Annotated in this window: 38 protein-coding genes; 17 read left to right on the forward strand and 21 right to left on the reverse strand. The window is 35.1% G+C overall.

Annotated elements, in window-relative coordinates; translation table 11 throughout:
- Positions 1-463: 463 nt before the first annotated feature.
- From I5M32_RS14320 to I5M32_RS14395, 16 genes are all read left to right on the forward strand, one after another.
- Positions 464-1,345, forward strand: a complete 882-nt coding sequence (locus tag I5M32_RS14320; protein ID WP_200587572.1) for a polysaccharide lyase — start codon at positions 464-466, stop codon at positions 1,343-1,345.
- 321 nt (positions 1,346-1,666) lie between these two features.
- On the forward strand, positions 1,667-5,056 hold the full coding sequence (locus I5M32_RS14325; protein ID WP_200587574.1) for a SusC/RagA family TonB-linked outer membrane protein: 3,390 nt from the start codon (positions 1,667-1,669) through the stop codon (positions 5,054-5,056).
- Between the two features lie 12 nt (positions 5,057-5,068).
- Positions 5,069-6,853: a RagB/SusD family nutrient uptake outer membrane protein gene (locus I5M32_RS14330; protein WP_200587576.1), complete on the forward strand. Its 1,785-nt coding sequence runs from the start codon at positions 5,069-5,071 to the stop codon at positions 6,851-6,853.
- Between the two features lie 35 nt (positions 6,854-6,888).
- Complete coding sequence (locus I5M32_RS14335; protein WP_200587578.1) at positions 6,889-9,792, forward strand: SusC/RagA family TonB-linked outer membrane protein; 2,904 nt, start codon at positions 6,889-6,891, stop codon at positions 9,790-9,792.
- A 22-nt stretch (positions 9,793-9,814) separates the two neighbouring features.
- On the forward strand, positions 9,815-11,491 hold the full coding sequence (locus tag I5M32_RS14340) for a RagB/SusD family nutrient uptake outer membrane protein (protein ID WP_200587580.1): 1,677 nt from the start codon (positions 9,815-9,817) through the stop codon (positions 11,489-11,491).
- 17 nt (positions 11,492-11,508) lie between these two features.
- The gene (locus tag I5M32_RS14345; protein WP_200587582.1) at positions 11,509-12,093 is read left to right on the forward strand and encodes a BT_3987 domain-containing protein; all 585 of its coding nucleotides are present in this window, start codon (positions 11,509-11,511) and stop codon (positions 12,091-12,093) included.
- 119 nt (positions 12,094-12,212) lie between these two features.
- Complete coding sequence (locus tag I5M32_RS16950) at positions 12,213-13,733, forward strand: FG-GAP repeat domain-containing protein (RefSeq protein WP_200587584.1); 1,521 nt, start codon at positions 12,213-12,215, stop codon at positions 13,731-13,733.
- 21 nt (positions 13,734-13,754) lie between these two features.
- Positions 13,755-15,959, forward strand: a complete 2,205-nt coding sequence (locus tag I5M32_RS14355) for a glycoside hydrolase family 3 C-terminal domain-containing protein (protein WP_200587586.1) — start codon at positions 13,755-13,757, stop codon at positions 15,957-15,959.
- A 230-nt stretch (positions 15,960-16,189) separates the two neighbouring features.
- Positions 16,190-17,086 (forward strand): sugar phosphate isomerase/epimerase family protein, encoded by an 897-nt coding sequence (locus I5M32_RS14360; RefSeq protein WP_200587588.1) that lies wholly within the window; start codon positions 16,190-16,192, stop codon positions 17,084-17,086.
- On the forward strand, positions 17,083-17,814 hold the full coding sequence (locus I5M32_RS14365) for a hypothetical protein (protein WP_200587590.1): 732 nt from the start codon (positions 17,083-17,085) through the stop codon (positions 17,812-17,814). Before I5M32_RS14360 ends, I5M32_RS14365 begins: the two co-directional genes overlap by 4 nt.
- A gap of 68 nt (positions 17,815-17,882) precedes the next feature.
- A complete protein-coding gene (gloA2, locus tag I5M32_RS14370) occupies positions 17,883-18,266 on the forward strand; it encodes an SMU1112c/YaeR family gloxylase I-like metalloprotein (protein ID WP_200587592.1) in 384 nt (127 codons plus the stop codon).
- Positions 18,267-18,282: 16 nt separating this feature from the next.
- Positions 18,283-20,037, forward strand: a complete 1,755-nt coding sequence (locus tag I5M32_RS14375) for a glycosyl hydrolase family 28-related protein (protein WP_200587594.1) — start codon at positions 18,283-18,285, stop codon at positions 20,035-20,037.
- Between the two features lie 122 nt (positions 20,038-20,159).
- Positions 20,160-21,152, forward strand: coding sequence for a Gfo/Idh/MocA family protein (locus I5M32_RS14380; protein WP_200587596.1), 993 nt, complete (start codon positions 20,160-20,162; stop codon positions 21,150-21,152).
- Between the two features lie 87 nt (positions 21,153-21,239).
- A complete protein-coding gene (locus I5M32_RS14385) occupies positions 21,240-21,410 on the forward strand; it encodes a hypothetical protein (RefSeq protein ID WP_200587598.1) in 171 nt (56 codons plus the stop codon).
- Positions 21,411-21,467: 57 nt separating this feature from the next.
- The gene (locus I5M32_RS14390; RefSeq protein ID WP_200587600.1) at positions 21,468-21,653 is read left to right on the forward strand and encodes a hypothetical protein; all 186 of its coding nucleotides are present in this window, start codon (positions 21,468-21,470) and stop codon (positions 21,651-21,653) included.
- A 438-nt stretch (positions 21,654-22,091) separates the two neighbouring features.
- Entirely contained in the window at positions 22,092-23,165 is a 1,074-nt protein-coding gene (locus I5M32_RS14395; RefSeq protein WP_200587601.1) for a family 16 glycosylhydrolase, read from the forward strand.
- Between the two features lie 431 nt (positions 23,166-23,596).
- Here the strand turns inward: I5M32_RS14395 and I5M32_RS14400 are convergent, their stop codons facing one another.
- From I5M32_RS14400 to fucP, 11 genes are all read right to left on the reverse strand, one after another.
- On the reverse strand, positions 23,597-24,181 hold the full coding sequence (locus I5M32_RS14400; RefSeq protein ID WP_200587602.1) for a LutC/YkgG family protein: 585 nt from the start codon (positions 24,179-24,181) through the stop codon (positions 23,597-23,599).
- Positions 24,178-25,548: a lactate utilization protein B gene (locus I5M32_RS14405; RefSeq protein ID WP_200587603.1), complete on the reverse strand. Its 1,371-nt coding sequence runs from the start codon at positions 25,546-25,548 to the stop codon at positions 24,178-24,180. Before I5M32_RS14405 ends, I5M32_RS14400 begins: the two co-directional genes overlap by 4 nt.
- Positions 25,545-26,285: a (Fe-S)-binding protein gene (locus I5M32_RS14410; protein ID WP_200587604.1), complete on the reverse strand. Its 741-nt coding sequence runs from the start codon at positions 26,283-26,285 to the stop codon at positions 25,545-25,547. Before I5M32_RS14410 ends, I5M32_RS14405 begins: the two co-directional genes overlap by 4 nt.
- 14 nt (positions 26,286-26,299) lie before the next feature.
- Positions 26,300-27,088, reverse strand: coding sequence for an L-fucose dehydrogenase (locus tag I5M32_RS14415; RefSeq protein ID WP_200587605.1), 789 nt, complete (start codon positions 27,086-27,088; stop codon positions 26,300-26,302).
- A gap of 6 nt (positions 27,089-27,094) precedes the next feature.
- Positions 27,095-27,928 carry an amidohydrolase family protein gene (locus I5M32_RS14420; RefSeq protein ID WP_200587606.1) on the reverse strand — a complete coding sequence of 278 codons (834 nt, stop codon included), beginning with the start codon at positions 27,926-27,928 and terminating at the stop codon, positions 27,095-27,097.
- Positions 27,915-28,766 carry a fumarylacetoacetate hydrolase family protein gene (locus I5M32_RS14425; protein WP_200587607.1) on the reverse strand — a complete coding sequence of 284 codons (852 nt, stop codon included), beginning with the start codon at positions 28,764-28,766 and terminating at the stop codon, positions 27,915-27,917. The genes I5M32_RS14420 and I5M32_RS14425 overlap by 14 nt, the downstream gene beginning before the upstream one ends.
- 12 nt (positions 28,767-28,778) lie before the next feature.
- Positions 28,779-30,104 carry an alpha-L-fucosidase gene (locus I5M32_RS14430; RefSeq protein WP_200587609.1) on the reverse strand — a complete coding sequence of 442 codons (1,326 nt, stop codon included), beginning with the start codon at positions 30,102-30,104 and terminating at the stop codon, positions 28,779-28,781.
- 9 nt (positions 30,105-30,113) lie between these two features.
- Positions 30,114-30,875 (reverse strand): SDR family NAD(P)-dependent oxidoreductase, encoded by a 762-nt coding sequence (locus I5M32_RS14435; RefSeq protein ID WP_200587612.1) that lies wholly within the window; start codon positions 30,873-30,875, stop codon positions 30,114-30,116.
- Between the two features lie 151 nt (positions 30,876-31,026).
- On the reverse strand, positions 31,027-32,670 hold the full coding sequence (locus I5M32_RS14440; RefSeq protein WP_200587613.1) for a UxaA family hydrolase: 1,644 nt from the start codon (positions 32,668-32,670) through the stop codon (positions 31,027-31,029).
- 2 nt (positions 32,671-32,672) lie between these two features.
- The gene (locus tag I5M32_RS14445) at positions 32,673-33,011 is read right to left on the reverse strand and encodes an L-rhamnose mutarotase (RefSeq protein WP_200587614.1); all 339 of its coding nucleotides are present in this window, start codon (positions 33,009-33,011) and stop codon (positions 32,673-32,675) included.
- On the reverse strand, positions 33,008-34,267 hold the full coding sequence (gene fucP, locus I5M32_RS14450; protein ID WP_200587615.1) for an L-fucose:H+ symporter permease: 1,260 nt from the start codon (positions 34,265-34,267) through the stop codon (positions 33,008-33,010). Before fucP ends, I5M32_RS14445 begins: the two co-directional genes overlap by 4 nt.
- A gap of 97 nt (positions 34,268-34,364) precedes the next feature.
- Here fucP and I5M32_RS14455 point away from each other — a divergent pair, with 97 nt between their 5' ends.
- Positions 34,365-35,090: an IclR family transcriptional regulator gene (locus I5M32_RS14455; protein WP_200587616.1), complete on the forward strand. Its 726-nt coding sequence runs from the start codon at positions 34,365-34,367 to the stop codon at positions 35,088-35,090.
- A 181-nt stretch (positions 35,091-35,271) separates the two neighbouring features.
- On the opposite strand, the gene I5M32_RS14460 is transcribed toward I5M32_RS14455, so the two are convergent.
- From I5M32_RS14460 to I5M32_RS14505, 10 genes are all read right to left on the reverse strand, one after another.
- Positions 35,272-35,853, reverse strand: coding sequence for an RbsD/FucU domain-containing protein (locus I5M32_RS14460; protein ID WP_200587617.1), 582 nt, complete (start codon positions 35,851-35,853; stop codon positions 35,272-35,274).
- A gap of 2 nt (positions 35,854-35,855) precedes the next feature.
- Complete coding sequence (locus I5M32_RS14465) at positions 35,856-38,429, reverse strand: GH116 family glycosyl-hydrolase (protein WP_234461973.1); 2,574 nt, start codon at positions 38,427-38,429, stop codon at positions 35,856-35,858.
- 244 nt (positions 38,430-38,673) lie between these two features.
- Positions 38,674-40,239 (reverse strand): DUF4955 domain-containing protein, encoded by a 1,566-nt coding sequence (locus tag I5M32_RS14470; protein WP_200587618.1) that lies wholly within the window; start codon positions 40,237-40,239, stop codon positions 38,674-38,676.
- 131 nt (positions 40,240-40,370) lie between these two features.
- Positions 40,371-41,246, reverse strand: a complete 876-nt coding sequence (locus I5M32_RS14475; protein WP_200587619.1) for a DUF5017 domain-containing protein — start codon at positions 41,244-41,246, stop codon at positions 40,371-40,373.
- Between the two features lie 16 nt (positions 41,247-41,262).
- Positions 41,263-42,804 (reverse strand): RagB/SusD family nutrient uptake outer membrane protein, encoded by a 1,542-nt coding sequence (locus I5M32_RS14480; protein WP_200587620.1) that lies wholly within the window; start codon positions 42,802-42,804, stop codon positions 41,263-41,265.
- Positions 42,805-42,825: 21 nt separating this feature from the next.
- Positions 42,826-45,963 (reverse strand): SusC/RagA family TonB-linked outer membrane protein, encoded by a 3,138-nt coding sequence (locus I5M32_RS14485; RefSeq protein ID WP_200587622.1) that lies wholly within the window; start codon positions 45,961-45,963, stop codon positions 42,826-42,828.
- 99 nt (positions 45,964-46,062) lie between these two features.
- Positions 46,063-46,443 carry a hypothetical protein gene (locus I5M32_RS14490; protein WP_200587624.1) on the reverse strand — a complete coding sequence of 127 codons (381 nt, stop codon included), beginning with the start codon at positions 46,441-46,443 and terminating at the stop codon, positions 46,063-46,065.
- A 101-nt stretch (positions 46,444-46,544) separates the two neighbouring features.
- Entirely contained in the window at positions 46,545-48,026 is a 1,482-nt protein-coding gene (locus I5M32_RS14495; protein WP_200587626.1) for an alpha-L-fucosidase, read from the reverse strand.
- A gap of 406 nt (positions 48,027-48,432) precedes the next feature.
- Positions 48,433-49,875, reverse strand: coding sequence for a T9SS type A sorting domain-containing protein (locus I5M32_RS14500; RefSeq protein WP_200587628.1), 1,443 nt, complete (start codon positions 49,873-49,875; stop codon positions 48,433-48,435).
- 29 nt (positions 49,876-49,904) lie between these two features.
- Entirely contained in the window at positions 49,905-50,795 is an 891-nt protein-coding gene (locus I5M32_RS14505) for a hypothetical protein (protein WP_200587630.1), read from the reverse strand.
- Positions 50,796-51,440 lie beyond the last annotated feature (645 nt).

Raw genomic sequence — 51,440 nt, forward strand, 5'->3', positions numbered from 1 at the left:
TTCTAATAAAATTAACCCTGTTTGTTTTTGGTTTGCAATTAAGCAAAGCAATTAACTAGCAACTTGAATTAATTAGAAAACAAATAATTATAAAACATTAGATGAGCAATAATAGAATGCAAATTGCTCGTTATCAATACCATTCATTAATTAGGAATAAAAATGGTATAAAATGATGGATTAAATGAGGACAAAATGAACTCAGACTTGTTTAATCATAACTTAAAATTCACAAAAGACCCAATAGGTACTTTTTAATTTTCATGCTATTCCAAAGGAAAATCCTTTGGAATAGCTTAAATACACATTTTCCTCAGGTTTGAACAAATGTATCCCAAGATAGCGACAAATGTTATCTATTTAAAATTGTGATCTCCACTACTTTCGCTTAACCATTTATAAATCATGTTTCTTAATTTCCTCTACGTGGATGAAGAGCAATTATCATAATGACTATATTAAAATGAGATACGATTTCAATAAAATAAGACTTTCAATTGGCCTTGTATTAGGCTTAAGTTTAACTGTTTTACTTGCTTGTAAAAAAGAAGGTAATGCAACCTATCCTGTTAAAAACCCTTCGGAAGTTAAACCACCTGCTGAAACAGGGATGATCACCTTTGACAATTACGCAAACGGGATATACAGTGCTGCAAACGCAAAAACAGATTTTTACCAAACCAATATTTCTTCTTGGAAAGATGATAGGGCAGAAATTGTAGATAAAGCTCTTAGGGTAAAACTTATGCCCGGCGATGTAAACCAAGGCTTTTATCCTCAATTTGATATAGTTGATGGTACAAGTTATGAAGTAACTTTTGATATAAAATTTGCGAAAGGTTTTGATTGGAGTTTAGGTGGCAAATTAGGTGTTGGCTTTGGCATTGGTGATGTGATTGCCGGAGGAAACCCAACTAATGGAAATGGCGGTAGCGCAAGAATTATGTGGAATCAAACTTCTACAGGAAAAATAATTTTTAAACCTTATCTATATTATACGGATATGCCTGATAAATATGGTACCAATGTAGTGAACTCTGCATTTTATCCTCAATCAGGGAGTTTAAAAGACGACACCTGGTACACCATTAAAATGCGTGTTAAAAGTAATACAGGTTTTAACGCTAATGGTTCTGTACAAGTTAAAGTTAATGGCGAACAAATATTAAGTAGCAATACTATCAATTGGGGAGATAATTCAAATGGTAAAACAAAAGGATTGATAAAAACACTGATGTTTCAAACCTTTAGAGGAGGGCAAGGACCAGATTGGGAATCTAAAGGAGTGAGTTATATTTTATATGATAATATAAAAGTAACTAAAGATCCTACCGAAGTGTTTTAGTAATTTATTTAAAATGTTTGAAATAAGGCTTGATGAGGTCTATTTTCTTATCATAAACTGCTATTTGAACAAATACACCCTCATTTAAACACAAATGTAGGCCATTAAAAGAGGTCGTTAAATATAACTTTACACATCAGATATTAGTCTTTCTATTGCTAGATCGAAGATTAAATCTTTAACCAATTTTTAACTAAACCAAGAAAGGAGTTTTAAATGTCGTGAAATTTTACAACCCAATTTAATAGTAATTATTAATAATAATCTTTTACATCAATTGTAAAAGGCAAAATCAATTTTTAAACCTAAACCATAAAAAATATGAAGTTTTTTGCTCCTTTAAGAAGCATGCAGAAAATTTGCTCTCCGTGTTTAACACTGTTGGCAACTTTAACTTTAATGGCCTTGTCTATAGAAAATACTAAAGCAGGTGTCAATCTAAATACTGTGTTTTCAAACCTAGAAAATACGGTTGCAAATTTTCCAATTAGCGGAACTGTGGTTGATGAGCAAGGTCAACCAATGCCAGGTGTAAGTGTACAATTAAAAGGTACAACAATTGGAACGGTTACAGATATAAACGGAAAATTTGCCCTCTCTGTTCCTGATGATGGTGGTACTATTAGTTTTAGCTTTTTAGGCTACACTACTTATACGCAACAAGTAGATAAAACAAAAAGAATCTTGAATATTAGTTTGAAACCAAGTGCAACAAGTCTTTTAAATGAAGTTGTGGTAACTGCATTTGGTGTTCAAAAAAAGGTAAATGTTACAGGAGCAGTTTCTACCATTGATGCTAAAGACGTTGTTGCTTCATCAGTAAGTAATATTACAAACGCATTAGTGGGTAATGCGCCCGGTATTAGTGGTTTGCAAACAAGTGGTGAGCCAGGGCGTAACGGCACCAAAATCTACATTAGAGGTGTAGCTACTTTTGGTGGAAACAGTACAGATCCCTTAATAGTAATTGATGGTATTGAGCAACCTTCTGAAAATGGAAAGTCTTACGATCAGCTTAACGCAATGGATGCAAATGAAATTGAGAGCATCAGTATTTTAAAAGATGCAGCATCTACTGCGGTTTATGGTATTAGGGGTGCTAATGGGGTAATAATTGTGACCACAAAACGTGGTGTAAATGGTAAACCAACACTAAGTTTTACCAGTAATTTTGCAGGAACTAAAGCCGCAAATTTAACCCAGTCTGCAAGCTCTTACGATTTCGCACTTACCAGAAACAGAGCAATTAATGCTTATAACCAAAATGAAAATAACCCAAGTTACAATACGCTTCTATTTACGCCTGATGAACTATGGAAATTTCAAAACAATAGAGATTATACACCTGCTGAGGTAGATGCGATGACTTTTTTAACTCCAGAACAAAAAGCATCCTTAAACCAATCACCTGCTTTATATTATGGCAGCCATGATTATTATAGAGAACAATTTGGTGATATAGGAAAACAAGCTCAATATAATCTAAGTGTTAGGGGCGGTAATGAGAAAGTAAAATATTACAGTTCTCTCGGTTATTTTAATCAAGGAAGTATTTTAAGGGATTTTAATTTGGATGGCACCAATACAGGATCACATTATAATCGTTCCAATTTTAGATCAAATTTTGATATAAAGCCAGTAAAAAGCACTACAATTTCTGTAAATCTATCTGGGCAGTTTGGGGCTGTAACAGGGCCATCTTTTGGTACCAATCCTTATGATAATAACACCAGATACAAACAGATGATACAGTTTTTGCAAGAAGGCAATACTTTCCAGGTGCCAGGAGTAATTGATGGAAAACTGGTTACAGGCGTATATGGAGCAAATGGCGGTATTTCAATTTCTAATCCTTTAGGAACCAAACAAACTTTTAATAGTACGCCAGATGCAATTTTATTACAGTCTCCTAGCGGTATATACAATCAAACTTTATTAACTGCAAGTGTAAAAATAAAGCATGATATGGATTATTTGCTTAAAGGTCTTTCTATTAGAGGTACGGCAAATTATGATGATTCTTATAATAAATACATTACCATAAGCTCAACGTTACCTAGTTATACAGTAAGAAGAGACCCAACCAATCCTAATAATCTACAATATTTTGGGGGAACAATTAATCCTGTTTCCTTTAATGGAGATTCTTATACGGGTACTTACCATAAAGTATATTTTGATGCAGGTATTGATTACGAAACTAAAATTGGCGGTAGTAACATTACTGCATTAATATTAGGTAAAGCCAGTAAATTCTCTATTCCATTTGGTGATCAGTTTAACACACCTTCTGGCATAATGGGTTTAGTTAATAGGATAACTTATAACTATAAAGAAAGATACCAAGCGGAATTTAACTTGGGTTATAACGGAACAGAGAATTTTGCGCCAGGTCGTCGTTTTGGATTCTTTCCTGCTTATTCTGCAGGTTGGGTGCCCACTAGCGAAGCGTTTTTTCCAAAGAATAAATACATTACTTTCTTAAAATTTAGAGGTTCTTACGGAGAAGTTGGGAACGACCAGTTTAATGCGGCAAGATATCTTTTTTTACCAAGCCAGTATAGCCTTAATCAGGCAAATTATTATTTAGGTACTTCAAACGGCACAGATCATTTGCCTACATATTCTACTGCTAAAGAAGGTGCTTTAGGAAATCCTCTAGTTACTTGGGAACGTTCAGTAAAATCAGACATTGGTGCAGAGGCTCGTTTCTTTAAGGATAAATTAAACTTGGTAGTTGATTTTTATCAAGAAAAAAGAAATAACATTCTTACAACTTTAGGTACAATTCCGTCAACGTTTGGAAATAATCAAGTTCCTCCGGTAAATGTTGGGGCTACAACAAATAAAGGCTATGAAGTTTCCTTAGGCTGGAGAAGCAATGTTGGCCAGTTTAATTACGGCATTAGCGGAGCGTTAAGCTACAATAAAAGCAAAATTGATTATAAGGCAGAACCTTCAAATCCTAATCCATGGCAAAACCTAACTGGTGCGCCAATAAATCAATACTTTGGTTTAGTTAGTGATGGTTTTTTTAATACCCCAGAAGAATTAGCCAACAGACCCTATAATAGTTTCAACAGTAACTTAAATACTTTAGGAGATATTCGCTACAAAGATTTGAATGGGGACAATATCATAGATAACCAAGATCAAACAAGTATAGGTTATTCAAACCTTCCGCAATTTGCTTTTAACTCTCGCCTTAATTTATCTTATAAGGGTTTTGATGCAAGCGTTTTGTTTAACGGAACAGCAAAAGGTTCTTTTTACCTTCCTCAGAACATGGTAGATGTTTACTTTAAACAATATGGTAATTTATACCAATGGCAGGTAGATGGCGCTTGGACTCCTGAAAAAGTGGCTAATGGCGAGGCTATTACCTACCCTCGTGTAGAAATTAATACCAATACCTCAAATTCAAATTTTGTGAAGAGTGATTTTTGGTTGCGATCTACTGATTTTGTTAAACTTAAGAATATAGAGATTGGCTATTCACTAAAAGATCTCAATCTTTTACGTTCTCTTAAAATTAGTTCATTGCGTATTTATGCCAATGCAAACAATCTGTTCACTTTCAAAAATGATTTGAAACAATTTGGCCTAGATCCAGAAACTGCTGATTATAACAACGCCGGTTACGGTAATAATCAAGGTTACTATTTTCCAATTACTAAAGTGTATAATTTCGGATTAAACGTTCAGTTTTAAATAATTAATAATATGAAAAAGACAATATATTTTTTAGCACTCAGTTTTGCTACGCTGTTGTTTTATGCCTGTCAAAAAAAGTTTTTAGAAATTCCAGATACCACAGGTGTAGTAAATTTAGATAAAGTTTTTTCTAATAAGCTTAATGCCCAAGCACAGCTATTTGGTGCTTATAAACAGGCTTTAGGGTACGGAAACACTGGTGAGAATAACTTTATTTATTCTACCTTAGGTAGCATAGCCGGCGAGAGAGGCAAAGGATGGAGCTGGCATCCAACCTACAATATAGCTGCTGGTGGCATCACTGCAAACCAAACTATATTTGATTACAGTCTTCTTTACACTACCGTTAGATCTTTATGGATTGTTAACGAGAATATAGATAAAGTACCCGATATGGATGCTACGCTTAAAGAACAGGTTAAAGGGGAAACTAAAGGGCTCCTAGCTTACATGTATATGTATGGTTTAAAAGCTTATGGCGGTGTTCCGTTAGTTAAAAAAGTTTATGACCCTAGCGAAAACCTAATTGTACCGAGAGCAACAGTAGAAGAAACGGTTAATTATATTACACAATTATGTGATGAAGCAGCAGCGGTATTGCCAAGTAACTGGCCTGCAGATCAAAAAGGGAGATTAACTAAGGCAGCTGTTTTATCTATTAAGGCACAAACCTTAATGTTTGCTGCCCGCCCCTTATTTAATTCAGCTACCCCTTATTTAAGTTTAGGTGGCAATAACAAGTTAATAAGCTATGGTGATTTTAGTCAACAACGTTGGAAAGATGCAATAACAGCTTCTCAGGCTGCCCTATCAGAAGCTACCAATGCCGGATATGCTATTATAAATACATCTGGTGCAACAAATGTACCTAATACAAGTGCTTTAGATGATTACGGTACAGCAACATCTACTCCGGGTAATAAAGAGGTTATTTTAGCTTCTCAAGATGAAAGCAATGGAGCGGCCAGATATCGTAATCTTTCTGGCTATTGGACGGACACCAAATTTAATAATCAGAGAAATGGCTTATTAGGCAATTTTTTACCTAATTACCGCAAAGCAGATGGTACCGAACAAGATTGGCCGAAAGTTGGCGACCCTGCACCAAGACCGGCCTCAGATTACATTACCCGTTTTGGCCAAATGGAACCTCGTTTTAGGGCCGATTTTGCTGGCCCAGGTATTCAATCGGCAAATAATCCAAATGATTCCAAATGGGGATATAATAATTGGGGCGTACATATCGCCGATTATAGTGGAACCAATAACTTTCCAAATACAAATGATTACGGACAAGGAGTAGCTTGGCCAACTAAGTTTTACTATCATGCAGGTGCAAGGCTATGGTATGAATTCCCGATTTTCAGAGTCGCTGAATTGTATCTTAACCTTGCCGAGGCTTATAACGAAGACAACCAAACTACTTTAGCCTTGGTAAATCTAAATATTGTTCACAATAGGGCTGGGTTGCCTAGCTTAGTTGAGACTGATAAAGTAAAACTAAGAGCACTTATTCAACGTGAGTGGGCAGTAGAATTTTATGATGAAAATAAGCGCTTTTTTGACGTTAGACATTGGTTGCTTCCAAATATAGGTAATGGAATAATTGGTGGTAATATATTAGAATTTCAATGGCAAATTGGATCTGCTAGTAATAAAAGTTTACCATCAAACTTGATCAACTATTATATGTCAGTAGTTTATCCCGCTTATTGGAATGATAAAATGCACTTAGAGCCATTTCCACAAGCAGAAGTTAATAAGGGTGCGGTAATTCAAAATCCAGGGTATTAATCCATATTATTTATTTTCACTAAGAGATTAATTAAATGTATAAAATATATAAAATTAAGGCAACTCTTCTTTGTTCGGCTTTTGCACTTTTTACTACGCAACTTAAAGCTCAGAAAAAAGAAAATTTACCGGCAAAAGTTAAGGCGCAACAGATAGATAGCCTAAAAGTCATCAATATTCCTAATAGATTTTTTAATGATTCTGAGGATAGATCTACCGCTGCAATTTCAACCATCAGAACTGCTGCTTTGTATAAAACACCATCTACAAGTGTTTCAAACTCTTTATATGCTTTGCCAGGGCTAAATACTCAACAAACAAGTGGCGAACCAGGTTTCGAAGATGCCAATTTAAACATCCGTGGTAATGGCACTTATGGTTACACAAATGGTGGTGGTTATAATACTGAAACAATTTATGTTGATGGGTTTGAGGTTAATGCAACATATTTTAATTATATGTCTGCATCAGAGATAGAAAGTATTTCTGTTCTTAAGGATGCAGCAGCTCTTGCTACTTTTGGCATGAAGGGCGCTAATGGCGTTTTATGGGTAACAACCAAGCGTGGGCATGAAGGAAAGTCAACAATAACATTCAAAGCGAGAACTGGCTTAGACAATGCTATCGATATTAATAAACCACTTGGTTCTTACGATTTTGCTAATCTTTACAACATAGCAAAAAGTAATGATAACGGTAATGTTTGGTCTCCAACTTACTCACCCGCTCAATTGAACGCATATAAAGACGGTACAGGTACAAATGTAGATTGGTTTGCCAAAACGCTTAAAGATAATGCACCTTATACAGATGCTAATCTTATACTTTCTGGAGGAGATAAAACATCTAAATATAATGTAGTTTTTGGTTATGTAGATAAGCAGGGATTGTATAATGTATCAAATACTGATAGTACAGCAAATGAAAGCTATGGTCGTTATAATTTAAGAGCTAATTTAGATTTTGATCTAGGTAATATTTTTGCAGCTAGGATTGATCTAAACGGAAGAATAGAAAAGAGAATTTCTCCTAATTATACCTCTGGATTTTCAACCAATAAACTTTGGACAGATTTATACAACTATCCTTCTAACATTTATCCAGTCTATGATGATGCAAATAATATCAATTTATCCGGTACGGGTTTATATCCAAACAATCCCGTTGGATCAATTACTAAACTAGGCTATCAATCAAATACCACCAGATTTCTTCAAGGTAATTTTGGTTTGAGAGAAAAGTTGGATTTTATTACAAAAGGCTTATATGCAGACGAATCTTTTTCTTATAACAGTTATGATTTAAGTAGTTATAGCAAAACCAGAGATTATGCAAGGTATATTGGTGGATCAACTACCACAACTAACCAAAACACTAATCTTAAACCTACCTCAAATGCTGGACTTGGACAGCAAGATTGGCGTCAGTTATTAGTAACTGTTGGTTATAAAGGCTTTTTTGGTAAAAGCGAATTAAACTCTGCTATAAATTACCAACAATCAGCCTATACAGGTGAGGGTACATTTGGTTATAAAGTTAATTACCAAAACATAAGTGGTAGAGTAAATTATGCTTATAACAATAAATATATTGCCGAGTTTGGTTTTTCAGAGTACGGTTCAGATGCTTTTGCGCCAGGAAATCGTTTTCATTTTTACCCATCAATTTCTGGCGCATGGATTGTCTCTAAAGAAGATTTCTTAAAAAATAGCATTGCAATTACCCAATTAAAATTAAGAGCATCTGTAGGCAAAAGCGCAACCGATAAAGCAGATGGCCCTGGTACTTATGGTTCTGGCGCTAAGTATCTTTACCAACAATTTTACGGTTATACTGGTGTATATTATACTGGTAATGGTACACCGGCAGGTAATGGTGGTTTGTATCCGTTATTTATAGCTAATCCAAACTATGGGCCAGAGGAAAGCATGAAGTATAATGTAGGAGCAGACTTAATGCTATTCAAGAAGCTTAATGTTACTTTAGATGCTTATCTTGATAAGCGTACAGGTATCTTAACCCAAGATAATTCTATTCCGGGTAGTTTTGGAAATTATACTTATTTTGATAACATTGGCAAAATGACTAACAAGGGCTTAGAAGTTTCTGCTACTTACAATGGTAAATTAAAAGAAGTAGGATATCAGCTATTTGGTTCGCTTTCTTTTAATAAAAATAAAATTGATTTCCAATCAGAAATACCTACAGCATTTCCTTACAACGCAAGTACTGGAAGACCTTTTGGATCAATAATAGGTCTAGTTTCGGATGGCTTCTATCAAATCGAAGATTTCAATCCAGATGGTTCTCTTAAAGCGGGTTTGCCAACACCACTTTTTGGTGCAATACAACCAGGTGATCTAAAGTATAAAGATTTAGATAAAAACGGAAAAGTTGATGCACTTGACGTAACCCAGATTGGAAAACCTTATTTGCCTACTACAAATTTCTCTTTCGGGGGTACTGTAGATTTCAAAGGGTTTGATTTATCTGCCTTATTTCAAGGCGTTACCGGTAATTCTATCAATTTATTAGGTAACAGTTACACTAGAGCACAAAATATTGCTTTTGTTAATAATACAAATGTTTATGCAAATGCAGAAGGATCTTGGGCTTATTACCCTGCGCAAGGGATAGACACAAGAGCTACGGCTACATATCCACGTTTAACAACTTCGGCTAACAACAACAATTATACTACCAGTTCTTTTTGGATAAAAGATGGTGACTTTTTACGCTTAAGAAATGTAGAAGTAGGATACAATTTCTCTAAGTATGTTGTTACTAACCTTAGATTGCAAAAACTGAGATTATTTGTGAATGCTATTAACCCAGTTACCTGGAGTAAGTTAAAGAATGATTATAATCTAGATCCAGAATATACATCTGGATATCCTACTATTAAGTCTTACACAATAGGTTTAATAGCAACTTTTTAATCACTAATTTAAAATGAGCAATATGAAATATAAATATATCGTAGCTATTGCAACCGGCATTTCTATGCTAAGTATATCATGCAATAAAGATTTTTTAGATACCAAATTAAATACAGAGCCAACGCCAGAAACCATAGCCACAAGTGCCGGCTCGTTAACAGGTTTTGCTTGGGCTTTTTATACACCTATTAGAGACGGCTTCACAGCCATTGATAATGATTTGTTTGCAACAATTAGTGATGAAGCACAAAACAATCTACCTAGTAATAATGCAATATATTTTAATCAAGGCTTATTAAGCGAAAGCATTAATCCAGAATCTTCTATATATAAATCATATTATGATGGGATTAGGGCAGCAAATAATTTTCTTGATTATTCTGTAAATGCTGATAGGTTAATTTTAATTGGCAGAGACCCTGTTGCAGATGCTGCATCGATAGCAAATGATAAGCAAAATATAGAGTGGTTTAAGGCGGAAGCTCACATAGCTAAAGCATATTATTATGCAGAGCTAATCAAAAGATGGGGTGGGGTTCCAATTGTTACAGAAACACTTCAGAAATCTGGCATTGTGGCTATTCCTAAATCAACATATGATGAAGTTGTAGAGTATATAGTTAAAGAGATAGATGATAACAAGGCTAATTTACAGGTTAACTGGAAAACCTCGGCTTATGCTGGGAATGATGGAAGGTTCACACTTGGTGCTGCGTTGGCAATTAAAGCAAGAGTATTACTTTATGCGGCAAGTCCTTTACATAATCCAACTAATGATATTGAAAAATGGAAAAGAGCTGCTGCGGCATCTTATGATTTAATTACTACCCCAGGGCTAAATTTGGCACTTAACCAATTCTATGGTTCGTACTTTAGGGGTGCAACTCCTTTAACAAGTTCAGAAACTATCTTTGCAGTTAGAAGATCAGCTAATAACACAATGGAGAAGCAAAACTACCCTATCTCAACACCAGGAGGTATTGGAGAAATTTCACCTTCTGATAATTTGGTAGCTGATTATGAATATAATGGTACCCCAAGTGCAACAGATCCTTATGCCAACCGAGATTCACGCTTAGCAAATGCAGTAGTGTATAATGGATCTACCTGGAATAGTAGAGTGATGGATTTTTCTCCAGGTGGTACTGAGGATATGAATCAATCAAACGGTAGCAAAACCGGTTATTATTTAAAAAAGTTTTTAAATGATAATTTAAATTTGGTTCAAAATGCAACGGTGCAGCATAATTGGGTGGTTTTCAGGTATGCAGAAGTCTTATTGAACTATGCAGAGGCAATGAATGAGGCTTATGGAGCAGACAATAACAATGGCTATACAAAAACGGCTAGACAAGCTATTAATGAAGTTAGAGCTCGTTCTAATATGCCAGCAATTAACATTGCTGCAACTACTTCAAAAGATGGGTTTAGAGTTGCTGTAAAACATGAAAGACGTATTGAACTAGCTTTTGAAGGGCACCGTTATTGGGATCTACTACGTTGGAAAGATGCAGAAACAGTGCTTAACCAACCAATTATTGGTGTTAAGGTAACTAAGGTATCTTCAAACGTTTGGACATACCAAAAGATTAACGCTGCAACCAGAAAGTTTGATGCATCAAAAAATTACTACTATCCTTTTTCAAGAACAGAAATCGTTAATTCAAAAGGAGCGTTAGTTCAAAATCCAGGTTATTAATTTTAATAAAATTACAAATGATGAAAATACGTTTTAACCTTTTAGGTAGTCTTTTTATTCTTATTGTTCTTGCAGCATTTACTTCTTGCGAGAAAAGCATTAGTGAAGAAAAGATAGGTATAGAGAAAGTTTATATCCCAGAATCTATTTCTGTAAACACCACAGATAATAATTACTCAGTACCCAGTAAAGTAAATGATAAAGTAGTTTATGGCCCGGCACAAAATTTTTTGGATGATGATGCCAACAATAAAGTATTGGTTTACTTAGGTGTTTCTAAATCCGGAAAAGAAACTACCGAATCTTTTTCTGTTGATCTAATGTCGAGACCAGATACGATTAACCAATTAATAACAACTAATGGGGCAACTTTTTTGCAACTTCCAGAAACTGCATACACACTTCCGGCTAGTGTTACATTAGCTTCTGGAGAAGCTACTACTAGTTTTAATTTGGTTATAGATAAACCGATGTTAAAAACTTATGCTGGGAAGAAGGTTGCTGTTTGTGTAGCTCTTTCTAATCCAACAAGATATATGTTAAATTCTAGAGCAAGTAAAGTCATAATCATAATAGATGTAGATGCGCTCAAACTCAAATAGGTTAATATAGTTTTGGTTTAATTGTTAGCCGGTTGTGAATTTTCGCAACCGGTTATTTTTTATTTTTAAGCATTAGAAAAGTGTCTCAGGAAAAAAAAAGAAAAAACCTATTTATAGTAGTGGCGTTAGCAATTGCTAACATTATATTAATTTTTTATTTTGTTTTTTTTAACAAAAACCCTAGACCTCAATTATCAGCAAATGTAAAAGAGGGTAAAGTTTTGGTTGAACAATATTGTCAATCATGCCATAAATTGCCCGACCCATCATTATTATCAAAAAACATTTGGATACAAGGTGCCTTACCCACAATGGGCCCTTTCTTTGGTATCAATTCTTTTAAAGGAATGGCTTATCATCAGATTAAGGATGTTGATCCTTCTTACTTTCCAGCTAAACCTATTCTAGATTCTCTACAATGGCAAAAAATATCAGATTATTTTTATAGCGAAGCACCAGATTATTTGCCTCTTCAAGATAAAGATGTTTCCAAGGTAAAAATATTACCTTTTTTTACGGTAGAGTTGCCAAAAAGTCAATCCGTTTTTGGCAAAGTTTCTATGACATCTTATGTTAAAATAGACACCACTATAAATCCTCACAGAATAATAGTGAATGACGCAATGGCGCAAAAGCTTTATATTTTCGATAAAAATTTAAATATCCTAAGCTCAAACACCAATAACAGTTTAGTTACCGATATAGACTTTCAAAACGGACAAACTCTTGGATGCAATATCGGAGAAACCCTTGAAGCTAACAATCAAAGAAAAGGAAGCGTAAGTTTAATGAGCATCAACAAAAGTGGAACTGTAACCATAGGAGAAAAAATTTTTAGTGCACTTGCCCGTCCTGTGAAAGTTACCCATGCAGATCTAAACAATGATGGCAAGATGGATTATGTTATTTCTCAATTTGGAAATGTAATAGGTGATTTATCTTGGATGAGAAATAAAGGAGATGATACTTATGAGAAGATCATATTAAAAAATAAACCCGGAGCAATAAATACAATTATTGATGACTATAATAAAGATGGTTTAAAAGATGTTTGGGAACTTTTTGCTCAAGGCGATGAAGGTATATCTGTATTCACTAATAAAGGGAATAATATAATGGAAGAGAGACAAGTACTTAGATTTCCTCCAAGTTATGGCTCTACTTCATTTGATTTGGTAGATTTTAACCACGATGGATATAAAGATATTATTTATACCTGTGGTGATAATGCAGATTATACACCTATTTTAAAACCATATCATGGTGTTTATATTTTTCTTAACGATGGCAAAAATAATTTTACACAAAAATATTTTTATCCAATTAATGGTTGCTATAAAGCTATTGCCAGAGACTTTGATGGCGACGGTCAAATTGATATTGCAGCCATAAGTTTCTTCCCATCATCTTTACAACCCGAAGAAGCATTTACTTATTTAAAAAACAACGGAAATTTTAATTTTTCTCCTTATAAACTGCCTTTAGGAACTCCTTTTGAAAAAGGGATAACGATGGATGTTGCAGATTTAGACGGAGATGGGAAGTTAGATATACTTTTAGGTAATGGATATTACAGTAGTGATGAAAGTAATAAACATATCGAACCTCTTTTTATAGTACTCAAAAACAAAACACAATAATTTTATTTAAAAAGAATATTTATGAAGCTAAAAACAGTTTTTTTTGTAGCAGTTATTTCAACAGTATTTGCCGTTCCTTCATTTTCTCAACAAAAAGAAAATCCACAAATAGAAAAGAAGATCAAAACTTTAATTAACCAAATGACATTAGAAGAAAAAATTGGGATAATCCATGCCAGTTCTTCTTTTACCTCTGGTGGCGTACCTAGGTTGGGTATTCCAGAATTGGTAATGTCTGATGGTCCCCATGGGGTGAGGCCAGAACATGGAAGAGATTGGGTACTTGACAAAGGTGTAGATGATGCAGGAACTTATCTGCCTACCGGAATAAACTTAGCATCTACATGGAATCCAAAACTTGGTTATCAGTACGGTGCAGTATTGGGGAGCGAAGCCCGTTACCGAGGCAAAGATATGATACTCGGTCCCGGTGTAAACATCATCAGGTCGCCGTTAAACGGAAGAAACTTTGAGTACCTGAGCGAAGACCCATTTTTAGCATCACAAATGGCCGTTGGATACATTAAAGGAGTACAAAACCAAGGTGTTTCTGCATGTGTTAAGCATTTTGCCGCTAACAATGAAGAAGCTGATAGAAATACAGTTGACGTAAGAATGAGCGAGAGAGCATTAAGAGAAATATACCTTCCCGCTTTTAAAGCAGCTGTAAAACAAGGTAATGTTTATGCGGTAATGGGTTCTTACAACAAATTTAGAGGTCAGTTTGCCACCCATAATGATTATTTGGTCAACAAAATTTTAAAAGGAGAATGGGGGTTTAAAGGGATATTATTAAGCGATTGGGGAGCAGTTCATAATACAAAACAAGCATTATACAATGGTACCGATTTAGAAATGGGCACTGATTTACGTTTAATGAATAATAGTGTTTCACAATCTGATGCTTCTGGCAAAGCATTGAGTAAAAGTATTTACGACCAGTTTTTCATGGCCGATTCTGCACTAAACCTGATAAAAGAAGGTAAAGTTCCGATAGCTGTTATAGATGAAAAAGTCACTAGAATTTTAAGGCTCATGTTTGATATTAAAATGATTGGCAGTAATGACAGACCTGTGGGAGTTTACAATTCGCCAGAACACCAACAAGTGGCCTTAAAAGTAGCTGAAGAAGGGATTGTTTTACTAAAAAATAATCAGAATTTATTGCCTTTAAATAAGTCTATAAAGAGCATAGCCGTAATTGGCGAAAATGCAGCTCGAGAAAATGCTATGGGTGGTGGTTCCTCACAGGTTAAAGCAAAGTATGAAATTACGCCATTACAAGGTTTAAAAAACTTATTGGGAACGAATACAAATATCACTTATGCCAGAGGATATAAAATTGATAAAAAACAAAAAGCCGATGATGAATTAATAGCAGAGGCTGTAAAAGCGGCAAAAAATGCTGATGTAGCTATTGTTTATTGCGGATGGACCCACGGTTATGATTATAACCAATGGGGAGATAATGCTTTTGATGCAGAAGGTGTTGATAAGCCTAATATGAATATGCCTTTTGAGCAAGACAAATTGTTAACAGCGGTTTTGGCTGCAAATCCTAAAACCATTATTGTATTAATGGGCGGTGGCCCGGTAGATATGTCTAAATGGATCAACCAGGCCCCGGCAATTATTCAGGGATGGTATCCGGGCATGGAAGGTGGAAATGCTTTAGCTAAAATTATTTTTGGGGATGTTAATCCTTCTGGTAAACTACCTATGACATTCCCAAAAGTTTTGGAAGATGTTCCAGCTCATAAACTGGGAGAGTTTCATGGCACAAATGGCATTGTAAATTATAAGGACGATATTTTTGTAGGCTACCGTTACTATGAAACTTTTAACGTTAAACCTCAGTTTGCTTTTGGTCATGGACTTTCTTATACCAATTTTAACTATGATGATGCTCGAATTAAAGCAAAAGGTGGAAACTTAGAAATTAAAGTCAAAATTAAAAATACAGGTAAAGTAGACGGTGCAGAGGTGGTGCAAGTCTATGTTAAAAAACCCGGAACAATAAAATTACCAAATGAAGAACTTAAATCTTTTGAAAAAGTGTTTTTAAAAGCAGGGGAATCAAAGAAAATTGTTCTTGAAATCCCGAAGGAAGATTTAAGATATTATGATGAAGATAAAAAGGCTTGGATTTTAGGGGCTGGAAAAGTGAATGTAATGATTGGAAATGCATCTGATGATATAAAAATTAAGAAAGAAATAGAATTGTAAAGAAAAAAAGCCAGATTTTAAAAATCTGGCTTTTTAGTTTATTTGAAGCCAGAAAAGTCTCAAATGTATCTCTACATGAGTACAAATCTCATCTAAAAAAGACAAGAATGTAATTAATTTTGGAAGAATTATCCGCATGATGAATAATATTGTTTCTCTAAAGACCTAAAATTTTGATTCTTCTTTTTAATCTACTTTTAAAACTGTTTAAAAGCTTTTCAATAGTATTAGTGCTTGTTTTATTTTGCAATAGCCTACTCGCCCAAGAACTCCCCCCAAAAAATAAGATTACCGATTTAAGATTTGCCTTAACAACCTATTCTTTTAACGATTTATTATTAGGAAACGTCAAAGATGCCGAGCATCCAAATTATACCCTTTTAGATTTGGTAGATTGGTGTCACCAACAGAATATAAAAGCAATGGATATGACGGGTTATTATTTACCCGGTTATCCTGATGCGCCTACTGATGAATATCTATATCATTTAAAAAAGAAGTGTTTTGATTTAGGTATCGCCATTTGCGGAACAGGTATTAGAACCAATTTTGCATCAAGCGATGCAGAAGAAAGAGCCCAAGATATTGAAAGAACAAAAAAATGGATTATTGTAGCCTCTAAACTTGGAGCGCCAGTTTTAAGGGTTTTTGTAGGAGATTTGCCGGCTGGTTACAAAAATAGAACAGACGATGTTTTTAACTGGGCTGTTGAAGCACTAAAAATTTGTGCAGATTATGGTAAACAGAATGGTGTAATTATAGAAGTGCAAAACCATGGCGATTTACTTAAAACGGCTGAAGACTGTAAGAGATTGATAAAAGGTGTTAATTCCGAGTGGTTAGGATTAAAATTGGACATGGGTAATTTTAAAGTTTCTGATCCTTATAAAGATATTGAATCTGTAACCAACTTAGCTGTTAGCTGGCAATTAAAAGAAAGCGTTTTAGGCGATGCAAGTTTTGAAAAAGCTGATTATGGCCGAATTTTAAAAACAATTGCCAACAGTAATTATCGCGGTTATATACCTGTAGAAACCGTTAGAAACAGTAAAGATTATAATCCCTTTGATAAAATTTCTAAATTTATTAATACACTTAAAGCTATTCAATTAGCATCAAAAAAATGAAAAAATTAGCATTCATACTTTCAATATCAGTTATTACAATATTTCAAATTAGTAATGTAAAAGCACAAACTACTCAATTAGAAATGACAGCACCCTCAAAAGTGGTAAAGCACCTTGGTTATAATAAAACAATTGTAATTTCTGAGCCAGGTCAATTTACAATTGAAGGTTTAAAAATAGGAATAAGATGTTACGATACTAAATGGGGAATGAACGACCAAAATGGGCTTACGGTTACTTTTGCGAAAGATTATCCTCAATCAAACAAAAATGAATTTACTACCAAAGGTGAGTTTAAATTACTGAGATACAATAATAATGCGGTTTTCAATTTGGATGAAAGTATCAAGAAAATTGATGAAAACAGTTTTATTTATGAAGCATCATTATCAAATACTACCGGTGTAGAAATAAATACTTTGGCTTTATCCTTTAATTTAACAGATGCTTTAAAGGGTACCAAAATTTTGTTTGATGATAAAGAAATTACCATGCCTAATGATAGAAGTATTGTTGTGGATAAATTTGCAAGCAAGGTTAAAAAAGTGGTTATTCCATTAGAAAATGGTAAGTTAATGATAGAAGCATTGCAGCAGCCAACAAGTTTTTTACTGCATGATAGTAGAAAGTTTGATGCTTACTATGATCTAAGATTTTACTTTTCGCCTTTGAACGGTTTAATCACTAAAAGCGATTTAAAGCTCAAAATTTCTTATATCCCTTATTAGCATTTTATCTAGTCGGGTAGTTTTAAATAAATATCTTATAGGCTTACCATCATAATATCTCAGATAAAATGATAAAAACATTACATCACATCGCTATCATTTGTAGCGATTATGAAAAGTCGAAACAATTTTATACCGAAGTTTTGGGTTTTAAAATCGAACAAGAGATTCTTAGAAAAGAAAGGCAATCGTACAAGCTTGATTTATCTTTAAACGGCACTTATCTCATAGAACTTTTTTCATTTCCAAACCCAACAGAACGCCCATCAAGGCCAGAAGCTACCGGATTAAGGCATATTGCTTTTGGTGTAGAAAACCTAGATGAAAGTGTTGAAATGTTAAAGAATAAAGGCATTGAAGCAGAGCCCATAAGAATAGATGAATTTACTGATAAACGTTTTACCTTTTTTGCCGACCCAGACAACTTGCCAATAGAGTTTTACGAATTTTAATTTGAAATACTTTGATATGCGCTTAATTTACTTGATAGTTTATTTTTTTACAATTTCTATTGTTTGTAAGGCACAAGAGAAAACAGCCTCAATTTTTGAAGATTTTAAAGTAAATGGAGCTCGTTCTATCTTACCTGATTTTTCTTTTGCTGGTTATCATTATGGTGAAAAAGAAATCCCATTTCTCACAAAAAATGTTTTTAATGTAAGTGATTATGGTATCCAACCAAATGCAAAGTTTGATCAAACTAATAAGATTCAAAAAATTATAGATAAGGTAGGAGAGAAGGGTGGAGGAGTTATTTTCTTTCCTAAAGGTAAATATCTATTAAATATGGATTCGTCAAAGGTCAATTTTCTAAAAATAAATTATAGTCATATTATTTTAAGGGGTGAAGGAAGTGGTGTTGATGGAACAATATTTTATAATGGCAGCAATACACTACAAGAAGAAATTAGTTCATGGCTTTCGCCTTTCCTCATTCAAACTGGGTATGCCATACAGGGCACTAAAAGTTTTTGGGGAATAGATTTTCCAAATCCAGATAAAATCCCGAGTACTGGTGTTTCAGGAAATAATGGCGTTGTGAATGAACAGATTAAAAGTGCAAAAATCTTAACAGAAATTATTTCAAATGCAAATAAGGGTAGCCAAACTTTAAAAGTAAAGAGTACTGCTAAATTAAGAGCAGGAGATTGTATATTGATTGGGATGTTTAACACCACAAAGGATGGTAATTTAATGAAGGAATTATTAGCCCCTATTCAAGAATTTGAACCGCAAGAAACATCAGCATTAAATGCGGGTCAATTTAGTGCTCCTTCCTATCAATGGTTGGTTCAGATAGATGAAATCATCAATCGATCCACAGTAAAATTAAAACAACCTTTGCGCAGAGATATTAAATTGAGCTTCCATCCTGTAATTGCCGAAGCTCAAATGTTAAAAGAAATTGGGATAGAAAATTTACGATTTGAAAGTGCTTGGGATGGTAACTACTGCCATCATGGGTGTAAAAACAGTGATCCTAAAACAGTAAAATTAATGGATTACGGGTGGAATGCTGTTAATTTTTGTAGAGTTTCTAACGGATGGATAAAAAATGTGGCCATTAATAATTTTACCAATGCAATCTATTTATTGGATAGTAGAAACGTAACCATAGATAATGTAAAAATTACCGGTTACGATGGTCATTCAGGAGTGAAGATTTATGGGCATGCAGCTGATAATTTAATAAAAAACATAAATTTTGAATGCAATTTTACTCATGTTTTGGGTGGCGAAGGTAATGCTTATGGAAATGTATTCTCAAACATAAATTACAATCCTAAAAGAAAAATTCCTGGGATGTTTGATTCTCATGGATTCTCTGACCGTAGATTTTCTCCTCCGGCCGAAAATTTATTTGAAGATATAAAAGGGATGTGGAAAATATCTGGAGGAGGCTCTCCACAAAATTTACCGCACATGGCTGCTTATAATACGTGGTGGAATGTTCAGGAAGCTGGTTTTACAGATCAAGATACAGAACTGTTTAACAGTTGGTTTTGGACATCAAAATCTTCAAATCATCCACAAAAAGACCATCATAAAATGTATTTGAAAAGCATAGTTGTTGGCGTTTACATTCCAGAGTTAAAGTTGACGATAGAAGGAAACGAAAATGACCGTAAAGATGAATGGATTTATGTGGAGAATTTTAATAAAGGGCTTGTAAAACCATATTCATTATACAAAGCCCAGTTAGATTTAAGGCTACAAAAATAGTCGGGACATATTATTCAAATTTATCTGAATGCTAATCTTGTCTTGCTTAGAAGCAGTGGTTTCTTTATAAAAGAAGGTTTTGATTTAGTTAAAAATAATTAAGTAAATAACTCTAAAGAAAAATGAAGAAAATAATTAATTGGGGGATTTTAAGTACAGCAAAAATTGGGATTAAAAATATGATTCCAGCTATAAATCTGAGTAATAATGGGAAAGTATTAGCTATTGCTTCAAGAAGTTTAGAGAATGCTAAGGACGTGGCTAATAGTTTTGGAATTGAGAAAGTTTATGGTAGCTATAATGAATTATTTTTAGATGATGAGATAGATGCAATATACAATCCTCTACCAAATAATTTACATTTAGAATATACGATAAAAGCACTTCAGCATGGCAAACACGTATTATGCGAAAAGCCTATTGGGTTAAATGCTAAAGAGGCTGCTCAATTAAATCAAGCCATATTGGAATATCCAAATTTAAAGGTAATGGAAGCATTTATGTATAAATTTCATCCACAGTGGTTAACAGCAAAAAAAATGATTAAAGATGGGAAAATAGGAAAAGTAAACAGTATGCAAACCGTATTTTCATATTATAATACGGATAAAAATAATATAAGAAACAAAGCTGATGCTGGTGGTGGAGCATTAATGGATATTGGTTGTTATTGTATTTCATTCCCTAGGTTTATTTTAGATCAAGAACCCTTAACTGTGATGGGTTCTATGCAAATTGATGCAAACTTCGGTACAGATTTTTTAACATCAGCAATATTAAATTTCAAAGATCAAGTTTCAGTAAATTTTATTTGTACAACACAAGCATTTCCTTATCAACGCTTTCATGTTTTTGGCAGTAGTGGGTATTTGGAAATTAAAATACCATGTAATGCGCCATTAAATAGTGATTGTAAAATTATTTTAACCAATGGGGAAGGAAAAAAAGAAACACTATTTAGCGCCAACCAATATCAATTACAATCAGAGGCGTTCGCAAATTGTATCTTAGAGGATAAGCAGGTCCCTTATCCAATAGTTGATGCGCAAAATAATATGAAAGTACTTGAGGCCATAAAGGAAAGTACCATCAAAAAAACTATTATTAATTTATAAACCAAACCAATAATTTATCTAACAAATAAAACCTTTTCAATTTCGCCATACTTTGGTTATTGCAAATCGATACAGCTAATGTTTTTGTTGGATAAAGATATTGAAGATTTAAATACATCTTACAAAGCTAATTGGTCTGGACCTTTAATAGGATTTAAGTTTGATGCAGCATTAAGAAAAAGACTTCATCTTGAAACTGATTTGTCTTATCATCAATTAAAATACGCAGCAAAAGCAAATTGGAATTTAATAGAATAATTTGCACATCCCGTAAGTTTTAAACATCCCGCAAATGGCTTTGGAATTAAAGCTAGCTTGAAAGCAGTTTATACTCTTCATAAGAATCTATCAGCTTATATTTATGCACAGAACAGTTTTTGGAATACAGGTGCTGGCATTGATGAGCTATTTTATGATGATGGAAATAAAGTGTACACAAAATTGAACCAAGTAAAACGTTATAGCCAAAGTTTAGGAATTGGTATAAGATTTTCTTTTTAAAATATTATCTACAAAGTTCTATTTATAAATTATCTGATGCTGTTCCCTAGCGCATTTCTGAATCAAAGATTTTGAATAAAATCAATCCAAAGAATAATTAAGATTGAAACAGGAATCTAAGTTTATATCAACGGCTTACTTGCGGTTTCTATAAAAGCCAGGCTAATACATTTGAATGTTACTTTAGGTACAAATGTGGTTTATGGTGGCTTAAATTTACAGCTATATTTGGTTTAGTAAACATTGGTTTGGTCTTGATAGACGATGCCAACTTGTTCTAAAAGGATATTGCTTAATTAACCCTAACGAATAACCAACAGCCCCTAACCAAGCTGTCCTTATCGGTAATAAATTATGAAGCATTATTCAATACAATTAAATTATAAACCAATATTTTGATATAAATTCATGAGAACCAAAAATTTTTTAATTCTACTTGTGACTATAATTTGTTTTATTAGTTGTACCAAGAAGGATTCAGGAACAGCTGCACCAATTGTTAAACCTACCGATTTGGTAATTAGCGCTGACATAAGTACAGATGGCTCTGGTAATGTGAACTTTACGGCCACTGCAAAAAATGCTGTTCGTTATAGTTATACGTTCGGCATTTCTTATGGTGAGACCGCTATTATTTCTGCAAACGGTAGCACAAGTTATAAATATTCAACAACAGGCAGTTACACAGTACATGTAATTGCGTACGGAGCTGATAATTCGTACGCATTTGCAGATAAGACTATCTCTGTAAATGTGGCATTTGTTATACCAACTACAGGTTATACAACTCCGCTTACTTATCCAGGCAGGACATTGGTTTGGGACGATGAGTTTTCAGGAACTACATTGAATTCTGCATTCTGGACCCAAGAAACTGGAAATGTTTGGGCAAACAATGAATTGCAAAACTATCAAGCTAGCAATACAGAAGTTAAGGACGGATATCTTACCATAACGGCAAAAAAAGAAACCGTTAATGGCAGAGATTATACTTCATCGAGGATAAACAGTCAGAATAAAATGAAATTTACATACGGGCGTGTAGATATAAGAGCGTTATTGCCAAAAAGTCAAGGTATATGGCCTGCATTATGGATGCTTGGAAACAACAAAAGTTCTACTAATCCTTGGCCAAAGTGTGGCGAAATTGATTTAATGGAGCTTATTGGTGGTACAGCCAGCCCTAAAAGCGATTCTAAAATCTATTCTACATTACATTGGGACGATAATGGGCATCAGCAATCTCAAGGTTCTTATACGCTTAGTTCAGGTAAATTTTCCGACCAGTTTCATGTATATAGTATGGAATGGAACGCTACAACAATTATCATGTATTTAGATGATGTCGAATTCAAAAGATTTAATATTACACCAGCTACCGAAGAAGAATTTAGGAAAGATTTCTTTTTCACTTTTAACGTAGCCGTTGGTGGAAATTGGCCTGGCAATCCTGATTCAACTACCATATTTCCTCAAAGAATGGTGGTTGACTATGTAAGAGTTTTTCAATAATAACAAATAATGTGATGGAGCTGGTAGTTTTTCGGTTTTTTAAATGAAATAAAATAAGCTGAATTTTGTTTTTATTTTGAATCACAAATAGTTGGCAAATCTAATATAACAGCAATTCTTAATCAAGATGTTTAAGTAAAAATCTATTTGATATTCATATTTCAAGGGTTTGCTAGTAAGTCTTTTTAACTTGCTAGCTAAAGCACAAAAAATATTAAAAGCTGTATTTCATATCTTTTCGAGAAATAAAAAACTATTTTTCTTGGCTTAGCTGCCTGTGAAATACTTTACGAAGAACGGCATATCTATATTGCAGCCAAAATTGCCATCAGCATTATAGTATAAACTGAAGAAATAATTCAGTTTGATGTTTTGAATCATAACTGTAAAACTACTCTTATTGCCGTTTTAAAGAGTTTGAAATTATGATTTTAAACTAAAAAAACCCTTAAGCTGCGTGGACCATGGGCACCTAAAACCAAGCTTTGCTCAATATCAGCAGTTTTTGATGGGCCTGCTATAAACGTTCCGTAGCTGTATTTTTTTTTGCCGATGAGTTGGTAAGCATGATGCATCGTAGGGACGATCTTTTCTTTCTCTACAATAAACACTAAATGTTGCGGGATAAACGGCAGCACTCTTTCCTTAAATAATTCATCATCCACCCAACTGGCACCATTCTCTGCCACAGCAAAATGAGTGGGTAAAATCATCAATTCAACATCTGCCAATTCATGGTTATCTAAACCGCTAAAGGGTTTGGCTATTTCATCAAATTCTTTCAAAGTAGATACTACTCTTACTTTTTCTGTTTCAAAATCTGCCTTCAAATGATGAATAATTTCCTGATATTTATTTACCTGAAATACTTTAGCTCCGATGCCCTCAATTACTCGGGTAAATTCGGCCACCAAATCCTGATTTTCTACTTCAAGTAAATGGGTGATATCCGGCAAGGCTAATAGCTCGGGCTGATTTTCTTTTACAGCATTTAATATACAGGCTCTGCTATTCATTTTGTTCTATTTTTTTGATACCACTCGCCAAATGAACTTTTCGGAACTGCTGGCATTTCTCTTTGATGATACCATGGATTAAACCTGTTTTGAGCAATAAATGGCGCATATTTTAACGTTGTTCTGGCTGCTTTACCCGCTAAGTGGTATAAGGTTGGCGAAGCCAAAGTTTTCGCCATCAGTTGCATAGACAAAGCTTTTTTTGCATCTACATATCCTTCTTTAACCAAAACCTGTCGCCATTTATAGAGCTGCTCGTGGATGTCTATCTTTACCGGGCAAACATTACTGCATGAGCCGCACAATGTGGACGCAAATGGCAAATCTGCATGTTTGGCCATATCCAAATTTGGGGATAAGATAGAACCAATAGGGCCAGCAATCACGCTATGATAACTATGTCCACCACTTCTTCTATACACTGGGCAGGTATTAAAACAAGCAGAACATCTGATACATTTTAAGGAGTTTCTGAAATCTGGGCGCCCCAATTGTTTAGTTCTTCCATTATCAACCAATACAATATGTAGTTCTTTTCCTTTTCTGGGTTTAGCAAAATGACTGGAATAGGTTGTTACAGGTTGCCCTGTAGCACTTCTGGCTAATAACCTCAAAAAAACTGATAGATGCCCTCTTTTAGGGATAATCTTTTCTATCCCCATGCAAGCGATATGGATATCCGCTAAATGAACGCCCAGATCTGCGTTTCCTTCGTTGGTGCAGACTACAATTTCTCCAGTTTCTGCCACGGCAAAATTCACTCCTGTTAGAGCGGCTCTTCTGGTAAGGAAAACATCCCTAAGATGTTGTCTTGCTGCTTCTGTTAATACCTGAGGATCTGCATTTCCTTCTGGTGTTCCCAGATGTTCATGAAATAACGCTCCAATCTCTTCCTTTTTTTTGTGAATACAAGGCAAAACGATATGACTTGGGGGCTCCTTTGCCAATTGAACAATGCGCTCTCCCAAATCAGAATCTATTACCTCAATGCCTCTATCTTCTAAGTAATGGTTTAAGTGGCATTCTTCGGTAAGCATAGATTTACTTTTTACCATTTTGCTGATCCCTTGTTTTGCCAGTAAATCATACACAATCTCGTTATGCTCTTGTGCGTCTTTAGCCCAATGGATTTGGATGCCATTGGCTTTGGCATTTAGCTCAAATTCCTCTAAATAATTGTGCAGATTTGATAAGGTATGATTTTTAATTTGTGAGGCCGCTTCACGTAAGGCTTCCCATTGAGGGATTTGCTTAGACGCTTTATCCCGCTTTTGCCTGATGAACCAAAGCGTTTCATCATGCCAATCTACCCGATCTTCGTCTTGATTAAATACTTTTGAATTCGCTGCGTGATCTATCGTTTTCATGCTTTCCTCCCATTTAAAATCTCCGCAATATGAATGATCTTGGTTTTGCTTTTTTGTCTTCTCAGGATACCTTCTAAGTGCATCAAGCATGACATATCGATACCGGTAATATATTCTGCATGATGGCGCACATGATCATTCACTCTATCTACTCCCATCTTGGCCGAAACGGCCTCTTCGGCTACACAAAAAGTACCTCCAAAACCACAGCATTCGTCTTTTCTATCCAACTCAATCATCTCAATATCTTTTACCAAATTCAATAAATCCTGAGGTTTTGAGAACGGAGGTGCATTCAGTTCCGTCATCTGCGAAAGCTTTAACCCTCTTTGCCCATGGCAACTTTGGTGCATCCCTACTTTATGCGGAAAACTTGCCTCCAGATGCTCAACCTTTAAAACATCGGTTAAAAAAGAAACCAATTCGTAAATGGTCTTACTTATTTTTTCCGCTTCCGAGGGATGCTCTTCATCATGCAGATGCTCTTTGATATGTAAAACGCAACTCCCAGATGGTGCTACGATGTAATCAAAACCTTTAAAGCTTTCTACAAAATTTTTGTTACAACCACTTGTTAAATGCTCAAATCCAGAGTTAGACATCGGCTGCCCACAACAGGTTTGGTTTTTTGGATAGCTTACCTCGCATCCAAACTTCTCTAACAGTTCTAAAGTAGCTATCGCTACATTTGGATAAAACTGATCTACATAACACGGAACAAATAAGGCAACTTTCATTGAATGATCATTATTTAAGCATTTGCGAGAGCTCTATCTAAATGGACGTAACCCCCATCAACATACAAAATCTGGCCAGTTGTATGACTAGATTGACTACTCAACAAAAAAGCAACTGTGCTACCGATTTCATAAATGGTAGTCATTCTATTTTCTAAAGGAATATTAGCCGTTATTTTATCTAAAGTCTCTTTTGGGTTTTGTAAGGTTTTAATCCAATTTTCATATTGGGGTGTCCAGCATTCAGCTACAACCAACGCATTCACACGGATTCCATATTTTAACATTTCAACAGCCCATTCTCTGGTTAAAGCATTTCTCCCTCCATTTGCTGCGGCATAGGCAGAAGTATTTCCCTGACCAGTTTCTGCAGTTTTAGAGGAAATATTTACAATACTTCCCTTTGATTTCTTAAGTTCTGGCAAGGCATAATGTGCCATTAAATAATAGTGGACCAGATTTCTGTGCAGACTTAACATAAAACCCTCATAAGAACCATGCTCTAGCCCTACGCCATCGTTTAACCCTGCATTGTTTACCAAACCATCAATTTTGCCAAATTCTTTAATCACAGACTGAACAGCTTTTTCACATACTTTAGGATCGGTTAATTCTGCCTCAATACCAAAAGCTTGACCATTTAAAGAATTGATCTGATCAATTGCCTTTTGGTTATCCTCTTTTTTTCTTCCAATGATCACTGCTATTGCACCTTCCTTTGCTACGGTCTCGGCAATTCCATATCCTATGCCTTTGGCTCCTCCTGTAATGATAATGACCTTATCTTTTAGATGTAAATCCATAATATTTTAAATTAATTGATAGTATTTAGCAGCATTTCGTCCCCAGAATTTCTCTTGTTCATCTCTAGATAACTGCTTAGTATAATATTCCGCTATTTGAGCTACTTGTTGATAATTTCCTGCTAAATTGCAAACTGGCCAGTCTGAACCGAATAACACTCTATTAGAACCAAAGGCATTAAAAACAACGTCTAAATAAGGTTCAAAATCTTCATATTTCCAGTTTTTCCAATCTGCCTCTGTAACCATTCCTGAAATTTTACAACACACATTCTCATGTTCTGCCAAAGCGGATATATCTTTTCTCCACTGGTCTATTTCTCCAATTTTGATCATCGGCTTAGACAAATGATCAAGCACAAAAATCTGATTTGGAAACCTAGACACCAATTCTTTAGCAAAACAGAGCTGATCAGTGAATATCAAAACCTCATATAAAAATTGATGATCATCCAAAGCTTTTAGTCCATCAAGAAAGGTTTTGTGTAACATTAGGTCTCTAGGGTTTTTATCCTGAAGGATGTACCTGAAACCTTTCATTTTTTCGTATTGGCTATAAAACTCTATTCTGGATGCTACGCTTTTATCAAAAAAGTTAACCCAACCTATTACCCCTTTAATAAAATCATTTTCAGAGGCTAGCTCCAACAAAAAAGTATTTTCATCTTCATGCTCATCTGCCTGTACGGCAATGCACCCGTTAAATTTTTTTTCATGAAGTAATGGCTGCAAATCCTTAGGCATAAAATCTCTTCGGATCACATTCATTTCAGAATTTATCCATGAATGCTTGACGGGATCAAACTTCCAAAAATGCTGATGAGCATCAATTTTTAGCATATGCTACCACACTTTGTTTAGCGGTTCCTAAACCATCAATGCCTAACTCCATCACATCTCCTTCTTTCAGATAAATTGGAGGTTTAAAGCCTAATCCCACGCCATGAGGAGTACCGGTTGAAATGACATCGCCAGGTAAAAGCGTCATAAACTCGCTTAAATAAGAAACAAGATAGGAGACATTAAAAATAAAATCATCAGTATTGCCGTCCTGCATCATTTGGTCATTTACTTTAAGCCATAAGTGTAAATGATTAGGATTAGGAATTTCATCTTTAGTTGCAAGCCATGGGCCAAGTGGAGCAAAAGTATCACAACCTTTACCTTTTGCCCATTGCCCACCACGCTCTAATTGAAATGCCCGTTCGCTGATATCATTATGCAAGACGTATCCGGCAACATAATCCAGAGCATCTTCTTTTGAAACATAGCTAGCCTTTTTCCCAATCACAAAAGCCAATTCAACTTCCCAATCTGTTTTTAAAGAGCCTTTTGGTAGCATCACCTCATCATAAGGCCCTACCATTGAAGTTGTAGATTTAAAGAAAATGATGGGTTCTGCAGGGATTGGCGCATTGGTTTCTTTAGCATGTTTAGCGTAATTAAGACCGATACACACCATTTTTGAAGGGCGAGCAACCGGACTTCCCCATCTCTCATTAGTATCAATTTCTTGCAATTGTTGTGTTTTAAAAATTTCTTGGAGCTGCTTTAATCCTCCGTTTTCAAAGAATTCTTCGTTATAATCTTTTATAAAAGGCGATACATCATATCTTTTATCTTTTATCATTATACCTGGTCTTTCTTTCCCAAGCTTGCCAAATCGAATCAATTTCATGCTTATTTTAATTTACTTCAATGTAAGTTGAATAATGGTATCTATATTATTTTTAGGAATGCCATCTAAATAAAGTGTTAGTTCACTCTTATTTTGCTTAAATTTTACCTTCTCATTGGTTCCCATTAATACGCAACTTCTAATCTTGCCCTTTATATCTTCAATACTAATATTAGCTTGTGATGGATCTAAAAGATGAACATAAAGGATTTGATCTTTTGCTGTTACAACACCCCAATCTTGAGGGGGTACAATGTTTCCACGAGTTCCGTAAATACTCTCACCATATTTTGCCATCCATTTGCCCACTTCCTTTAAAGTATCCTGAAATTCTTGCTGAATTACGCCATTAGGCTGAGGCCCTACATTTAACAAAAAATTGGCATTTCTGCCCGCAGCATTTACCAGATAATGAATGAGCTGGGGAACCGTCTTGTAATTGTTATCTTTAATGTTAAAACCCCAAGATTTATTCATGGTTTCGCAAGTTTCTAAGGGGAGTTGATCCGATACTTTTCCTATGCTAAAGCCTGATTTATTCTGCCCAGGAAGATCTTGTTCAAACATCTGAAAATCCTCGCCTGGCATGGGCGTTAAGTGATGATTATTTCCAATTAAACATTGAGGTTGCAATTGATGGATTAACGCATATATCTCGGAAATGTGCCAATCTACCCTTGGTGAATGATCTACAGCATTTTTGGGTCCACTTTCATCCCAATATCCATCAAACCAAATTCCATCGATTTTACCATAATTGCTCAGTAATTCTGTTAACTGGTTTTTCATAAAGCTGATATAGCCATTCCAATTTCCTTTAACCGTACGCCCAGTGCCTTGCCCTGTTCTGCCTGTCCACCAAGAATAATCATCCCTTCTCCAATCAAGCAAAGAATAGTAAAGAAATATTTTCATGTGTTGTTTATGGCATTCATCCACAATCATTTTTACCACGTCTTGATGGTAAGGTGTATTCATGATATTGAAATCAGAATATTTGGTATCCCACATACTGAAACCATCATGATGACGGGTGATAAGCGTAATGTATTTCATCCCTGCGTTTTTTGCCATACTTACCCAAGCGTGTGCATCAAACTGGGTGGGATTAAAAAAGCTCATCAGTTTAGTATAATCCTTTACAGGGATGTTCTCATTATTCATTACCCATTCTGCATGCCCCATAATACTAAAAACACCCCAATGGATAAACAATCCAAATTTAGCATCCTGAAACTGTTGACGAGCTTGAAGGTTTGTTGGAGAGGCAACATAGGTTTGTGCGTAACCACTATTAAAAATAAATGCGGTAAAAAAGCAAATCCATAATTTTTTCATATCATTTGTCTAATTGTTTAATTTAATAAAGCCTCCATCAATAGGATAATCACATCCAGTTATGAAACCTGCCTCATCAGAACATAAATAAAGGGCTAAGGCTGCCACTTCTTCTGGTTTACCCATACGGCCAATTGGTTGGCTTTTTGATAACTTATCAAATATTTCTTCGTGATTATGCGGGTAATTTTTGGCGATAAAACCATCTACAAATGGGGTATGTACTCTGGCCGGAGAAATGCTATTGCACCTGATATTTTGGTCTATATAATCTCTGGCTACAGACATGCTCATGGCATAAATGGCTCCTTTACTCATAGAATAGGCAAAGCGATCAGAAATACCTACCAAAGAGGCAATAGATGCTGTATTTAAGATTACACCGCCACCTTTCTTTTTCATCAAAGGAATTGCAGCATATAAACAGTTATAAGCTCCTTTTACATTCACTTGGTAAACTTTATCAAAATCTGCTTCCTCGGTGGTATCTGCTTTCCCAACATGGGCAATCCCCGCATTATTAATTAAAATATCGATTTTTGCAATCTGCTGAAAAACAGACACCATTTGCTTTTGATCTGCAACATCACAAATGTGTTTGAACGCTTTGCCAAATTGTTTGATTTCATTTACTGTTTCGTCGGCAAAAACTTCACTTCTATCCACAATATGAACTATGGCTCCTTGCCGAGCAAAAAGAAGAGCAATAGCTTTACCTATGCCACTTCCTGCTCCAGTAATTACCGCAGATTTTCCTTTTAAACTAAACATCTTTATTAATTAAGGTTGAATAATTTTCTTTTCTATATTTTTAAAGATTTGGGCGTTTTAACACGCTATCCACTCATACTGCACAGGCATTAGCCAATAGCCGGTATCCCTGCCCGTTCCGTTTAGGCGGGCGTTCCTATCGTTAACGCAACTATAAACTTACCCCTCTTTTCCATGGGATAAAATCATCCTGATTCAGCTTTACTGCTTTTGGAATTTCCTCTCCACTAGCTACTTTAATACAGTATTCCAAAATCTCTTCGCCCATTTGAGTGATACTTTTTTCACCAGTAATTACTCCTCCTGTATCAATATCAATAATATCACTCATTCTTTTTGCCAATGCTGAATTAGTAGCCACCTTAATTACCGGGCAAACTGGGTTACCCGTTGGAGTGCCTAAACCGGTTGTAAACAAAATTAAGGTTGCACCACTGGCAGCTTTTCCTGTTGTAGCTTCTACATCATTACCAGGGGTACAAACTAGGCTTAAACCTAGTTTTGTAGCAGGCTCGGTATAATCTAATACATCTACTACTGGAGAAGTTCCTCCCTTTTTTGCTGCTCCAGCGCTTTTTATTGCATCGGTAATTAGTCCATCTTTGATATTGCCGGGTGAAGGATTCATATAAAAACCCGATCCCACTGCATGAGCTTGAGAATCATAATCGGTCATTAAACGAATAAACTTTTCAGCAACGGGTTGATTAACACATCTATCAATCAGATTTTGCTCTACTCCGCATAATTCTGGAAACTCAGCTAATAACACTTTACCTCCCAAGCTTACCAATAAATCAGCGGTATAGCCAACCGATGGATTGGCAGAAATCCCGCTAAAACCATCACTTCCACCGCATTTTACCCCAACTATTAGTTTAGATAGAGGTGCCGGTTTACGTTCTATTTTGTTGATTTCTATTAAACCCAAAAAAGTCTGTTTGATAGCATCTTTAATTAAAGCCTCTTCACTTTGTGTTTTCTGTTGCTCAAAAATATAAAGGGGTTTATCAAAATCTGGATTTCGGAATTTCAAATCATTTAAAAAATACTGCACTTGTAAATGCTGACAACCTAAGCTCAAAAGGGTAATTCCGGCAACATTTGGATGATCTGCATAGGCTGCCAACAGCTTACTTAATATATCCGAATCTTGCCTAGTACCTCCGCAACCACCCTGATGATTTAAGAATTTTATCCCATCAACATTTTTAAAATACCTATCCTTTAAGTTTGATTCAGAAAGTGAGGTATTGAAATCATCAATAGATTTACCTTCTTTAATTTCTTGCAATAGGGTTTTAGCAAAAATTTTGTATTTATCTGTTGTTGAATAGCCCAAAATATCATGTAAAGCTTCCTTGATTACATCTAAATTTCTATTCTCGCAAAAAACGGTAGGGATAAATAGCCAATAATTAGCAGTTCCTACTTGCCCATTTTTTCTATGATAGCCATTAAAGGTTCTATTTTCAAAAGTGTGGATGTCTGGTTGTTTCCATTTATAATCTACCTTTCTATAAAAGTATGGATCAGCAGCGTGTTTGGTGTTTTCTAGACTCATCCGCTCACCGCTTTTCACTTTATTTTGGAGTTTACCAACTAACACACCATACATCAATAATTCGTCGCCAGCTTGCATATCATTAATAAAGAATTTATGCTTGGCGGGGATGTTTTCTTTAATGATGATGTTTTGGTTCCCAAAATTAAATTCCCTGCCTACTTCTAAATCCTGAAGTGCTACCAACACATTGTCTTTTGGGTCTATCTGTAAAAAAAAACTTTTATTCATTCCTAATTCTTGTTCAAATCAAATATCTTATCCATCAGTACCCATTTCTCGCCTGATTTTGCAAAAGGCAAAGGCTGCTGGAATTTCCACATCAATTCTTCCCATTCTTGTACTTTTGGGTTTTTGTTATCGGTTTCAACTTTCTTCTCAAAACTGAATTTTGAAGTTACTTCCATGATCATGAAAAGGCGGTTGCCCACTCTGTAAATCTCTAGGTTTTTGATTCCAGATACCACAATACTATGGATGATCTGTGGCCAAACTTTTTGGTGCCAGTCTTCATAGGCTTTTATCAGTTCTTGGTCATCTACTAAATCAAGTGCAAAACAATACCTTATCATATAATGGTTTTTAAAGGTTTTACTTTATACCCAAATGATGCAAAACAAAATATGACTATAAAACAGATCAAAGGCACAATATAACCTACCTGAATGTTCTGAGCCACATCACTGATGTAGCCAAAAATTGGGGGTAAAATTGCACCTCCCACTATCGACATAATGATCAAACTACTTCCAAATTTAGTATCCCCGCCTAAATCTTTAATGCCTAACGAAAAGATAGTAGGAAACATGATAGACATAAAAAATGCGATGCCTATAATGAGATATACTGCAACCATCCCCGTCAAGAATATGGCTAGAATTGATAAAGCCATACATATCAGACTATAGATCACTAACAACTTTACAGGTTTTATAAATCTCATGAAAAATGTTCCAACAAATCTTCCTAGCATAAAAGCCATCCCTACACCAAAACCAGCATAGATAGCTGCTAATCCCTCGCTTATGCTAGAAGCTTTTATGGCATAAAGTATAAAAAAACTAAATACACATACCTGTGCCCCTACGTAAAAAAACTGTGCCGCAACGGCCCAACTTAAATGCCGATGTTTTAATGCGTGAAAGACATTGGAAACCGAAGCCTCACCATCTCCATCTTTGATTTCAGGCAACTTCATAAAGTAAAAGATAATGGCAATAAATAAGATGATTGTCCCTAATATGAAATAAGGAGTTTTGACAGATGCTGCCTCAGATGCCAGTGCAATTTGCCTAGCCGATGAACTCATTGTGCTTAAAACTGCGTCAGAATAGCTTTTAGTGAGAATTATTTTTCCTCCAATAATAGGTGCCAAAGTTGCAGCTAAGCCATTAAATGATTGCGCCAAATTTAAACGCTGTACTGCCTTTTCTGGTGGGCCTAATAAAGATGCGTATGGATTTGCCGCAGTTTCTAACGTAGCTAAACCACAGGCAATTACAAATAATGAAAGCAAAAAGAAAATATACATCTGTGTATTTGCCGATGGGATAAACAAATATGAGCCAATGGCAAATAGTGATAAACCTGTTAAAATACCCGTTTTATATCCAAATTTTTTCATTAAAGCACCGGCAGGTAGTGCCATCACAAAATAGGCGATAAAGACTGAGGAGTCTATCAAAGAAGCTTGCAAATTGGATAGACTAAACGCCCTTTTAAGGTGAGGGATTAAGATTGGATCAAGATTATGGACAAACCCCCACATAAAAAACAAGGAGGTGATCATAATAAAAGCAAACCTAGTAGAGGTTTTATTTTTGTTCATGCGCAAAATAATTGGTTATCAAAAGAAATAAATAATACTATATAAAGCAAAAACTTTATATTGTGGAATATTTGCTATTTTAACTTAACTTTGGATGATGATTCAAGTGTTAAATAGAGCTATAGACATTTTAGAATATGTAGCAGAAATGGCCGATGAACCTAAATTAATGGGTAAAATCGCAAAAGATCTGAATTTAAATTTAGGAACCTGTGCAAACATTATAAAAACATTGGTGAGCCGTGGTCTTCTAAAAAGAGCTGATCATGAAAAAGGTTATTTAATTGGAGATTTGATTACTGAAATCAATAATGGAAGTTTAGGGTATAAATCTTTAATAGATAGTGCAACTCCAATTCTAAGCCAAATTACAGATGATATCAAAGAAAATTGCTTGATTGCAATTCTAAAAAAAGATAAGAGGCAAGTGATCATCAATAAGACTTGTAATCAGTTGATTCAGGCAACCACCCCAATAGAAAAATCAGCATATGATTCTTCTACTGGGAGGCTATTGATAGCTTTATTAACTGATAAAGCTATTCAATCACACATTAATCAATATGGTTTACCTCATAAGGAAGTTTGGTCTCTGGCAGCATCTAGGGTTGGGCTTTTTGAACAGATACAAATCATCAGGAATCAAGGTTATGCGCTAATTGAAGATAGTGTGCAGGTGGTTGGTGTTGCGGTGCCAATTTATAAAAACCAAAAGGTGATTGCCAGCTTTAGCATTTATCTTCCTTCCTTCAGGTTTAATACAGAAATAAAAGCCAACATGATATCATTAGCAATCGAAGCAGGTAAATCACTATCAGTCTAATTCACTGTCCTTCAAAAAAGATTTGATGAATATCATTTTTTGAAGGATTTTTTTATCATTTATTTCATTAAATTTTTCTCTAATCAGGATTGGAGATTAAGAATACACATCCCTAAAAAAGAACCGATTACAAGGAAAGCTCATTAAGAAACCTTGGAAACAATTGTATCTCCTCAAATCTTTATCGATTAACGGGGGAATCCATCCGTTTTCTTAAGCTATGTTCTTTTTCCTCGGTCCAGTACTTACAGTCTAATTGGATAAATATTGAAGAATAGGGGATAACCTCATCTGTTTTTAAAACCAGTACCTGAAACAGTTTTGAAGCCTTGTCAATATTCACAAAAACAGAATCATGCAACATACTTTTGGGTTGGTACTTTTCAATACTTTTTAACAAAGCAGTTCTGTACCCATCAATATTTTCAACTTGTTCTTTGGTAATATAGCCGAGTTCTTTATCCGTAAAAATATTTGGTTTTACGTGAGTCGAGCTATCTATCTGTGCAAGGGTATAATCAAGTACTTTTAACAGGCCCTGATGAGTATCAATTGTTACAATACCGGCGGAATTCTGGGCGGGGAAAGCTTTGTCAACAATTAAAATCCAGTTCCTATGCCCGTATTCCGAAAGCTTGGTTTTAAATTCCGGCTTCCAAGAATTTGAAGTTGATCCCTCTGTTTTGGAAGCTTCGCTCTTACAACCGATGGCGCAGCTCACTATCAATAAAACGGCTAACAGATATTTTAACGTTCTCATCATATTTATAAATTGATTTCTTTATGCTCGCCGGCTTTCAAAATAGTAGGTTTTACATTGGTTGATATGTTGCCCAAGCTGAACTTTGAAAATGAGAGCGTACCATCCAAAACAGTTAATACCGCTTTTTTATTTTCAACATCACAAGTGCCCCAAGCATATCCATTGCTCCAAAAATAGTTGCCAGGAGTTGAAGTGAATGAAATACTGCCCTTTACTCCAGAATACTGAAAGCCACTTAGCGCTAGAACAGATGCCCAACTAGCCATGGCCCTGCCATAATGATGGCCACATTCCGGCTCATCATATGGGTTTCTTTTTCGTCCGTCAAACCTTTCCCTGATGCTAGTAATACATTTTAATGCGTTGTCCGTCTGCCCTTCATACATCATCCCTACGGCTGCGGTATATTCAAAACCGGTCATGGACTCGGCAAAATATGGGAAAGGAACTTTTTCCCGTCCGTTCGGCCAGCTCGCCATAATCAGCCCACTTTCATTGCCCATCACAAAAGAGCGCATATTGTTGAATTTAGAAGAAAAATCTGCCACATAATTATATTTCATAATTGATTTTAGCGTAGTATCGATATTCTCCTTTTTAGCCAGGTAACCCAACCCACAGATATGGGCCATATATTGCCCAACTAACTGATCAACCAAACAACCTTTTCCCAATTGAAAATCAGGGTTCTTAATCTTATTGATGTCAATTTTGCCTCCCATCCTTAAGCCCGGAAAAATATCAGTGGTAGGTGGTTGAATTTTCTGGATATAATATTCTCCGTTGAAAAGGTTTGCATCAGTCCATGCACTTCCTTTTTTAAACAATAGGTTACACTTTTTGGCAAAGGCATCATCTTTTAAAAATTTGGCCATTTCTTCTGCGGCCCGTAGCGCTCCCAAATACCAGAATTGCATCTGCGGGTTCGGCCCATAATATTCCACATCCATGGTGTTATGCTGGCATCCTTCCATCACCCCGTCAACATCACCGTCCCAACCGCCTTTTACCCAAGCAAAAGCCAAAGCATTTTTTACTCTAGGCCAGTTATCTTTCAAAAATTGGTTATCACCAGATAATTGCCATTCCCTATAGAACTTCATGATAGTGCCCATTTGGCCATCCGCAGCGGCTATCGGGCCTTTTGAGGCTTCTGACAAAGGCAAATTTGCCCTAAAAGACATAAAACCGTTATCTCTGGATGCATAATTAAATTCTACATCCCTCATACTTTTTGCCAAATTACCATAAAGGAAAGGAGTGGCTACCTCGTAGTTCCAAACATGCGTACATGAGCCGTAACAGGATCCAAATTCATCCATTACGCCTTCCCACGCCATCATGTGTCCGTCTTTTATCCGAAATACAGTTTGCGAACGGAGCGTACTGAGGTTAAAAAGTGCCGCCTCTTTTACAGCTAAAGGCAAAGAAGAATTGAGAAAAGCGTTTAAAAAGAGCTTTGTCTTTTGCTTTAAAGCAGGAATCTTTGGGATAACTTTTTCTGCCACGTCCCAAGCATCTGCATATTTGGTGCTATAATAATTGCCTACTACGGTTTTAGACCATGCAAACCTGTTGGGGAAATCCCAGGTGATGTAAAACTGAAAGGTTTCGGTACTGTTAGGCGCTATCTCTTTTTTAACAGCCAGAGATGCCATTGGGTCATTATCATATAACTTATCCTTATCGGTCAGTTCGCCATCGGCGCTAAAATCATCCCAAAAATCAAGTGTAGAAAGTGCCCATCTGTCGGCCACTGAAGACCGGCGGTAGCTTACGCCTGATTTTTCATCTGTTAACAGGCCGATTGTGCCATAGGCAGGGTCAGCTTTGTTTACGCTATCGGAGTACATGTAAATGCCGCTGATCTTCCCATTGTCTTTAAAAACATTTTGGTTCTTTTTGGCTCCATCAGGGATAAAATCACCCTTCCAGTCACGATGGTATTTGCTACCATCTTTTCCAACGAAATTGCGCATGGATCCACAAACGGACACCGACATTGGTTTCGATGTTAAGTTTGTAACCTCGTAGGTAAGTACAGCAAGGGGTAAACCGCTTGCATCCGCGTCTCCGGGCACTAAAGGGTTAAACCCGATGATTTTAACTTTTACTGGGAGATTAGGGTCTGACAGATTGACCATCCCGACAGGATAGGAAGCATCAAAACTTGCATTCGCAAACCTTGGAAAACCATGCTGGTTAACAGGCCTGCCTTCGTAATGTTGGTATTCGGTATCATCAACGGGGCCTATCAATGCTCTCGTAACGGGTTTTTCATCGGCTGGTTTAATAAAAACAGCAAAGAAGGGTGCGTTATTACCCGTAGTTACGGTACTGTAGCCAATTCCGGGTTTGTTCATTATCTCCCAGTCGCGTAGTTCTCCGCGGCCTCCTAAAGAGACAGTGCCAGTACCTATGCCGCCTAAGGGCAACGCGATATTAAGCAGATGGTTTTGGTCGTAATGCTTTAAAATGGGCCAGTTGTCTTTATCTTGGGCTCTAAGCAGATGGATATTCAATACCGCAAAAAAACTTAGATTTAAAAAAAAAAGCTGTTTCAAATTTAGTTTCATGTTGCTTATCATCCTTTTGGAGTGTTAAGGTTTTTGGTTTGCAAGCCTAAACGGGGGGTCAATTGATTTATTATTCTTGAAAGCCGCTTCAAGAAGATAATATTCCGCATCTTTCCAATTTTTTCGTGTTTAAGCAGTCTTTGTAATTATAAATATTAGACTGGCCCTGGCACCGAATTGCAAGCAGCACAAAATAGTTAAAAAAGTTTAGTTATCATTAATTTGTGCTTGCAGTAATTTTTAATTATTTATTGAATTGATTGATCCAAGCCGGTAATTTACCCAAACGCAGTTTTAATTGTGCTTCATATAGTGATTTTGGTTCTACAAAAGCTCCGGTAGATTCTTCGTAGGCTAACTGGTCTTTAATAAATGTAGTACCTCCCGTAAAACCTACAATAATTGGCATTACTACACGCCAATATTTGGATTTATTTTCTGGCCAAAAATCAAATGGAGTGTAAGGAGCATTAGTTTGCTTATAGTTCCAAAATATTAAATTGGATAAATGGTTGGGCATATTCACAATAGCTCCGCCACCTCTTCCATCCATTAACCCACCGGTTACGCAATCTAATAAGGTGTTTCGGGGTTGCGATGAATGTGTTTCAAATGAAGTGTTAGATGGATAGCTCACACGCCAAATAACTGTATTAATTGATGAACCAGCAACACCCACAGAATGCCACATACCCGCTTCATCGGTAATTTTTCCTAAAAGTATGTTAGTACCCCCGTTATTACTGATTGCTTCATGACCTGAATTACCTGTTAATTTACAATTTAAAATAGAAATGTTAGCGCCAGCAGTTGTGGTACAAGCGGCACTAACATTTGTAAATCTGCAATTAATAACCCAAGAATTTACGGCTTGCCCAATTCTTAATAGAGTATAACCGCTATCATCTTGCCAAGAACGATGATGAACAAATTTATCTGTCCAGTTTCCAACAAAAGCTAAATCTTCAAAACCAACTTCCTCTACATGTGCAAATTGATATACACTCCATTTATTCTTTACATCAATTTTGTAAGGCAAAGGCGAAAACAACTCGATTTTATTGCCCGATACTGATTTAACTTGACAAAATATCCGAACAAAAACCCCGTCATCTATGATAGATTTCCAAGTAGAATCTACATTATGAACTCCCATTTCTTGCTTTACAAGCCGTGAATCATTATCCTTTAATTTGATTAAAATCCAATCTTTAGGTTTCAGATTTGAAGATTTAGATAATACGATGTTGAAGTCTCCAATATTGGCGTTAGCTGCAATGCCACCTAAGGAAATATCCTTAGCAGTGCTTTTTACTTGAAATAAGGAAGGTACAGTCCACATTTTTTTAGGGTCTTCTGGCTGCAATGTTTTCTGCATCAATAATTCTGTACCATCACTGCCAGAGCCACTACCTCTTAAAACAATATTAGAAGAGGTAATCGAAATTTGTTGGTCTGTATCATTTACACCATGTGCTATAAACTTACCTTTCGGAAAGAAAACCACTCCTCCGCCATTTTTTTCAGCAGCATTAATGGCATTTTGGATGGCTTCTTTATCAGACAGATCATCATTAGGAATGGCACCAAACTTTGTAACGTCAAAAACCACACTATTTACTTTAGGGATTTCTTTTTCTCCATAATGATATCCTACATAAGAGAAATTGGGTAAGATTGAATGGTTTGGTGCTTTTTGATATTCCTTAAATACATTGGCTACATTTTGCGCATAGGTATTGGGCAATAAAGCACTTTGAATTAGAAAAAAAGCAATGATCTTTCCTCTTATGTTGATTGATTTTTTCATTTATGTTTTGATAACTTAATTTTTGCTCCAATTGATCATTTGATGTTGGAAAATAATGCCTCCTCAATTTATATTTTGACAAGTGAGGAGGCACTTTGCCTTTTAAGCTTTTTAGCTAGTAGTTTATGGGTTTATTCTACAGTAATTTCAATTTGTTTTACCACAGTTTCTGAGCCATAAATAGTTGAATTAGTTGCAACAAAGGTAGTTTTATAAACGCCTGCTTGCGTAAATACTTTTTGATATGATTCTAAACTATTACTAAAACTTTTTAGGGATAAGCCTATATCTGGAGCAACCTTGTTTAAAAATAACGGTTGCGTGATTACCCAACCCACGTTACTATCAGTTGTTGCTGTTCCTCCTGCAAATTGTAGTTGCGTAGAAGAAATAGACCAAGATTTTGGAGAAGGTGCGATTTTAACACTTCTCCAGCCGGCATTAGCAATATTAGCGATGTTGATTTTAGAACCATCAGTGACATAGTTATCAATGCTTAGGTTTTTGATAGTCCATGTGCGTTGTGTACTACCTGTGGTTCCGTTGTACTTAAACGCTATAAAAACTGGTTTATCGCCTTTAAAAGCAGATAAATCTATAGGTCCTGAAGGGGTATTATCTGTACCTGTAGATAAATTAGCACTATTGGTAATGTCTGTCCAGGTAGCTACTCTAATGGCTGAATCTGTATAAACGCCTCCAAAGTTGGTTGAAGCCAAAAGATTTAAAGTATTTTCTTGGGTCCCATACTGCTTATATGAAGTAAACTCTAAAGTAGGTGTCCCATCGGCAGTAATTCTCTCTTTGTTGGCATAGTTGCTGCCCGCTTCTCCAGAATAATAAGTAACAAAGTTGGCATTTCCAGAAAAGGAATAGGTTAAAGTATCTCCTACTTTAATTTTTGTTTTATCAGAACTTACATCAAAACTTAACTGAGTAACTTCTTTTTTATTACAAGCTGTTATCACAGCTATAAATCCTAGTAAGATAATTGTTAATTTTTTCATTTTAAATTGTTTTTAATTACCAACCTTTATTCTGAGTTAAAGCCTTGTTTAATGAAAGTTCACTAATTGGTATTGGTAAAAGTATATCCCTATCAGATACATTTTTACCGGCCGTACCAGCATAAGAACCCATAGTTGGGTCGTTTGCTACCTCTTTCATGGCTATAATAAAATCTCCCCACCTTATTAGATCATTCTTTCTCATACATTCAAAAGGGAATTCCCTAAAACGCTCATCCTTAATAATATTTCTTAACTCATCTTTGTCGCTTACGGCAGTTGTAATATCTGAAGCGTTGGCTCTGTCCCTTACTTGCTTTACTAAAGATTTGGCCAAACCAGTTGGACCATTTACTTCGTTCTCGGCTTCAGCATACATTAATAATACATCTGAATAGCGCAAAATAGGGAAGTTTGTAGGGGTAACGTTTTTATTACGAGGCAACACTTTTTCATAGCTTCTGCGATATTTACCCGCATTCCTGGAATTTATTTGCGAAGCGGTAAAAAACGTAGAATCTACTACTACACCACCCGTAATTTTGTAAGAAAACGGTGCCACATTCCAGTCTCTTCTTTTATCTGCAGCTTCATAGCTTCTGTATAATTTAGGCGTAGCATTAATAAAACCATATGAATAACCAAAAACATCATCAGAACAACTAATGCCGATTACATTACCTAAACGCCCACCCTCATAATCAGTTAATCTATTGCCAAATTGCTCGCCTTCCCAAATACATTCTTTAATGTCATACCTATCGCCTGCTAAATTTTTGAAAATATTAGCGTAGTCTGGGTTTAAAGAGTGAATGTTAGAACCGCTAGTTGGGTTTACTATTGCCTTTGCCCACTTTAAAGCTTCAGCGTATTTAGAAACATCATTTAAAGGCTGGCCAGCCATTTTCAAACACACCCTGGCTAAAATACCTCTTACAGCATCTTGCGAAACTCTTCCCCCAAAACCAATGGTTGCTAATGGTTGTACCAAAGGTTCAGCATCTGTCATTTCTTTAACTATAAAATCATAAAGAGTTTTAATATCAGCACCCGGTGTATTAACGTTATTAACAGAGTTTGACGGGCTAGTTTTTAATGGTACACTTCCCCAGTTTTGCACCAAAAAGAAATAGTAATATGCTCTTAAGAACTTTGCTTGCCCTATAATGTTGTTTTTTTTGTCTTGATCCATATTTACTTTATCTACATTGGCCAATAAAACATTAGCTCGCTCAATTCCTTGGTATAAAGCATCCCATAAATCATTAACATTAGGATCAGCTGAACTATAATTATACACTTGCGGACCGGTTGATTGGGCACTTCTTGCATAATAACCTTCGTCAGAAATACTAAAAATGGTCATGTAGGTGTTAGAGTATAACTCAGATCTGCCTAAAATATCATAAACGCCTGTTAAAGCCGTGTTTAAAGAAGCTTCACTGGTAAAATAATTTTCAGGAGATATGAAATCTTTAGGTGTTAGTTCTAGAAACTTTTTACAGCTAATGCTCTGTAAAGAGAGAAATATCAATATTATTATTATCTTATTTTTCATAAAAAATCTTTTAAAATTAGTCTATAATGTAATATTTAAACCAAATACAATAGTGCTTGCCCTTGGATATACAGAGTAATCGAAACTAGGTGTTAAGGCTGTATTGTAGGCAGCTACTTCTGGGTCGTAACCAGAATAATTTGTGATGGTGAATAAGTTTTGTGTTGATGCATATACTCTAAAATCACTAATCTTAGCTCTCTTTAACATCTTAGCAGGAAAGTTATAACCTAAGCTTACTGTTTTTAATCTAAGGTATGAGCCATCTTCAACTATTCTTGATGAGTATGCAGTTGGGCCTTGTCCTTTAACTCTTGGTATATCTGATGTTGTGTTAGTTGGTGACCATCGGTTGGCATAAGTTGCATATTGGTTAACCCCCTTGGTAACTGCACCGTTTTCAAATCTTAACCTGTTAGCATTAATAATGTCATTACCATAAGACCACTGTAAAAACACATTTAGATCAAAGTTTTTGTATTTGAAGTTGTTTCCTAAACCTCCTTGATGTATTGGATAAGCCCTACCTATAATAGTTTTATCGTCATCATCAACTACACCATCTCCATTTAGGTCTTTGTATTTAATATCTCCAGGTTGGATGTTACTTCTACTGTTACCATTTGTAGGTACTAAATCGTTTAAAACATAGGTTCCGTTTGGTAACTGTGTAAAATCAGATGTTTGATACAAACCATCCCAAATAAATCCATACATCTGCCCAATAGGCTGACCGATTTTAGCTATGTAAGCAGGTAAGTTTCTATAATCTTGATCCCAGTTAACTGTGCTTAATAAACTTTCTTGATTTTCTGTTAATGCTAAAACTTTATTCTTGTTGAAAGAAATGGTAAAACTTGTGTTCCAACTAAAAGATTTTGAATCAATATTTACAGTGTTTAAAGAAAGTTCTAATCCCTCATTTCTGGTTTTACCTATGTTTTTAAATGCTTTTGTATAACCTAAAGAGCCAGGTAAATCTGCATTTAACAATAAGTCTGAAGTTGTTTTAAGATAGTAATCAGCTGTTAAAGCGATTCGTTGTTTAAAAAAACCAAGGTCTAACCCAATATTAGTTTGAGTTGTGTTTTCCCACTTTAAATCGGCGTTTGATAAAGTTACCGGATAAACACCTTGTGTAAGTGTATTATTGAAAGCATAGTAAGCATTATCATTATTAAAACCAGAGTTTGCAAAGCTAAGTTGAGAATAAGTAGCAAAATCTGTTACCCTATTATTACCCGTAACTCCGTAGCTTACCCTAACCTTAGCATCAGATAAGTAGTTTAACTTTTTTAGAAACTTCTCATTAATAGCTCTCCAAGCAAAAGCTGCCGAAGGGAAATAACTCCATCTATTCTTTTCCCTAAATTTTGATGATCCATCTGCTCTAAAAGACGCTGTAAATAAATACCGGTAATTGTATGAATAGTTTACTCTACTTAAGTAAGAAAGCAAAGTGTTTTCTGAGTTTACTGCAACAACTGTTTGTGCAACACCTTCATCTAAACCGCTTAACCCTAGTGATTCATTAGGCAAGTTGGTTGCTTTTGCTCCATATCTGTTACTAGTGGTTCCTTGCCCGGTAACACCTGCCAAAAAGGTAAAGTTGTTTTTTTTATTAAATATCTTATTATAGGTTAAAATACTCTCTCCAAGCCAATTGTTAAGATCGGTATAGGTAACGCTTCCATTCACTTTGTCTATACTTCTAGAGTTTCCATATCTTGTTAAAGAGTTGTTAAAAGCTTCATTTCTATCATTTCTACTATTGATACCACCGCTTACACGTAATTTTAAAGCTTTAGAAAACAGATATTCCCCATAAGCATTTGCATTAAAATTATTTGAAAATCTTTGTCTAAGTTCATTTTTTACAGATAAAATAGGATTCACTCTGTAATCAATAGTTGGGTCAATAGTTGGATCAATTAAATCGTCTAAAAGATTACCTCCTCCTGTTTGTATCGGCCTGTAACCCCAAACACTATACAATAAATAATTTTGGGCAGTAAAGTTACTTTCCGGGGCTGATGGTGTTGCGCCAAAAGATTTATTGTTGTTATAGCTGATATTTATCCCTGTTTTTATCTTATTGCTTACGTCTTGATCTAACCTAACGCGAAGCTGTTTCCTATTAAAGCCAGAATTGATAATTACTCCATCCTGACCTAAAATATTCCCAGAAATTAAATATTTGGTTTTATCAGTTCCACCTGATAAAGTAAGGTTATAATTACTCATAGGAGCGGTTCTTAATAAAGCGTCTTGCCAATCTATACCTACTGAGTCTCTATAACTCTCTAAAGTTCTGCCATTTTGAAAATAGATTGATGGAGTTCCTATTGGATCTACCTCTGTTTGGAGTTTCACAAACTCATAAGGACTTAATACCGGTATAGACTTAGGCTGTTGTTGAAACCCATAATAGCTGTTAAAATTAACCTTAGGCTTTCCGGCTACACCTTTTTTAGTTGTAATTATAATTACTCCATTTGCACCTCTTGCTCCATATATCGCTGTAGCTGATGCGTCCTTCAGCACTTCAATAGATTCTATTTGAGAAGGATCTATGTTGTTGTTATCTGGGTTTTCTAAAGGAAAACCATCCACAACCCATAAAGGAGAATTATCTTGCGTTAGTGAATTTGCCCCTCTAATTAATATGTTGATACCAGACCCTGGCTTCCCACTCTCTGAAGATACTTGAACTCCAGCAATCCTTCCCGCTAAAGCTTCCTCAAATGATCGAACTGGTGCTTTATCTAAATCAGCCATATTAACCGAGCTTACAGAACCTGTAACGTCTTTTTTAGCCACCGAGCCGTAGCCAATAACTACAACCTGATTTAAAGATATATCCTGTGATTTTAAAGTAACATTGATAACGGTTTGCTTATTAACTGCAACTTCTTTATCGTTGTAGCCTAAATAACGAAAAACTAATATTGCTGGATTATCAGAAGGTAAGGTAAGGTTGTAAATACCCTCTGAGTTGGTAACAACACCTATTGTAGTGTTCTTTATTCCAACGTTAGCTCCAATAATTGGCTCACCAGTATCCTGGTCAGTAACTTTCCCTGTGATCTTTACTTTTTGCTGTGCAAAGCTTGATAAAAAAGCAAGCAGGAGAAGATGAAAAATAAATGTCTTCCTCATAATTTAATTTGGTTTTGGTAATTGGTTTATGATAGTAAACATAGTTTACAATTAATTTTTTAAGGGATAAAATATTCCTTTTTAGGATTAAAACATTCCTTATTTATAGTTTATTCGTCTTTTTCTTAATGCTAACTGCACTTTATAAAGCGATAGGGGATACACAAAACCTTTGTTTAAATTCTCTGTATAAACCCAGTCATCTTTAATGTCATTTACATTTCCGGCTATACTTAAATTAATACCCGGTTGAAAAACCCCAACCAGAATACATTTTGGATACATATGGTGACTTAGATTATTATTTAAAACACCTTTATCTTTTGGCATATAGCTATAAAAGATTTCGTTATCACTATTAGTAAAATGTTCCATTTCTGTATTCCACCAAGTATTGCAATTTGCAGTGGGCGGTAAATTATTTGCAGCACCACCGCCTACATCTGTTAGATAATGACTCTGCCGATTGGATAAGTACATCCTTTTATTATAATTACCCATCAAGCGTATGCATTTCGATAAGGAATTACTTCATTCAGATTGAAAATGGTTTCAATTTCAATAGTCTAAAAAAACAACATTTACATTTCTACTCTTAAAACCTGAATTTTATCTGATACTGGCATTCCAGAAATAGGAATAGTTATTTTTCCGTTTTGGGTTTGATAATTAATAGGTTGATTATTAGACATCAGTACAACTTTTCTAACCTTTAAAGGGGTACTAAAATCAATGAACTTAGCGCTTTGATTTGGTAAAATAAATAGGTATCTAAAGCTAGCACCATCTGTAGTTGCAGGGACTGATGCCGACTCATTATCATTTAGTGCGGTTACTTTAAACAAAGATGTTTTATAGATTTTCATCCAATCTTCAAAATACTTAAGCCTTTCATTCATCCCTGCAGAGAATACACCATTTTTATTAGGCCCAAAATTCAGCAAGTAATTGGTGTTTCTAGATCTACAAAGAATTAAATCTGTCAAAAGTTTATTTGCAGGCTTTAAAGGATTCTTTGTAAATCCCCAACCTGAGTTTGCAACTGTGGTACAAAGTTCTGCCCATTGGTCTTGTTTCTCTTTTGGAAGATTTTGATCTGACTCAAAAGTTTTATAATCTCCATAACCAAAAAATCTTGGGCTAACCACTATCCCGGGCTGTAATTTACGTATCTCTTCCATGGTTATACTCTTTTTCCATGCAGAATTGCCAGATGGGATACTAGGTCTTCCGTCAAACCAAATCATATCTATTTTGCCATAGTTACTTAATAATTCTGTAATCTGTCCTTTCACAAATACTGCTAAAGAATCATAATGAGCTTGTTTTTCCAACTCATCCTTATCTATATATCGTGGTTTGAGGTTATAATCTACAAAAGGGATATTCTTATATTTTGTGGCGATACCTGGATATAAAAAGCTTTGATAATCTCTACTAAAATACCAATCTGGGCCAGAAAAATATAACCCTACTTTTAATCCGTATTTACGACAAGCATCTACAAAAGGCTTAACCAAATCACGTCCTCCCATAAAGTTTTTAGTATTAAAATCGCCATACTTACTTGGCCAAAGCGCAAACCCGTCATGATGTTTTGTTGTTAACACCATATAGGTCATTCCAGCAGCTTTTGCAGCTTTTGCCCACGCTTCCGGATCATACTGTGATGGATTAAAAGACTTTGCTTGTTCCCAATATTCAGAAGGAGTAATACAGGAATTACTTTTTTCGCAATTATTACCTGCGAAAAAGTTTCCCTTGGCAATAAACCGATCAATAGAATCTTGATCGAGCTTATTTTTGCTCCAACCAATTTGAGTCCCGGTCATCATCGGCCAGGAAAGATCTATTTCCTTTATGGAAGAAATACCCCAATGTATAAACATTCCGAAACCTGCATTTGAAAACCATTGCGCATCTGGATGCTGAGTATGTTGATATTTAACCGAATTATTTTGTACGATACCAATTTGCTCGTGTTGTTGTTTTACTTCTTCATTGTTTTTCGTTTTTTGCGCATAAATATCTGTTTGAGCAACAAAAAATAAGGAAAAAAACATAATTAAGCATCTTGAATTATTCCATTCAGGATACCTATTTATTAAATATTTGATTGGCGTGGTTAGATTTATCTTACTAAACATTTGATTTATTTAAACTAATAATTTTATTAAAAATTGAGATTTTAATTAAAAAGCTTTGCGCTTTGTGTTTTATTACCTTCATATATTACAGCTATACAAACTCCCTTTAAAATAAAAAAGTCGTTAACTTGTATTTTATTAATACCCTTGATTAAGCTTTAACTCTGAACTATAAATTTATTTCCCAAAGAAATATTAATAGATAAATCCCAACTAAAAACACAACACCGCTTGGAATCATTTGCTTGAAAAAGCAAGATTGTGTTGGTTTTAATAATTGTGATTTTATCGGTTTACACTCAAATAAACCTAGATAAATCGACTAATTTTTCAAAAGTTTAATAGTTTTATAGTTTCCATTAACGTTTACATTTAGCATGTAAATTCCTGAGGGAAGATTTATTTCTTCATCTAGTTGATTAGTTCCTTTCATCAAATTAATATTCTTGTGAACTGATAATCTACCGTCGGTATCATATAATTTAATATTACCTAAACCATTTGCGTTTGATAGTATTTTTAAACTCAATTTGTTATCGGCTAAACTAGCATAAACATCTGAAGTGCTTAAACCAAAATTTACACTTTGCACTAAGTTAGTGTAGCTTTTTACTGTACCATCAAAATTTATTTGATTTAATAGATAATAGTTATTCCCGCTTAATGGCTTAGCATCTACAAATGTATAATTTAACTCTTGATCCCTATTTCCTGCACCCGTTACCTTCGCTATTTTTACGAAATTTTTGTCGTCTCCAGATCTTAATATTTCAAAATAATTGTTGTTTTTTTCTGATACTGTTTTCCAGTTTAAAACAACACCATTATTAGTCGCTTTTGCTATAAAACTACTTAAGCTTACTGGTAATGGAGCGATATTGTAGGTGAGTGAAATATTAGATAGTTTGTAATTTGCAGCATCGTTGTAAGTTGCACTAGCATGGAACTGATAAGAATCAAGATTAACACCATTAGCCATTGCAATTGACGTTCCTGACCCAAGGGCTGCAGTTCCGCTTTCTTCAATACTACGAGGAAAATCAACTACACCCGCTGACACTTCGATTTGCGTTCCGTTTACCCAAACGTGGTATTTATTATTTGGTAAGGTATAAGATGTGGCACTGCGAGTATAAGTTTTTGATGAACCAGAATTATTTGCATAAATCTCAATAGCATAAGGTCCTCCTACTTTTGCAAATGTTGTTGTATTTACATCTGTCCAAGTTGTAATGGTGCTCGAATTGGATCCTAATCGATATTGAAATTTAATGTCAGCACCCGACAATGACAGTCTTAATGCAGCAAATAATTCGACGCTACTTCTGAAAACAGAACCAGAGCCAGCAAAAAGCGACCCATTTTTATTGCCAATTGCATAAACAAAATCTCCACTAGTTGAAATTATATTAGTACTAAGTGTGAATTTATGTACTACTACATCTGAAGCGTTTGCAATAATAGTTTGTGAATATTTTGCTAATCCTGAGCCACCCGTTGTAGCAGGTTGTACAAAACTCATGGTATTATCCCCGTTTAATACCATACTGACATTGGTAGCTGCCGCTGGTATAACGGCATAAGCGGTTCCACTACTGGGCGAAGGGAAAAAAGTAGTAGAATTTTGTGCTGAACCACTTGCTGAAAAAGTTCCTGTCCCTGTCCCAAAATCATAACTAAAAGTAGAATTGTTAGGTGACCATTGCGCATTTGCAAAGCCATAGCTGAATAGTAAAAAAGAGAATAGTAAAAGTTTAATTTTCATGTTTTGTTAGTTTAATAATTCATATTTTTTTATGGCTTATCAGCCTGATATACAATTTTGATATTGGAAATGGATGCGCTTCCATCAGATGTTGGTCGCCCATTTGCTAAAAATAAATAGGCGTTTAAAGGTTCTCTGTTATCCAGCGCAATGGACTTTCCGGCGGTTAATCCATCACCTCCAGAGACCTCAACAGACCTTGGAAGTTTATCTCCTATAAGGGTATTGTTTGACCAAACATGAAACTGATTGATAGCTAATGTGAAGTTTTTTCCCTCTTTTGTATATTGTTGTTCCTTAGTAGAGTTATTACAATAAATTTCTAGTTTGTAAGTGTCATTTATCTTAAAAGCATCAGTAGATACTGCTTTCCAAGTAGTTGTACTTGACTCATCAGAACCTAACCTGGTTTCTAAAATATAGTTGTTACTTTTTGGTTTCCATTTTAGTGCTGCAAATACCCCACTATTACTTCTATAAACAGAGCCTATCCCAGTAAATAGACCACCGTTTTTATTTCCAATAGCCCATACATATTCTCCTTCTGCCGAGAAATCATTAAATTTTAGATTAAATGAAAAATAAGCTACATCTGTCGCTGATTTGATATCGTAACCAGAATATTTAACTACACTTTTTTGAGGTTGATTGATAATTAGGGAATGATCACCATTTAATTCTACACTGCCATTTGTTGCACCTCCTGAAATAGTAACGCGACTAGTTATTCCCTTCACTAATGGAAGAATCCCCTTGTTTTTGCCGTAAGAGGTAGACTCGCTATTAGTGCCTTCAGAATAATTAAGTTTGCCTTTTTCTGTGCCAAAATCATAAATCAATTCTTGATTATTTTGCCATTGAGCATTTGCTATATTATAGCAAAATGATAATAAAATAATACTAAAAAATTTAATTTTCATGTTGTTTAAATGGTTTATACTTTTCTTTTCTCAAACAATCAAAAGACTTTGTGTGTAATGGAGAAAAATTGTGTTAGTAATTAATAAATTGGTTGTGCAAATGTTAAAAAACAAGTAGCCTTATGGGAGTATATATCTCCTTAATAGGATTAAATATTTCCTTTTTTACTCTTTACTTCCGCTAATTATTAATGGATTTATAAACCTGATGTTGAAAAGGCTAAATAAGAAAACCAATTTACATTATTTAAACACGTTTCCTGTTTGTCTCAACAATGCTTTAAACAAACGAATTAAATAGTTGAGATTAGATACTTCAAGCGTCTAAATAAGATTTAAAGGACAATAATCTAAACCAATGCCATCGTTTAGGCTGTCGGGCAAGTGTAAATTAATTTTTATCGTATATAGATTTTAAGCCGATAATCATATAGGTTTTATTGCCTAAATATAATTCAACTAAAATCTCGCCAAAGTTTAAACTAAACTTTAGCGAGATTTTTAATCTAATCTTCAGGATAAAAAGTACCTCCGCTAGGAATAGGAGATACCAACGAAGGAATATTTTGTGCCTGACTATCTGATCTATAGAAGGTAAAATCTGTATCAACACCTCTAGTTAACCAATAATAGGCGGAAGATGTA

The sequence above is a fragment of the Pedobacter segetis genome, from assembly GCF_016623585.1.
GTDB classification, from domain to species: domain Bacteria; phylum Bacteroidota; class Bacteroidia; order Sphingobacteriales; family Sphingobacteriaceae; genus Pseudopedobacter; species Pseudopedobacter segetis.

Coding starts and splice junctions, on each gene's coding strand:
- I5M32_RS14325 (WP_200587574.1), top strand. CDS start 1,667: ATGAAGTTTTTTGCTCCTTTAAGAAGCATGCAGAAAATTTGCTCTCCG.
- I5M32_RS14430 (WP_200587609.1), bottom strand. CDS start 30,104: ATGAAAAAATTATGGATTTGCTTTTTTACCGCATTTATTTTTAATAGT.
- I5M32_RS14345 (WP_200587582.1), top strand. CDS start 11,509: ATGATGAAAATACGTTTTAACCTTTTAGGTAGTCTTTTTATTCTTATT.
- I5M32_RS14470 (WP_200587618.1), bottom strand. CDS start 40,239: ATGAAAAAATCAATCAACATAAGAGGAAAGATCATTGCTTTTTTTCTA.
- gloA2 (WP_200587592.1), top strand. CDS start 17,883: ATGATAAAAACATTACATCACATCGCTATCATTTGTAGCGATTATGAA.
- I5M32_RS14380 (WP_200587596.1), top strand. CDS start 20,160: ATGAAGAAAATAATTAATTGGGGGATTTTAAGTACAGCAAAAATTGGG.
- I5M32_RS14490 (WP_200587624.1), bottom strand. CDS start 46,443: ATGTACTTATCCAATCGGCAGAGTCATTATCTAACAGATGTAGGCGGT.
- I5M32_RS14340 (WP_200587580.1), top strand. CDS start 9,815: ATGAAATATAAATATATCGTAGCTATTGCAACCGGCATTTCTATGCTA.
- I5M32_RS14420 (WP_200587606.1), bottom strand. CDS start 27,928: ATGCTAAAAATTGATGCTCATCAGCATTTTTGGAAGTTTGATCCCGTC.
- I5M32_RS14455 (WP_200587616.1), top strand. CDS start 34,365: ATGATTCAAGTGTTAAATAGAGCTATAGACATTTTAGAATATGTAGCA.
- I5M32_RS14410 (WP_200587604.1), bottom strand. CDS start 26,285: ATGAAAGTTGCCTTATTTGTTCCGTGTTATGTAGATCAGTTTTATCCA.
- I5M32_RS14485 (WP_200587622.1), bottom strand. CDS start 45,963: ATGAGGAAGACATTTATTTTTCATCTTCTCCTGCTTGCTTTTTTATCA.
- I5M32_RS14480 (WP_200587620.1), bottom strand. CDS start 42,804: ATGAAAAATAAGATAATAATAATATTGATATTTCTCTCTTTACAGAGC.
- I5M32_RS14445 (WP_200587614.1), bottom strand. CDS start 33,011: ATGATAAGGTATTGTTTTGCACTTGATTTAGTAGATGACCAAGAACTG.
- I5M32_RS14400 (WP_200587602.1), bottom strand. CDS start 24,181: ATGAATAGCAGAGCCTGTATATTAAATGCTGTAAAAGAAAATCAGCCC.
- fucP (WP_200587615.1), bottom strand. CDS start 34,267: ATGAACAAAAATAAAACCTCTACTAGGTTTGCTTTTATTATGATCACC.
- I5M32_RS14320 (WP_200587572.1), top strand. CDS start 464: ATGAGATACGATTTCAATAAAATAAGACTTTCAATTGGCCTTGTATTA.
- I5M32_RS14505 (WP_200587630.1), bottom strand. CDS start 50,795: ATGAAAATTAAATTTTTTAGTATTATTTTATTATCATTTTGCTATAAT.
- I5M32_RS14425 (WP_200587607.1), bottom strand. CDS start 28,766: ATGAAATTGATTCGATTTGGCAAGCTTGGGAAAGAAAGACCAGGTATA.
- I5M32_RS14465 (WP_234461973.1), bottom strand. CDS start 38,429: ATGAAACTAAATTTGAAACAGCTTTTTTTTTTAAATCTAAGTTTTTTT.
- I5M32_RS14500 (WP_200587628.1), bottom strand. CDS start 49,875: ATGAAAATTAAACTTTTACTATTCTCTTTTTTACTATTCAGCTATGGC.
- I5M32_RS14415 (WP_200587605.1), bottom strand. CDS start 27,088: ATGGATTTACATCTAAAAGATAAGGTCATTATCATTACAGGAGGAGCC.
- I5M32_RS14405 (WP_200587603.1), bottom strand. CDS start 25,548: ATGAAAACGATAGATCACGCAGCGAATTCAAAAGTATTTAATCAAGAC.
- I5M32_RS14365 (WP_200587590.1), top strand. CDS start 17,083: ATGAAAAAATTAGCATTCATACTTTCAATATCAGTTATTACAATATTT.
- I5M32_RS14475 (WP_200587619.1), bottom strand. CDS start 41,246: ATGAAAAAATTAACAATTATCTTACTAGGATTTATAGCTGTGATAACA.
- I5M32_RS14335 (WP_200587578.1), top strand. CDS start 6,889: ATGTATAAAATATATAAAATTAAGGCAACTCTTCTTTGTTCGGCTTTT.
- I5M32_RS14495 (WP_200587626.1), bottom strand. CDS start 48,026: ATGTTTTTTTCCTTATTTTTTGTTGCTCAAACAGATATTTATGCGCAA.
- I5M32_RS14375 (WP_200587594.1), top strand. CDS start 18,283: ATGCGCTTAATTTACTTGATAGTTTATTTTTTTACAATTTCTATTGTT.
- I5M32_RS14330 (WP_200587576.1), top strand. CDS start 5,069: ATGAAAAAGACAATATATTTTTTAGCACTCAGTTTTGCTACGCTGTTG.
- I5M32_RS14440 (WP_200587613.1), bottom strand. CDS start 32,670: ATGAATAAAAGTTTTTTTTTACAGATAGACCCAAAAGACAATGTGTTG.
- I5M32_RS14355 (WP_200587586.1), top strand. CDS start 13,755: ATGAAGCTAAAAACAGTTTTTTTTGTAGCAGTTATTTCAACAGTATTT.
- I5M32_RS14460 (WP_200587617.1), bottom strand. CDS start 35,853: ATGATGAGAACGTTAAAATATCTGTTAGCCGTTTTATTGATAGTGAGC.
- I5M32_RS14435 (WP_200587612.1), bottom strand. CDS start 30,875: ATGTTTAGTTTAAAAGGAAAATCTGCGGTAATTACTGGAGCAGGAAGT.